Consider the following 54407-nt stretch of genomic DNA (forward strand, 5'->3'; position numbering starts at 1 on the left):
GCTTCGCCGACGTGGCCTGGCAGCCGCTGGCCGAGCCGCGCGAGTCGCGCTATCCCTTTTCCCTCACCACCGGGCGCCTGCGCGACCAGTGGCACGGCATGAGCCGCACCGGCACGCTGGGCCGGCTGTTCGGCCACGTGCCCGAGCCGTCGGTGCAGATGCACCCGCAGGACATGGCCCGCACCGGCCTGGGCGAAGGCGACCTGGTGCACCTCACCTCGCGCCGCGGCTCCATCGTGGTGCCGGTGCAGGCCAGCGACGAGCTCGGCCTGGGCCAGGCCTTCATGGGCATGCACTGGGGCGGGGAGTTCCTGGGTGGCGTGTCCAGCACCGGCCACCGGCTGGCGGGCGTGAACGCCATCACCACGTCGGCCTTCTGCCCCAGCTCCAAGCAGCCCGAACTGAAGCACGCCGCGGTCAAGATCATGAAGGCCGAACTGCCGTGGCAGCTGCTGGCCATGGCCTGGCTGCCGCCGGAGCAGGCGCTGGCCGCGCGGACCGCGCTGCGCCAGTTGATGGAGCGCTTCCCCTTCGCCACCTGCGTGCCCTTCGGGCGCGAGCGCAGCGGCGTGCTGTTCCGCGCGGCGGCCTACGAGCCGGCGTCGCTGGGGCTGCTGTCGCAGTTGGAGACGCTGCTGGGCATGGCCGGCGACCAGGGCGTGCGCTATGCCGACCCACGCCGCGGCCAGCACCGGGCGGTGCGGCTGGTCAGGCAGGGCGCGCAGAGCCGGCTCGAGGCCTTCCTGCTGGCCGGCGACACGCGCTCGCAGGCCTGGATCCGCGCCCTGCTGCAGGACGAGCTCGATGCGCGCAGCTACGGCCGCCTGCTGCTGGCACCCGGCGCCAAGCCACCGGTGGCGATCGCGCCCAGGGGTCGACAGGTCTGCGGCTGCCTGGACGTGAGCGAGCCCGCCATCCAGCGCAACCTGGCCAGCTGCCAGGGCACGCCCGAAGAGCGCCTGGCCCAGCTGCAGCAAGACCTGCGCTGCGGCACCCAGTGCGGCTCCTGCGTCCCCGAACTCAAGCGCCTCGTGCGGGCGCAAATTCCCATATCGCCAGAAGTCATGAGTCATTCATGACAATGGCGGCGATGGCATCTATCAGTCACTACATCCGCGAGATCGGCCGGGGCAAGCAGGGCGCCCGATCCTTGGGCCGCGAGCAGGCGGCCGACCTGTTCGCGCAGGTGCTCGACGGCGCGGTGACCGATTTGGAGATCGGCGCCTTCTGCCTGGCCATGCGCATCAAGGGCGAGACGCCGCAGGAGATGGCCGGCTTCCTCGACGCCACCGCCGCGCGCACGGCGCTCGTTCCGGCGGGTGCGCAGCCGCTCGTGGTGCTGCCCAGCTACAACGGGGCGCGCAAGCTGCCGGTGCTCACGCCGCTGCTGGGCCTGTTGCTCGCGCGGCGCGGCCTGCCGGTGGCGATCCACGGCACGTCCACCGAGAGCCGGCGCGTGTTCGTCGACGAGGTGCTGACCGCCCTGGACCTCGAGCCCCGACGCCACGTGGCCGAGGTCGCGCCCGGCGAGCTGGCCTTTTTCCCGACCGAACTGCTGTGCCCGGGCCTGAAGCGCCTGCTGGACGTGCGGCGGGTGGTCGGCTTGCGCAACTCGGCCCACAGCCTGGTCAAGCTCATGAACCCCTCGGCGGGACGCGCGGTGATCGTGAGCAGCTACACCCATCCCGAGTACGCGGTGTCCATGGCCGAGGTGTTCAAGCTCGTCGGCGCCACGGCGCTGCTGTTGCGTGGCACCGAGGGCGAGGTGGTGGCCGATGCCCGGCGGCTGCCGCAGATGGACGGCTTCGTGCGTGGCGAGCATGTGCCGCTGGAGCCCGGGCGCAAGGGCACGCTGACCGACCTGCCCGACTGGCCCGAGGGCACCGACGCCGGCGCCACCGCCACCTACATCCGCGAGGTGCTGGACGGCCGCCGCCCCACGCCGCAGGCTCTGCGCGTGCAGGTGGAACATATCTTGCGACTGGCCCTCGCATCATGAGGACGACGAACATGCAAGGCACCGTGACCCTGGTGGGCGCCGGCCCCGGCGATCCCGAACTGCTCACACTCAAGGCGGTGCGAGCCATCCGCGCGGCCACGGTGCTGCTGGTCGACGACCTGGTCGGCGACGAGGTCGTGGCCCTCGCCGATCCTGGCGCGCGGATCGTGCACGTGGGCAAGCGCGGCGGCTGCAAGAGCACGCCGCAGGCCTTCATCGAGAAGCTGATGGTGATTGCCGCGCGGGAAGGCGAGACGGTGGTGCGGCTCAAGGGCGGCGACCCCTTCATCTTCGGCCGCGGCGGCGAGGAACTGGAGCACCTGCGCGCGGCCGGCATCGAGGTGCGCGTGGTCAACGGCATCACCGCCGGGCTGGCCGCGGTGAGCTCGCTGGGCGTGCCGCTGACACACCGGGAGCATGCGCACGGCGTGGTCTTCGTCACCGGCCATGCCAAGCCGGGCGAGCGCGGCGTCGACTGGGCGCGGCTGGCCGCGACGGCGTGCGACGCGCGCCTGACGCTGGTGATCTACATGGGCGTGAGCGGGGTCGAGCAGATCGCGCAGGGGCTTCTCGCGGGGCTACCCGCGGCCACGCCGGCGGCCGTCATCCAGCACGCCAGCCTGCCGCAGCAGCGGCATGTGGCGTGCACCCTCGGGGAACTTGCCAGGACCGTGGCTCGTGAAGGCGTGGCCAGCCCGGCGGTGATCGTGATCGGGGACGTGATGTCGGGCCTGGCCGCGGCGGCGCGGGGCCAGCAGCTGTCGCGGGTGGCGTGAGTCGTTCGGGCACCCTCTGACAAGGTCTCAAAGCACCACCCGCCGTTCGGGCTGTCGAAGCCTGCATCGCACCTCGGGCCCTTCGACGGGCTCAGGGTGAACGGACGGGGCGCAAATTCCGTTCGGGCTGAGCCCGTCGAAGCCTGCACCGCGCGGCGTGCCCTTCGACAAGCTCAGGGTGAACGGGCGAGGCGCAAATTCCGTTCGGGCTGAGCCCGTCGAAGCCTGCACCGCGCGACGGGCCCTTCGACAAGCTCAGGGTGAACGGGCGAGGCGCAAATTCCGTTCGGGCTGAGCCCGTCGAAGCCTGCACCGCGCGACGTGCCCTTCGACAAGCTCAGGGTGAACGGGCGAGGCTCAGGGTGAACGGGCCGGGCCCTACCAGGGCAGGAGCTGCGATTCCTTCAATTCGATCCCGAACCCCGGCGCATCCGAGGGCCGCACCTTGCCGTCCACCGGCACCGGCACACCTGGAATCTTCATCGCCTCGGCCAGCGGCACGCCCGGGTCGGACCCCAGCCAGTACTCCGCCAGCGAGGCCTCGGGCAGCGCGAAGTGGAAGTGCTGGCCGAAGGGCAGGCCGGCGCCCGAATGCGGAATCGTGGCCAGGCCCGCGGCCTCGCCGATGGTGTAGACCTTCAGCGCCTCGGTGAGCCCGCCCAGCCAGCGGATCTCCGGTTGCAGCACGTCGACGCAGCGCCGGTCGACCAGTTCACGGAAGGCGTGCCGGCCCTTGTGGTCCTCGCCGGTGGCAATGGGCAGCGTGGGCACCGCGCGCTTGAGCGCCACCAGGCCGTCGGTGTCGTGCGGCATCAGCGGCTCCTCGATCCAGCGCAGCCGGTAGGGCTTGAGGCGCTCCATCAGCCGGGCGGCGAAGTCGACGTTGAAGGACATCACCGGGTTGAACATCAGGTCGGCGTCGGGCCCCACCGCCTCGCGGGCCCGGGCGATCTTTTCCTCCAGCCGGTTCAGGCCCTCGGTGCCCTCTTCGTAGTGCACCGGGTTGCTCACCTTGAAGGCCTTGAAGCCCAGCTCCATCGACCAATCGAGGTCGTCGCTGGTGGCATAGCAGGCGATGGCTTCGCGGCAGGGCCCGCCGATCAGGCTGTAGACCGGCACCCCCAGCAGCTTGCCCTTCAAGTCCCACAGCGCCAGGTCGATCGCGCTGCGCGCCACCGAGGTGAGGCCGGTGGGCCCGAAGCGCTGGGTGGAACGCCACATCAGGTCGGCCAGGAACTCGATGGCCAGGCAGTCGCGCCCCTCCAGCAGCGGTGCGTAGTGCTCGCGCACCAGCGGCTCGACCAGGTTGCCCCAGTGGCACACGCCCAGGCCCCAGGTGCCGTCCTCGGCCGTCACCTGCACCCACATCTCGCCGGCCACCTCGCCCGGGATCTTGCGCAACTGGCGCGGGAATTCGGGGTACTTGTTGATCGGGAAGGCCCGGCGCGCCGACTGGTTGTAGCTCGGCCGGCGCGGCGTGGTGACGACCGGCCGGGCCGGCAGGTCCAGGCGCACCGCCCGGATGGACTTGATCTTCATGCGGGCTCCTACTGCAGCATGTGCGAGATCAGCTCGGCCGTCTCCAGCGCGGCGGGAACCTCGGCCTCCAGCGCTTCGAGCGACCGCCCGGCGATGCTGATGGCGGCGGCCGGCCGCTCGGCACCGTCGAACACGGGCACCGCGATGCAGCACGAAGTGGCCGTGTTCTCGCGGAATTCGGTGGACCAGCCGCGGTCGCGCGTGGCGTCGAGCTCGGCCAGCAGCGCCGGCACCGAGGTCAGGGTGTTGGGCGTGCGCGCCACCATCGGCCGCTCGGCCAGGATGGCCTGCACCTGCGCCTGCGGCAGCCAGGCCAGGATGGCCTTGCCCAGGCCGCAACAGTGCACCGGCACGGTGCGCCCGAAGCGCGAGTAGATGGTGGGCAGGTGCGGCTTGTCGGCGCCGGCCAGGATCATGATGCGCCCCTGGTGCAGCACGCCCATGTTCACCCGCGTGTTGAGCTTCTGCGCCAGCGCCTGCAGGTGCGGCAGGGCATCGGTGCGCAGCCGGTGCGTGTCCAGCAGGCGCGAGGCCAGCGGCAGCACCGACAGGCCGATGGACAACCGGGCGTCGCGCGGGTTCTGCTGCAGGAAACCGGCGGCGACCAGCGTCTGCACCAGCCGGTGCGTGGTGGGCCGGCTCATGCCGGCGATCACGGCCAGCTCGCCGATGGTGGGCGGGTGTTCGCACTGACCCACCTTGTCCAGCAAGGCCAGCGCCTTGCCCAGCGTCTTGACCATGGCCTGGGGTGACGCCTCACCCATGTTGGCTTCTGCCTCCGGCACAGCGGCTGCCATCTCCACTCCGTCTCATGTCGATGCCCGCAAGCCTACCGCAAAGCGCAGACGGCTTGTCCACAATCTGGACAAGATGTCCTCCGGGTAAACGAGAGCACCCGTTCGTGACCGAGCGTCACATCATTCGGGCGCAGTTTCCGTCGTGACTCGTCGCTCAAAGGAAGTAGCTCAGGTGCGTGTGGAATCGACAAGCAGCGGGGCGGTCTCTCGCCCCCACCCGGCCGCCGAGGCCGCGTCCGAGGCGCCCGCCGCCGTCCCGGAGCCCGGGTTGGCGGTCGAGGTGCGCGGCCTGCGCAAGCACTACGTGGGCAAGGGCGCCGACCGCCGCCGCAGCGAGGTGGTGGCCATCGACGGCGTGGACCTGCAGGTGCGCGCGGGCGAACTGGTCGTGCTGCTGGGCCCCAGCGGCTGCGGCAAGACGACGCTGCTGCGCTGCATCGCGGGGCTGGAGCGGCCGCAGCACGGCGAGGTGCGGGTGCACGGGCGCATCGTGTTCTCGGCCGAGGCGGGCGTGTTCGTTCCGCCCGAGCACCGCCACATCGGGATGATGTTCCAGTCGTACGCGCTGTGGCCGCACATGACCGTGCAGGACAACGTGGCCTATCCGCTGGCGGGCCACGCGCCGCGGGCGCAGCGCGAGCAGCAGGTCGACGGGATGCTCGAGCGCCTGGGCATCGCCGGGCTGGGCCACCGCTATCCGGGCGAGCTCAGTGGCGGCCAGCAGCAGCGCGTGGCGCTGGCCCGCGCGCTGATCGCCTCGCAGTCGCTGGTGCTGTTCGACGAGCCGCTGTCGAACGTGGACGCCAAGGTGCGCAAGCGCCTGCGCGCCGAGCTGCGCGAGGTCAAGCGGCGCAACGGCTTCGCCGGCGTGTACGTCACGCACGACCAGGAAGAGGCCATGGAGCTGGCCGACACGCTGGTGGTGATGGAAAGCGGCCGCATCCGCCAGGTCGGCTCGCCCCGCGCGGTGTACGAGCGCCCGGCCTCGATCTACGTGGCGGACTTCGTCGGCGACATCAACCGCTGGCCGGCGCGGCTCGTCGAGCCGGGCCGGGCCCGCTGCGAACTGGGCACGCTGCAGCTGTCCGACCGCCCGGCCCAGGCCCGTGACGGCGACGACGGCTGGGTGGGCATCCGGCCCGAGCACGTGAACCTGGCACCCGCCTCCGCCGGTACGCTCATCAACCGGGTGCCGGCCATCGTGCAGGACATCGTGCACCTGGGTGCGCGCATCGAATGCCGCATGAGCGCCGGCGGGATGCCGCTGACCGCCCATGTGGCCGACGCCCAGGCCCACCACCTGTCGGTGGGCCAGGCGGTGGACGCGCTGCTGCCGCCGGAGATGCTCAGATGGCTGCCACGCTGAGCCTGCCGACCTCCGGGCGGGCCGAGCGACGGCCCCGGGCCGGCGGCCGGCTGCCGGTGCTGCTGGCCCTGGCGCTGACGGCGGCGACGGCGGTGGTGGTCTTCTATCCCATGCTGGCCATCGGCCTGCGGGCCTTGTTCCCGGCCGAAGGGTCGAGCCTGGAGCTGTGGCGCCAGACCCTTGCCAGCCGCGACCTGCACGTGGCCGTGCGCAACACCGCCATCCTCGCGGTGGCGACCACGGCGATCTCGGTGCCGCTGGGCACCTTCTTCGCCTGGCTGATCGAGCGCACCGACGCCCACTGGGGTGCGCTGTCGCGCCTGCTGCCGGTGGTGCCGCTGCTGTTGCCGCCGGTGGCCATGGCCATCGGCTGGCTGTTCCTGGCCGATCCGCGCGCGGGCTTCCTGGCCAAGCCGCTGGTGGCCGGGTTCGCCGCGATCGGCATCGAACTGGACCCGTCCAGCCTGGCGATCCAGAGCTGGCCGGGCCTGGTGTTCCTGTACGTGCTGTGGGCGGTGCCGCATGTGTACGTGGTGGCGGCGGCCGCGTTCGGCAACATCGATCCCTCGCTCGAGGAGGCGGCGCGCATGTGCGGCAAGGGTCGGCTGCGCTGCTTCTGGGAAGTGGCCGTGCCCTCGATCCGGCATGCGGTGGGCGCCTCGGTGCTGCTGTGCGTGATCTCCAGCATCGGGCTCTATTCGATCGCGGCGCTGATGGGAACGGCCGCGCGCATCGACGTGCTGTCGGTGCACATCTACCGGCTGCTCAATTTCGCCTACCCGCCCAGGATCGGGCAGGCCGTGGTGATCGGCCTGCTGCTGATGCTGTTCATCGGCTCGCTGTGGCTGCTGCAGCGCAAGCTCGCCTCGCGCGCCGGCGCCGCCACCGTCGGCGGCATGGGCGTGCGCCCCAACCGCGTGGCCCTGGGCGGCTGGCGCTGGCCGGCTCGGCTCCTGATCGTCGGCTACGTGGTGCTCACCTCGGTGCTGCCGCTGCTGGCGCTGTTCATCGTCGCCCTGCAACCGTTCTGGCGGCCGGTGATCGACCCGGGAATGCTGAGCCTGGCCAACTTCCGCGAGATGGCCGAAGCCAGCATGCCGCGCATGGCGATCGCCAACAGCACCTTGCTGGCGCTGGCCACGTCCACCGGCGTGGTGATGGTGGCCGGCATCCTGGCCATCCTCGCCAGCGGCCTCGGCGGCGCGCTGGAGAAGGCCATGGGCGTGGCCACCAAGCTGCCCTCGGCGGTGCCGCACATCGTGTTCGCGGTGGGCGTGCTGATCGCCTTCGGCTTCGCGCCGCTGCACCTGCAGGGCGGCTGGCTGATCCTGCTGCTGGCCTACCTGGCGGTGTACCTGCCCACCGCCACCATCACCGCCGAATCGGCCGTGCGCCAGGTCGGCTCGCAGCTGGTGGAGGCTTCGCGCGTGTTCGGCGCCTCGCCGGCCCGCACCTTCTGGCGGGTGCAGCTGCCGCTGATCCTGCCGGGCCTGGCTGCGGGCTGGGCCTCGATCTTCGCGCTGGTGCTGGGCGAGCTGAACGCGGCGGCCATCCTCTCGGGGCCGCGCAACCCGACCATCGGCTACATGATCCTGACCCTGTTCGACAACGGCACCTACTCGCAGCTGGCGGCCATCGGCAGCCTGATCGGCGTGGTGTCGGCGATCACCGTGTCCTTCGTCCTGCTGCTTGGGCGCCCCCGCTACCACGCCAGCAGCTAGCTCCATCCCCAGCCCAGAAGACCAGGAGACCCCCCATGCGCCGCCACCGCCTCGCTTCAGCCATCGCCGCCACCGGCTTCGCCCTGCTTGCCGGTGCGGCCGCCGCCCAGGCCCTGGGCACGCAGGAGCTGCCTCCCGAGGTGGTGAAGGCGGCGCAGGCCGAAGGTCAGGTCATGATCTATTCGTCCGAGGACGAATCGCAGCAGCGCTTCACCCTGGCGGCCTTCGAGAAGAAGTACGGCATCAAGGGCAGCTTCATCCGGTTCCCCACCGGGCCGCTGATGCAGCGCTTCAACACCGAGCACGACGGCGGCAAGCCGCAGGCCGACGTGGTGAGCGTGAGTTCGCCGATTCCCTTCCGCATGCACGCCGATCGCTTCTCCCAGCTCACGCCGCAGGGGGTGCCGAACCTGGCGCAGTGGCCCAAGGACGCGGTGCAGGGCAACTTCCTGAACCACACCATGGACATCGTGGCGCTGGTCTACAACACCGAGCAACTCAAGCCCGCCGAGGTGCCCAGGACCTGGTCCGACCTGGCCGACCCCAAGTGGAAGGGCAAGTTCCTGCTGACCGACCCGCAGGTGGCGGACAACTACATGGGCTGGCTGGACGCGGTGGAGCGCGCCCACGGCATGGACCTGCTGCGCAAGATCGCCACGCAGCAGTACAAGGTGACGCCCTCCGGCGCTTCCGGCGTGCAGCAGGTGGCCGCCGGGGCCTACGTGTTCAACGCCCCCACCTTCACTGCCTTTTCCAAGCAGCTGATCGAGAAGAAGGCGCCGATCGCCATCCAGTACCTGTCGAACCCGACCGTGATCTCCCCACGCTCGATGGCGATCGCGGCCAAGGCGCCGCACCCGAACGCCGCGCGCCTGTTCGTCAACTGGATGCTGTCCGAGGAAGGCGTGCGCACCTACTGCAGCCATGCCAGGACCTCGGTCATCGGCGACCCCGCCGGCTCGCGCGGCTGCGTGGCCTTCCGCGACGGCGAGAACATGCGCTTCGACGTGCCCGAGGAGCGCCGCCGCGCGATGGCCAAGGCCCTGGGGGTGGCCAACTGATGTCCCCCGCCACCCTCTGCGCCACGCCCGTGGAGCACCCGGCCGCCTGGACCTCGGCCCGCCTCGGCGGACGACAGGCCATCACGCGCCGGCTCATGGGCGAGGAGCTGGCAGGCCTGGACCGCCTGCTGGCGCGCACCGCGCACCTGCCGCCGCAGGGCGCCACCCGCGCCGACTTCGACGAGCCGGCCGTCAACCGCCTGATGGACGAGGTGCGCGCCATCCTCACCGAGGGCCGCGGCGTGGTGCTGCTCGCCGGCATCGACACCGACCGCTACGCGCCGGAGGCGATGGAACGGATCTACTGGGGCATGGGCACGCACCTGGGAACGGCCGCCGTGCAAAGCCGCGGCGGCGACCGGCTGGGGCGCGTCGAACAGGACGACCAGGACCCGGTGCAGCGCGGCTACCGCTCGTCCAGCGAGCTGCGCATGCACACCGATTCCTACGAGCTGATCGGGCTGATGTGCATCCGCCAGGCCGCACGCGGCGGCCAGAGCGCCCTGGTCAGCTCCCTGGCCATCCACAACGTGCTTCTGCGCGAACGGCCGGAGCTGCTCGCGCCGCTGTACCGCGGCTTTCCGATGGCCATTCCCGAGGCGCGGCACAGCGCCCGGCCGATCACCGACACCGCCATCCCGGTGTTCTGCTGCGTCGACGGCGTGGTCAGCTGCAACTACGCCGGCAGCTTCATGCGCGCGGCGGCGCAGCAGCTGGGGCAGGCGCTGCCGCCGGAGCTGGACGAAGCGCTGCGCGTGTTCTCCGAGATCGCCGAGCGCGACGAGCTGGCGCTGCGCTTCATGCTGGAGCCCGGCGAGATCCTGCTGTGGAACAACTTCACCAACCTGCACTCGCGCACCGAGTTCGAGAACGACGACGGGCACAGGCGCCTGTTGCTGCGGCTCTGGCTGCACGCCGGGCAGCCCAGGCCCACCGTGCCGCAGCTGCATGAACGCGCCCGGGTCTACGACCGGGTCTACCAGGAACATGCCAAGGAGGTTCACCCATGAAGGTCGTCCTCGCCAGCCGCGTCGCGCTCGACCCGGTGCTGAGCGTGCTGAAGTCGCAGCCGGAGATCGAGTTGATCCACTGCAGGGACCACGGCGAGGTGCCGCGGGCCCTGGAGGGCGCCGACCTGGCGGTGCTGTCCGACCCCAAGGGCGCCGAAGGGCCGCCCATCGTGCGGGCGCTGCAGCAGCCGGGTCGCACCGTGCGCTGGGTGCAGGTCACCACCGCCGGCGCCGACGGGCTGCTGATGCACGGCCCCCTGCCGCCCGAGCTGGTGCTGACCAACCAGGGCGGCGCGGTGGCGCCCACGGTGGCCGAGCACGCGATGGCCATGATCCTCGCGATGACGCGGCAGATGCCCACCATCCTGGCGCGCTCATCCCGGCGCGAATGGATCAAGGAGTTCTCTCCGCCGCTGATGGCGCTGGAGGGACGCACGCTGGCGATCGTCGGCTACGGGCACCTGGGCCGGCAGGTCGCCAAGCGCGCGCGCGGCTTCGACCTGAAGATCGTCGGCCTCTCCCGCTCGCTCACCAGCGATCCGCTGGCCGACGAGATGCTGCCGCTGGAGCGGCTGCACGACGCGCTGGCGCGCGCCGACGTGGTGGCCGTGACCGTGGCCTCGGTGCCGGCCACCCGGCACCTGCTCGACGCGACGGCCTTCCAGACCATGAAGCGCGGGGCGCTGCTGGTGAACGTGTCGCGCGGCGAGACGGTGGACCAGGTGGCGCTGCGCGCCGCCCTCCAGGACGGCCGACTGGCCGGCGCCTTCATCGACGTGGCCGACCCGGAACCGCTGCCGGCTGACGACCCGCTCTGGGACGCGCCCAACCTGATCGTCTCGCCGCACTCGGCCGGGCACGGCGGCACCCGCACCGGCGCGCGCATCGCGCAGACGCTGACCGAGAACCTCGCGCGCTTTCGCGCCGGCCAGCCCCTGCTGCACCGGCTGGAGACCGCATGAAGATCACCGCGGTCGAACAACTGCACGTCAGCGGCGGCTGGGACAACTGGTCCTTCCTCAAGCTGAGCACCGACACCGGGCTGGTCGGCTGGTCCGAGTTCAACCAGGCGCGCGGCCGGCGCGGCCTGGCGCAGGTGATCGAGGGCCTGTCCGGACTGGTGGTCGGCGAAGACCCGCGCAACGTGTCGCGCCTGGCGGCCCGGCTGTTCTCGGCCACCCAGTCGACCACCGGCGGGCTGCAGTCGCTGGCCGCCGGCGCCTTCGAGAACGCCTGCCTGGACCTCAAGGCCAAGGACCTGGGGATCCCCGTGCACGAGCTCCTGGGCGGCGCGCTGCGCCGACGGCTGCCGCTGTACTGGTCGCATGCGGGCCTGTACCGGGCGGTGCACGCGCACCTGTTCGGTCCGGTGATCGACGCCGCCGCCGTGCGCTCGCCAGCCGACCTGACCGGCCTGGGTGCCGAGGTGCGGGGCAAGGGGTTTCGCGCGCTCAAGACCAACCTGCTGCGCTTCGCGCCCGGCGAGCGCACCGCGGTGCTGCGTGGCAGCGGTCCATTCGAGCTGAACATCGAGAAGCCCATCGTGGACACCGCGGTGTCGCAGCTCGAAGCCCTGCGGCACGGGGCCGGCGACGGGATCGGCCTCATGCTGGACCTCAACTTCAACTTCAAGCCCGAGGGCTTCCGGCGCCTGGCGCGCGCGCTGGAGCCGTTCGACCTCACCTGGCTGGAGATCGACAGCCACTCGCCCGCGGCGCTGGCATCGATCCGCCAGTCGACCCGGCTTCCGATCGCCTCGCTGGAGGCGGTGCTGGGCCGCCGCGCGCTGCTGCCTTACCTGGAGGCTCAGGCGGTGGACGTGGCCATCGTCGACGTGGTGTTCAACGGCATGGCCGAGTCGATGAAGATGGCCGCGCTGCTGGACGCCTTCGACGTGAACGTGGCGGCGCACAACTCGCACGGGCCGCTGGGATCGCTCATGAGCGCGCACTTCTGCGCGGCTATTCCCAACTTCAGGATCATGGAATTCGACCCCGACGAAGTGCCCTGGCGACGGCAGCTGCTCACCGCGCCGTTCACGGTGGAAGGCGGCGAGTTCGAGCTACCCGCGGCGCCCGGCTGGGGCGCCGACATCGACGAAGCCGTGGCGCGCGCGCACCCGGCGCATTGAGAGCACCCCACCCCAGGACCACCCCCAGGAGACTAGCCATGGACGATCGCCACGTCATCTTTCCCCGCCGCCGCCTGCTCGCCGCCGGCGGACTCGCGGCGCTGGGCCTGTCCGGCCGGCCGGCGCGCGCGCAGGAGATGCTCCGGCAGGCGACCCTCATCGTCGGCTCGCCCGCCGGCGGCGCCACCGACAAGGTCGCTCGCATGTACGCGGACGCGCTGCGGGGCCGCTATGCCGAGAACGTCATCGTCGAGAACAAGCCCGGCGCGGGCGGCGCCATCGCCTACGAGGGCGTCAAGCGCAGCGGCGTGAAGGACGGCAGCCTGGTGTTCCTGTCGCCGGCCTACCCGATCGTGATCTCGCCCCACCTGGTCAGCACCCTGCCCTACGACACGCTGCGCGACTTCGTGCCGGTGGCACCGGCGGGGCGCTCGTGCATGACCTACGCCGTGGGCCCGGGCGTGCCCGACAACGTCGCCAGCTTCGCCCAGTACCTGGACTGGTGCAAGGCCAATCCCAGGCAGGCGCTGTACGCCGCGCAGACCGGCTCCAGCCAGCACCTGCTGGGATCGGTGCTGGCGCTGTCCACCGGGGTGCCGCTGGAGAACGTTTCCTACAAGGGCGACGCCCCGGCCATGCAGGACCTGATGGGCGGCCACGTGCCGGCAGTGGTGTTGCCCATCGCCAGCGCGCTGCCGCTGTACCGCCAGCGCAAGCTGCGCGTGCTGGCCACCGCCAAGGCCACCCGCACGCGCTTCATGCCGGACGTGCCCACGTTCGCCGAGCTGGGGCACCCGGACGTGCTGTTCCAGGACTGGATGGGATTCTTCGCGCCGGCCGACACGCCGCCCGGCCAGGTGCAGCGGCTCAACGGAGCCATCGCCGAGATCGCCCGCTCGCCGCGCGGCGTCGAGTCGCTGGAGGCGCTGGGCATCGAGAGCGAAATCGCCGATCCGCAGCAGTTCGTCGGCATGGTGCGCACCGACCACCAGCGTTATGCCGGGTTCATCGCACGCACCAAATTCCGCGAGGCCTTCGAAAAGGCCGGCGGCGGACGCTGAGGGAGGCTCCATGAGCAGCAGCCTTCTCATCGAGCCGGTCACTCCGGCCGTCGGCGCCGAGATCCGCGGGGTGGACCTGTCGCAGCCGCTGGAAGCACAGACGGTCCGCGCCATCCGGCAGGCGCTGGTCGATCACGGCGTGATCTTCCTGCGCGACCAGCGGATCGACCGTACCCAGTACGAGGCCTTTGCCGAATGCTTCGGCCAGCCGCGGCTGCCCGACAGCGGCATCATCCCGCCGCTACCCGGCTCACGCTTCACGTCCGAAGTGCGCAAGGACGAAGGCCGCGAGCGCAACATCGGCGGCAGTTGGCACACCGACCAGGTGTACCGGGCCCAGCCGAGCTGGGGCAGCATGCTGCTGTGCCGCCAACTCCCGCCGACCGGTGGCGACACGCTCTTCTCCAGCCTGGGCGCGGCCTACGACACCCTCTCCGACGGGCTGAAGAAGACGCTGGAGCCACTGCGCGCGGTGCATTCCAACGCCGCCGTGCAGGCCCGCATGAAGACCGGGCGCGAACCCGACCCGGAAGTGGCGCACCCGGTGGTGCTGCGGCATCCGGACAGCGGCCGGCGCATCCTCTACATCAGCCCCGGCTACACCACGCGCTTCGAGGGCTGGACCGAGGCCGAGAGCCGGCCGCTGCTGGAGTACCTGTTCCAGCATGGCCAGCGGCCGGAGTTCACGATGCGCTGGCGCTGGCGCGAAGGCTCGATCGCGTTCTGGGACAACTACCAGACCTGGCACTTTGCCGTGAACGACTATGCGGCGGGCGAACGGGTGATGCACCGCATCGTGGTGGAAGGCACGCCCTTCGGCCGCTGAGGCCCTCCGCCGGGGCCTACACTGCGGCCCCCATGGATTCCTTCGATGTCGTGATCATCGGCGCCGGCGCCGCCGGCCTGTTCTGCGCCGGCGTGGCCGGGCAGCTGGGCTTGTCCGTGCTGCTGATCGACCACGCGCCCAAGCTCGCCGAGAAAGTCCGCATCGCCGGCGGCGGCCGCTGCAATTTCACCAACCGCGAACTCGATCCGCGCGCGCCGCACAAGCATTTCCTGGGCGAGAACCCGCACTTCTGCCGCTCGGCCCTGTCGCGCTACACCGCGCAGGATTTCATCGACCTGGTGCGCCGGCACGGCATCCCTTTCCACGAGAAGCACAAGGGCCAGTTGTTCGGCGATCGCTCGTCGGAGGATTTCATCCGCATGCTGCTGGCCGAGTGCGACGCCGGCGGCGTGGTGCGATGGCAGCCGGCGAGCGTGCAGGCGGTGCGGCAGGCAGCCGAGCGCTGGGAGCTGGACACGGACCGCGGCACCGTGCAGTCGGCGCGCCTGGTGGTGGCGACCGGCGGCCTGTCGATCCCGCAAATCGGCGCCAGCGATTTCGGCCTGCGGCTGGCACGCCAGTTCGGCCATCGCGTGATCGATCCGCGTCCCGCACTGGTGCCCCTGACCTTCGACGGCGAAGCCTGGCAGCCGTACGCGCAGCTCGCGGGGCTCGCGCTGCCGGTGCGGGTGGAGACCGGCGATAAAAAGCAGCGCATGGCCTTCGACGAAGACCTGCTGTTCACGCATCGCGGACTGTCCGGCCCGGCCATCCTGCAGATTTCGAGCTACTGGCGGCCGGGCACGCCGCTGCGGCTGGACCTCGCTCCCAGCGAGAACCTGGGCGCTGAGCTTCTTCAAGCCAAGGCGCGATCGAAACGGCTGGTGGCCAACGAACTCGCCAGCCATGTGCCGGCCCGGCTGGCCGACGCCTGGGTGCAGCAGGACGCCAGCTGGCAGCGGCCGGTGAACGAGGCATCGGACAAGGCGCTGGTTGCACTGGCCACGCGGCTGTCTCAGTGGGAGCTGGTGCCCACCGGAAGCGAGGGCTGGCGCAAGGCCGAGGTGATGGCGGGCGGGGTCGATACGCGCGAGCTCGGCTCGCAGTCCATGGAATCGCGACGCCACCCGGGGCTGCACTTCATCGGCGAGGTGGTGGACGTCACCGGCTGGCTGGGTGGCTACAACTTCCAGTGGGCCTGGTCCAGCGCCTGGGCCTGCGCACAGGCGATGGCTGCAGCCCGGGCCTGAATGCGCCTGCAGGGACGTCGGCCTTTCACACGCTGGCGAAGGAACCTACCTCCGGCAGGACCGGCAGGACCGGCTCAAGCGGCCGCTCGCCCAGGATCTCAGCCGGACGGCCAGTCAAACGCGAGATCACGGCCAGCAGGTCGTCCAGCAGCACCGGCTTGACCAGGTGTTCATCGAAGCCGGCCCGCAGCGCGCGGGATCGATCGCTGGGCGTGCCGTAGCCGGTGAGCGCCACCAGGTGCAAGCCGGCGGATTCGGGCCGGCCACGCAGGATGCGCGCGAGCTCCAGCCCATCCACCCGTGGCAGGCCGATGTCCAGCAGGGCCAGCTCCGGATCGAAGCCGGCGAGTTGGGCAAGCGCGTCGCTGGCGTCCTCGGCGATGTGGCAGTCGTGTCCGATCAGGCTGAGCAACTCGGCCAGCATCTCGGCCGCGTCGCGGTTGTCGTCCACCACCAGGATGCGCAAGGGGCGCTGGGCCGAGGCCGGCGGCGGCGCCGCGGGCAACAACGTGGCAGCGGCCGACACGGGCAGGCGCATCGTGAAGCGGGCGCCCTCGCCGGGACCCGCGCTGGCCGTCTGCACCGTGCCGCCGTGCAACTGCATCACACCGCGGACGATGCACAGGCCCAGGCCGAGCCCACCGGTCTTGCGGTCGCTGGGCTGGCGTGCCTGCACGAACGGCTCGAACAGGTGCGGCAGCAGTTCGGGCGCGATCCCGCAGCCGCTGTCTTCGACCTCGACGCAAGCCTGCGTGCCCTGCTCGTACAGGCGCAGGCTCACCGAGCCGCTGGCGGGCGTGAAGCGTGCGGCGTTCTGCAGCAGCTGGGCGATGGCCTGCGCGAGGCGGGTCGCGTCGCCGTCCACCCAGGTGGCTTCGTCGGGCAGTTGCGTCCGTGGCGCCGTCCGGCCGTGGAACGCGGCTGCGGCAAGGTCCAGCGCGTCGGCGACGACCTCGCGCAGGTCGACCGGCGCCCGGCGCAGGGTCAGCTCGCCGCGCGACAGCCGGGAGACGTCGAGCAGGTCGTCCACCAGGCGTGAGAGGTGTGCGACCTGGCGCCTGATCACCGCGCGCTCGGCCACCAGCAGCGAGGGCTGCCGTCGATCGATGAGTTCGAGCGCACTGACAATGGGCGCGAGCGGGTTGCGCAGTTCGTGGCCGAGGCGGGCGAGGAAGTCGGATCGCTCCCGCGCGCACTGATCGGCCCACTCGGCGGAAAGGCGCCCGGCCACCAGCGTGGCCACGCGGTTGGCGTGCTCCAACTCCCCGGCAGAAAACCGATGGCGGGCACTCGCGCGGCAGAGCGTCAAGGCGCCGCTGAGGCGCTTGCCGACGCGGATCGGCAGGCTCAGCAGGGCTCCGACGCCGAGCTCACCCAGCAACCGCACATGAGGCTGCGCGGCTTTGCGCAGGCGCAGGTGCTCGGCTGGGCTGATCCCCTCGCGCAGGATGCGCTGCCCGCTCGCCATGGCACAGACTTCCAGCCGGGCGTCGGGCGGGCTCCATGGACAAGTGGCCAAGGCCGCAGCCACTTCCGGCGCCTGGTGCGCCGCCGCCAGTCGCAGCCCCGGCTCTCGATCGGGCACGTCCAGGACGATCCAGTCCGCCAGCACCGGCAGGCACGCCTGCAAGCAGCGTTCGAGGGAGCCCTCGAGCGATTCGCCTGGTTTGGACAACGCCACCGCCGCGGAAGAGAACGTGTAGAGCCAGGGGGCGAATGCGTGTGACATGGTGGTAATTCCGTACTGCGAATAATCCATTCTTATTCTTTTTTCGGGGCTTGTGGGGGTGAACCTCCCCGGGATTTCGCCGAGGCGAGAGCCATTGACCAATGGCTATAATTTCGGGCTTTGCTGGCAAACCCCCGGCGGCCTGATCACCACATAGCCGGGGAACCCCGTCGCAAGCCCGATCTTCTTGCGACACCTTTTGGATCCAAACGAACGCATGACGACCATTCGAGTCAAGGAAAACGAGCCCTTCGACGTGGCCCTGCGCCGCTTCAAGCGCACCATCGAGAAGCTGGGCCTGCTCACCGAGCTGCGCGCCCGCGAGTTCTACGAAAAGCCCACCGCCGAGCGCAAGCGCAAGAAGGCCGCCGCGGTCAAGCGCCACTACAAGCGTGTTCGCAGCATGCAGCTGCCCAAGAAGCTCTACTGAGCCCGGCGCCACACCGGCACCGACCCGGCCGCACGCGGCCAGCAAAGGCCCACCCGGGGACGCCCGCGTGGGCCTTTTCGTTTTCAAGCCTGTCATCACCTCTGGAGACCCATGCCATGGCCCTCAAGGACCGCATCACCGACGACATGAAAGCCGCCATGCGCGCCAAGGACAGCGAGCGCCTGGGCACCATCCGCCTGCTCACCGCGGCCATCAAGCAGAAAGAGGTCGACGAGCGCACCGAGCTCGACGACGCCCAGGTCGTCGCCGTGGTGGACAAGCTGATCAAGCAGCGCAAGGACAGCATCGAGGCGTTCGTGAAGGCTGGCCGGCAAGACCTCGCCGACAAGGAAGCCGCCGAACTCGCCGTGCTGCAGGCCTACCTGCCCGAACGCCTCTCGCGCGAACAGGTGCAGGCCGAGGTGGACGCCATCGTCGCCGGACTGGGCGCGAGCGGACCCGGCGACATGGGCAAGGTCATGGGTGCGGTGAAGTCGCGCCTGGCGGGCAAGGCCGACATGGGCGAGGTGTCGGCCGCGGTCAAGGCGGCCCTGGCTCGCTGACCGGGCCTCAGTTGCCGGCCACGGTCATGCGGTCGATCAGCACCGAGCCGACCGTCTTGGCGCCGTAGGTGTAGGTGTCGGCGCCCACGGCGCTGATGCCCGCGAACATGTGGCGCAGGTTGCCGGCGATGGTGATCTCCTGCACCGGATAGGCGATCTCTCCGTTCTCCACCCAGAAGCCGCTGGCACCACGCGAGTAGTCGCCGGTGACGTAGTTGACGCCCTGCCCCATCAGCTCGATCACGAACAGTCCCGTGCCGAGCTTGCGCAGCATCTCCCGGAGGTCGTCCTGCGGCTGCGTCGACCGCGAACTCAGCACCAGGTTGTGCGAGCCGCCGGCATTGCCGGTGGTCTTCATGCCCAGCTTGCGCGCGGAGTAGCTGCTGAGGAAGTAGCCCTCGACGCGACCGGCGTCGACCACCTTGCGCGCATGGGTGCGCACCCCTTCTTCGTCGAAAGGCGAGCTGCCCTTGCCGCGGCGCACGTGCGGATCTTCGGTGACGTCGATGTGGCTGGCCAGCACGTCCTTGCCCAGCGAGTCCAGCAGGAAGGTGCTGCGCCGGTACAGGGCCCCGCCGCTGGTCGCCTGCACATAGGCGCCGAGCAGGCCCGCCGCCAGGGGCGACTCGAAAAGCACCGGGCACTCGCGGGTGGAGATCTTGCGGGCGTTCAGGCGCGAGAGCGCGCGTTCGGCGGCGTAGCGCCCCACGGCCTCGGGCGCGGCGAGTTCATCGGCGCAGCGCATCGAGCTGTACCAGGCATCGCGCTGCATGTGGTCGCCGCGACCGGCGATGGGCGCGACCGAGAGGGAGTGGCGAGAGCTGGCGTACCCACCACGGAACCCGCGCGTGTGGGCGCTGAAAAAGTGGCTCTGCTGCGCGGAGACGCCGGCGCCTTCGCTGTTGGTGATCTTGCGCGAGGTCTTGAGCGCGGCCGCCTCGCAGGCCAGAGCGATCGCGGTGGCCCGCTCGCTGTCGATGTCCCAGGGGTGGAAGAGGTCGAGCTCGGGCTGGTCGTCGGGGCCGGCGATATCGTCCGCGTCGGGCAGCCCGGCGACCGGGTCTTCGGCCGTGAAGCGCGCGATGTCGAAGGCGGCCTGCACGGTCTGCTCGATGGCGGCATCGGAGAAGTCGGACGTGCTGGCGTTGCCACGGCGCTGGCCCACGTACACGGTGACACCCAGCGACTTGTCGCGGTTGCGCTCGACGTTCTCGAGTTCGCCCTTGCGCACCGAGACCGACAGGCCGCAGCCTTCGGACGCTTCGGCTCCCGCGTCCGTGGCTCCGAGCTTCCTGGCATGGGTCAGGGCCTTGTCGACCAGCTCTTCGAAATACGCGCGGCTGTAGGAGAAGCCGCGGTCGGCTCGGGGATCGGGTTTGTTCATGGCGGGGCTATGATACTTGCGGCCCTTTGCGGCACGGTTCGGCTTCCCTCCCCTCTCACCCATGTCACGCAAACCCAAACGAGGCTACTTCGTGCGCGGCCAGTTCGTCGCCGAAGGCAGCGAGCTCGACCAGCAGCTCAAGTCCGAGCTCAAGGGCTCGGAGATCAGCAAGACCGACCTCAAGCGAGAAAGCGAAGAACTGCAGCAGCTCGGCGAAGACCTGACCCGCCTGCGCGCCGACCTGTTCGAACGCCTGCCCCTGCCGGAATCCCTGGTGACCGCCATGGACGAGTACCGGCGCATCACCAACTTCGAGGGCAAGCGCCGGCAGCTGCAGTACGTCGGCAAGCTGATGCGCAAGCTCGACCAAGACACCCTGCAGGCGGCGCGCGAGGCCCTGCGCGAACAGCAGCAGGGGTCGGCCCGCGCCACCCTCGCCCTGCACGAGGCCGAACGCTGGCGCGACGACCTGATCGAGCGCGAAGCCGCCGTGGGCGAATGGCTCAGCCGTTATCCCGCAACCGATGCGCAGCAGTTGCGCGCGCTGGTGCGGCAGGCCCGCAAGGATCGCGTTGCGCCGGATGCCGACGCGGTGTCCCGGGGCCTGGCGCCGCGCCAGGGGCGCGCCTATCGCGAGATCTTCCAGCTCGTGCGTGAACAACTCGATTCGGCAGACACCCATGAATGACTTCGACCCGGTGCGCATCGGCATCGTCTCCATCAGCGACCGCGCCTCCAGCGGCACCTACGAGGACAAGGGCCTGCCGGCCCTCAAGGACTGGCTGGGCCGCGCGCTGCGCAACCCCATCACCTTCGAGCCGCGCCTGATACCCGACGAGAAGGATCGCATCAGCGCCGCGCTGGTCGAACTGGTGGACGCCGGCTGCGCGCTGGTGGTCACCACGGGTGGTACGGGTCCGGCGCGGCGCGATGTCACTCCCGAAGCGACACTGGCCATCGCCGACAAGGAGATGCCGGGCTTCGGTGAACAGATGCGCCAGATCAGCCTGCGCTTCGTGCCGACGGCCATCCTGTCGCGGCAGGTGGCCGTGATCCGCGGCGAGTGCCTCATCATCAACCTGCCGGGGCAGCCCAAATCGATCCAGGAGACGCTCGAAGGCGTGCGCGACGATAAAGGCCAGGTGCTGATGCCCGGCATCTTCGCGGCCGTGCCCTACTGCATAGACCTCGTCGGCGGGCCGTATCTCGAAACCGACGAAGCCGTATGCAAGGCCTTCCGCCCGAAGGCAGCCATCCGGCAACCGAAAGCCTGAGCTACTTGCCGACCAGTTGGGTCAGCCGGTCGGCCTCGAAGCTTTCCTTGCGGGCCGCATCGTTGGGCACGCACCCGCCCTCGCGCCGCGCGGCCGATAGCGTTTCGATGGCTTGCCACAGCAAGGCGATCTGGTGCTCTTGCGAGGACGCGTTGTCGATCAGCCCCTTGAGCGCCTGCGACAGCGGATCGTCGTTCTGCGTGATGCCGTAGGCCGAGAAACCCATCTTGCTGGCCGCGGCCTCGCGCCGCATCGAATCCTCGGCAGCAATGATGCGAGCGGGGATACCCACGGCGGTAGCGCCCGCTGGCACCGGCTTGGTCACCACCGCGTTGGAGCCGATGGCCGCGCCGTCGCCCACCTCGAATGCGCCCAGCACCTTGGCGCCGGCACCCACCACCACGTTGCGGCCCAGGGTGGGGTGGCGCTTGGCACCCTTGGACAGCGAGGTGCCGCCCAGCGTCACGCCCTGGTAGATGGTGCAGCCGTCCCCTACCTGGGCGGTCTCGCCGATCACCACTCCCATCCCGTGGTCGATGAACACGCCGTTGCCGATGGTGGCGCCGGGATGGATCTCGATGCCGGTGAGCCAGCGCGAGAACTGCGAGGTGAACCGGCCCAGCCAACGCAGGCCGCGCCCCCACATCGCGTGGGCCAGCCGGTGCAGCACCAGCGCGTGCAGGCCGGGGTAGCAGGTCACCACTTCCCATCTGCTGCGCGCGGCAGGGTCACGGTCGAGGATGCACTGGATGTCGGAACGCAGGCGGCTGAACATGACGCCGGAGTCTAAGCCTTGGTTTTGGCCGCCGCTTGGGTCATGGCCTTGGCCACCCCACGAAGAATGTGGATCTCCTCGGCCGTGGGTTGCGCGCGGTTGAACAGCTGGTTGAGCCGCGGCATCAGCTTCTTGGGCGAGCCCGGATCGAGGAAGCCGATGTCCACCAGCGCCTGCTCCCAGTGCGCCAGCATGCCGGCCACGGCCTGCGCGTCGGCCGCCGCCGCCCCTTGCGGCGCCGCGACCGCATCGGGCCCGAAGCCGCCCAGCGCCTGCCGCCATTCATAGGCGATGACCTGCATGGCTGCGGCCAGGTTGAGCGAGCCGTAGCCGGGGTGCGTGGGAATGCTCAGCGCGACATGGCAGCGATAGACATCGGCATTGCTCATGCCGAATCGCTCGGAGCCGAAGAGGAAGGCGACCCCGGCGGGCGCCGGTTGCGTGGCGGCCAGGCTTTCGAGGTAGGGTCGCGGGGCGGCCGTGGGGGGGCCGAAGTCGCGCGGCGTCATGGCCGTGGCGCACAGGTGCGAGACACCGTCGAGCGCCTCGTCCAGCGTGTCGACCACGCGGGCGCTGTCCAGCACGTCTTGCGCACCACTGGCGCGCTGCAGCGCCTCGTCATGGCGCAGCACGTCGGGCCAGCGCGGGGCCACCAGCACCAGGTCACCGAAGCCCATCACCTTCATGGCGCGCGCGGCGGCGCCCACGTTGCCGGCGTGGCTGGTGCGAATGAGGATGAAACGGGTCTTCACACAAGGAAAAGTACAATCGCGCTATTGTCGTGCGTCCGCATCGCCGGACCTTCCCGCCTTCGCTCGCAAGGCGCGCTCCTCCCCTTAAAAACCGATGTCGTCCAACCTGCACCCCATGCTCAACGTGGCCATCAAGGCCGCACGCGCCGCCGGCGCCATCATCAACCGCGCCGCGCTCGACGTCGAATCGGTGCGCATCTCGCAAAAGCAGGTGAACGACTTCGTGACCGAGGTGGACCACGCGGCCGAAGAAGCCATCATCGAGACCCTGCTGGGCGCCTACCCCGACCATGCGATCTGGGCCGAGGAATCGGGCCGCACGCGCGGCCGCCAGGGCTCCGACAACGTCTGGATCATCGATCCGCTGGACGGCACCACCAACTTCATCCACGGGTTTCCCGTGTACTGCGTGAGCATCGCGCTGAGCGTGCGCGGCCGCATCGAGCAGGCGGTGATCTACGACCCGACGCGCAACGACTTGTTCACCGCCACCCGGGGCCGAGGTGCCTACCTGAACGAGCGGCGCCTGCGCGTGAGCAAGCGCACCGACCTGCGCCAGTGCCTCATCTCCACCGGCTTCCCGTTCCGGCCCGGCGACAACTTCAACACCTACCTGCGCATCATGGCCGAGGTCATGTCGCGCACCGCCGGCCTGCGCCGCCCCGGCGCCGCGGCGCTCGACCTGGCCTATGTCGCGGCCGGCTACACCGATGGCTTCTTCGAGACCGGGCTGTCGCCCTGGGACGTGGCAGCCGGCTCGCTGCTGGTGACCGAGGCCGGCGGCCTGGTGGGCAACTTCACCGGCGAGCCCGACTTCCTGGAACAGCGCGAGTGCCTGGCCGGCTCGCCGCGCGTCTACGGTCAGCTCGTGGCCATGCTTCAGAAGTACAGCAAGTTCGCCAGCGCCGGCGAGAAGGCGCAGGTGCGCCAGGCGCTCGGAACGCTGTCGCAGGCGTCGGACGGCGCCGCACCCGAAGTCGCGGCCGATGACGGCGAGCCGGCACCGCGCGACGCCTGAATCGCCATGCTCCCCTCGCACGACCTCGCCCGGGCCTTCGCGCCAACGGGCCGCCTGCGCGCCTCCATCAACCTGGGCAACCCCATCCTGGCCGGCCGACGGCCCGCATCGGGCGAGGTCTTCGGCGTCTCGATCGACCTGGCTCGCGCGCTGGGCGAGCGGCTGGGCCTGCCCGTGGACCTGCTGGTGTTCGACACCGCCGGCCGCTCGGTGGAGGCGGTGACCCGCGAGGAGGCCGACATCGGGTTCTTCGCCATCGACCCCGAGCGTGGCAAAGGCATCCGCTTCACCGCGCCCTACGTGCTGAGCGAAGGCTGCTACCTGGTACGCGAGGGCTCCGCGCTCGCTTCCGACGACGAGGTCGACCGCCCCGGCGCGCGGGTGGTCGTCGGCCAGGGCAGCGCCTACGACCTGCACCTGTCGCGCACCCTGCAGCACGCCACCATCGAGCGCGCCCCCTCGTCGCCGGCGGTGGTCGATACCTTCGTCGCCGGCTCGGCCGACGTGGCGGCCGGAGTGAAGCAGCAACTCGAAGCCGACGCACGGCGCCTCGGTGGCCTGCGCCTGCTGCCCGGCCACTTCATGGTGATCCGCCAGGCCATGGGCTGCCCCGCCAGGCGCGAGCCCGCCGTGGGCGACGCCCTGGCGGCCTTTGTCGAAGACATGAAAGCCAGCGGCTTCGTCGCCCAGGCGCTCGCGCGCCACGGCATCGACGGTGCGTCGGTCGCACCCGCTCACTAGGACCTCTCCGATGGACCTGCCCGCCCACCAGCTCACGATGACGGTGCTGATGACACCGGAGACCGCCAACTTCGCCGGCAACGTGCACGGCGGCCACCTTCTCAAGTGGCTGGACCAGGTGGCCTATGCCTGCGCCAGCCGCTACGCCGGCAAGTACGTGGTCACCGTGTCGGTGGACCAGGTCACCTTCCGCGAACCCATCCTGGTGGGTGAACTGGTGACCTTTCTGGCCTGCGTCAACCACACCGGCACCAGCTCGATGGAAGTGGGCATCAAGGTGCTGGCACAGGACATCCGCAGCCAGAACGTGCGCCACGTCAACAGCTGCTTCTTCACCATGGTGGCGGTGGACGACGACCGCAAGCCGGTCCCGGTGCCGCCGCTGCGGCCCTTCACGCCCGACGAGAAGCGCCGCTGGCAGGCCGCGATCACGCGCAAGTCGCTGCGCGAGGAAATGCGGCGCCGGCTGGAGTCGGCCTCGCAGGGCACCGGCGCCTGAGCCTGGCGCCGGCGTCGCGTCACTTCGAGCCGCGCCGCGACTGCGGCAACTTCGCTGTCTCCGCAGGCGCCAGCTTGCCTGCCCCGGCTGCCCGCAGCAGGCGCTTGAAGGTGGGGCATTCGGAATGGTTGGGCGCCGGGCACACCGCCGCGTGCCGCAGGCCCTTGCTCAAGGCCTGCAGGCGCTTGATGGTGCGGTCGATCTCGTCGGCCTTGCCGTCCAGCGACCGGCGGTCGATCGCCATGCGTCCATCGGCCGAGAACATGCCCCTGATCTCGTCGAGCGAGAAGCCGGCCGCCCGACCCAGGGCGATCAAGGACAACTGATCCAGCACGGCCGGCGAGAACGTCCTGCGCAAGCCCGACCGTCCGGTGGAGGCGATCAGCCCCTTGTCCTCGTAATAACGCAAGGCCGAAGCGGGTATGCCGGACCGCCTGGCCACCTCCACGATGTCCATGAAAAAGTCCTTGACCTCAAGTTGACTTGAATTTGCATAGTGGGCTCCATGCCACTTCCCGTCAACCAAGGAAAGACCATGGATCCTCTCGTACAGGACATCGCCCGCGTCGCACTGGTCGGTGTCGGCGCCACCGCCACGCTGGACCTCTGGCTGCTGTTGCAGCAGCGCCTGGGCGGCCCGCCGCTCGACTTCTCGCCGATCGGCCGCTGGGTCGGCCATTGGCCGCGTGGCGTCTTCAGGCACGTCGCCATTGCCAAGGCCGAAGCCATCGAGGGCGAGCGCACCCTTGGCTGGTCGTTCCACTATGCGACCGGCCTGGCCTTCGCCGCGCTGCTGGTCGGCTTGGAGGGGGTCGAGTGGACCCGGAGTCCGACGGTGCTGCCCGCGCTGGCCATCGGAATCGGAACCGTGCTGGCGCCGTGGCTCGTGATGCAACCGGCCCTGGGCGCCGGCATCGCCGCGGCCCGCACGCCGTCGCCCCTGAAGAGCCGCGCCCGCAGCCTCGCCAACCACGCCGTCTTCGGGCTCGGGCTGTACCTGAGCGCCCTGTTCATCGCCTGGATCTCGCGATGAGGCTTCTCGCCCATGAGATCCCCCACTCCAAGGACCGCACCATGAAATCCCTCGCCGTCATCTATCACAGCGCCAACGGCCACACCGAGCGCATCGCCGGACTCATCGCGCAAGGCGCGCAGACCGTCCCCGGCGTGCGCGTGCACCTGCTGAAGGCCGCCGACCTGGCCCGTTCGCCCGAGCGACTGCTGGACTTCGATGGCTTCGTCTTCGGGTCGCCCACCTACCTCGGCGGCGTCTCCGCGCCCTTCAAGGCGTTCATGGATGCCACGGGCCGCCTGTGGAAGACGCACGCCCTCAAGGGCAGGCTGGCCGCCGGCTTCACCGTGTCCGCCCTGCCTTCGGGCGACAAGCAGTCGACGCTGATGTCCCTGTTCGTCTTCGCCATGCAACACGGCATGTTCTGGGTCGGCAACGCGATCCTGCCGGAGCAGCATGGGGGCGTTCCCGTCGACGAAGCCGCCAACAGGCTCGGCTCCTGGTCCGGGCTGATGGCGCAGGCCGGCCACTCGGCTCCGGCCGGCAGCACGTTCGCGCCGGGGGATCTCAAGACGGCCCGGATGTTCGGCGCCAACCTGGCCCGGGCGCTGGCCTGCGTGGCATGCGAGCGGCAGGCGGAGGTGGCGCGATGATCCCCCGCCGCTGGGAGCCGGTGCTGTTCGGCCTCCTGCTGTCGGGCCTGATGTCGCTGGTCGTCTCCGCGATCTCGACCGCCGTGTCGCAGGGATTCGGCGAAGGCTTCGCGGCCGTCTGGGCCACGTCCTGGGTCACGGCCTGGCTGCTGGCTTTCCCGATCGTGCTGCTGGTGGGTCCCGTTGCCCGTCGCATCGTCCGGACACTGCTCGCGCCGGAGTGAGGCCGCGCCCCGGCCGCTGCCCGTGCGGGCCCTACCGCACCGGGATCATCAGGTGCTGGTAGGGCGTGCCCGGCCACATCACGTAGGGCACCCGGGTGTCGGGCTTGGCGTCCTTGGGATACATCTCGTAGAACGACGGCTCGGCGCCCACGATCATCACGTGCGGGCCGGTCTTGACCCAGTTGTTGTCGGCGGTGGGTTTTTGCGCATGCGGGTCGGTGTTGCTCGCGTCGGTGCCGCCCTCGAGCATGTACATGAAGCCCACCTTGCCGGCCGGCGGCGGCTTTTTCTCCATCCAGGCCTGGGCCCACTCCATCGCGGCCTTGTCCATGCACATCGGGTCCGGGCCGGGCGTGGCCGGGTTGTCGGGCATGCAGGTGAATCCGTTCTTGCCCTGGCGCAGGGTGCGCATCTTGCCGTCCGCCTCCACGGCCACGACGGTGGCGCCCTGTGCCACCTGCCGCGGGGCGGCGCGTTCGGCGCTCTGGATCAGCTGGCGATCGTCGGCCTTGGCCGGTTTGGCAGCCTGGGCCTTGGCCGGGGCCTTGTCGGCGGCGGCCGGCGCAGTCGCGGGCGATGGGGCATGGACCGCGAGCGCGGCAAAAAGGGCGCACGCGGAAAGAAGCAGCTTGTTCATCATGGGCTCCTTCACAAGCTCGCCGGGCCCGAGCCACTCCGGCCGGCCCGGAAAGCGGCGCGATGATGCGCCGGAACGCGCAAAGGGGTGTACGCCGCAGCCGCCAACACCTGTAGTTGCCCGCTGACGGAACCGCACCCGGCGACAATACCGGCCCTTCCAGACGACCCGCATGAAACTTCCTGCCGACGCCCCGGAGGTGGCCCCCACGCCGGGCGACCTCGACAAGCACACCCCCATGATGGCGCAGTACCTGGCCGTCAAGCACCAGTACCCGGACATCCTGGTCTTCTACCGGATGGGCGACTTCTACGAGCTGTTCTGGGAAGACGCCGAGAAGGCCGCGCGCCTGCTGGACATCACGCTCACCCGGCGCGGCCAGTCGGCTGGCCGACCCATCACCATGGCCGGCGTGCCCTTCCACGCGGCCGAGACCTACCTCGCTCGGCTGATCCGCATGGGCGAGTCGGTCGCCATCTGCGAACAGATCGGCGAAGTGGGCGCCAGCAAGGGGCCGGTGGAACGCAAGGTGGTGCGCGTGGTCACGCCCGGCACCCTCACCGACACCGCCCTGCTGCACGACAAGAGCGAGGCGCTGCTGCTGGCCGTGCAGCAAGGGCCGCGCAACCGGCTGGGCCTGGCCTGGATGGCGCTGACCCAGGGCATGGTGCACCTGGCCGAATGCGCCGGCGATGAACTGGAGCCATGGGTCGGCCGCATCGGCGCCAGCGAGGTGATCTACAGCGGCGAGGTGACGCCGGCGTTCGAGCAGCGCCTGAAGGCCCTGCAGTCCGCGGGCGCGCCCTCGCTGGCGTTGCGCCCCGCGTTCCAGTTCGACGCCGGCCTGGGCCAGCGCAAGCTGCTCGAGCAACTGCAGGCCACCAGCCTTGCGGCCTGGGACGCGCAATCACTGGAGCAGGCCCACGCGGCCGCGGCCGCCCTGCTGGCGTACGCCGAACACACGCAGGGCCGGGCCCTGACGCACGTGCACGCCCTGCAGGTGCAGCGCGACGACGAACTGATCGACCTGCCGCAGGCCACCCGGCGCAACCTGGAGCTGGTGCAGACCCTGCGCGGCGACGACGGCCCGACCTTGTTCAAACTGCTGGACGCCTGCGTGACCGGCATGGGCAGCCGCCTGCTCAAGTGCTGGCTGCTGGAGCCGCGGCGAGACCGCACGGCGGCCACCCAGCGCCAGGATGCCATCGCGGCCCTGCGCGAAGGACCGCTGGACGCGTTGCGCGGGGCCTTCAAGGGCATCAACGACATCGAACGGATCACCGCCCGCCTGGCCCTGCGCCAGGTGCGTCCGCGCGAGCTGGTGGGCCTGCGCCAGTCGCTGGAGCTGGCGGCGCAGCTGGCACCCATCCTGGCCAGCCAGGCCGGGCTGCTGGGCGAGATCGGTTCGCAGCTGCAGGCGCCGCCGGGCTGCGCCGAGCGCCTGGCCGGCACGCTGATGGCCGAGCCCGCCGCGCTGGTTCGCGACGGCGGTGTCATCGCCGCCGGCTGCGACGCCGACCTCGACGAGCTGCGGGCCATCCAAAACAACGCCGATGGCTTCCTGCTGCAGCTGGAAGCGCAGGAGCGCGAGCGCACCGGCATCGCCAACCTGCGCGTGCAGTTCAACCGGGTGCACGGTTTCTACATCGAGGTCACGCAGGGACAGCTGGACAAGGTGCCGGCCGATTACCGCCGGCGCCAGACGCTGAAGAACGCCGAGCGCTTCATCACCCCGGAGCTGAAGGCGTTCGAAGACAAGGCGCTGTCGGCCCAGGAGCGGGCCCTGGCGCGCGAGAAGTGGCTCTACGAGCAGTTGCTCGACGAGCTGCAGGCCCACGTGCCCGCGCTCACCCGGCTGGCGCGGGCCATCGCTTCGCTGGATGCGCTGTGCGCGCTGGCCGAGCGCTCGCTCACGCTGGGCTGGTGCCGCCCGCAGTTCACGCGCGAACCGGGCATCGAGATCGCGCAGGGCCGCCATCCGGTGGTGGAGGCACGGCTGGCCGAGACCGGCAGCGGCGCCTTCATTCCCAACGACACGCGGCTGGGGCCCAAGCAGCGCATGCAGATCATCACGGGGCCCAACATGGGCGGCAAGAGCACCTACATGCGGCAGGTGGCGCTGATCTGCCTGCTCGCCTCGATGGGGTCGTGGGTGCCGGCGCGCAGTTGCCGCCTGGGGCCGATGGATGCGATCCACACCCGCATCGGCGCGGCCGACGACCTGGCCAATGCGCAATCCACCTTCATGCTGGAGATGACCGAGGCCGCGCAGATCCTGCACGCGGCCACGCCGCGCAGCCTGGTGCTGATGGACGAGATCGGCCGGGGCACGTCCACCTTCGACGGCCTGGCGCTGGCCTCGGGCATCGCCGCCTACCTGCACGACCGGACACAGGCCTACACCCTGTTCGCCACGCACTACTTCGAACTCACCGAGTTCCCGGCGCGGCACCATGCCGCCGTCAACTGGCACGTGAGCGCCACCGAATCCGGCCACGACATCGTGTTCCTGCACGAGTTGCAGCCCGGCCCCGCCAGCCGTAGCTACGGCATCCAGGTGGCGCGGCTGGCGGGCATGCCCGCGGCCGTGGTCCACCACGCGCGCCATGCCCTCGCCGCGCTGGAGGAACAACAGACGCAGGCCCGCGAGCAGGTAGACTTGTTCGCACCTGCGCCCGAGCCCGCCGTGGCCACGCGCAGTCCGGCCGAGGCCGCGCTGGCCGCCCTCGATCCGGACGCGATGAGCCCCCGCGAGGCCCTGGACGCGCTCTACCAACTCAAGAAGCTCAGCTCATGACCTACTGCGTCGGCATCCGGCTCAACGCAGGCCTGGTGTTCCTCTCGGACTCGCGCACCAACGCCGGCGTGGACCACATCAGCACCTTTCGCAAGATGCTGATCTACGAGCGCAGCGGCGACCGCTTCATGGTGCTGCTCACCGCGGGCAACCTCTCCATCGCGCAGACCATCCGCGAAGCGCTGCAGACCGAGGAACTCACCGACGGGGACGCCACCGAACCCCTGACCATCTGGAACGTCCGCAGCATGTTCGATGCCGCGCGCGTGCTGGGCCAGACGGTGCGGCGGATGCACCAGCGCGAGGGCGAATCGCTGCGCCGCGCCGGGCTCGACTTCAACGTGTCGCTGATCTTCGGCGGACAGGTGGCCGGCGAACCGCCGCGCCTGTTCAACGTCTACTCGGCCGGCAACTTCATCGAGGCCACGGCCGAGACGCCGTTCTTCCAGATCGGGGAATTCAAGTACGGCAAGCCGGTGCTGGACCGGCTGCTCAGGCCGGAGACGCCGCTGGCCGAAGCCACCAAGTGCGCCCTGGTGTCGATGGACTCGACGATGAAGTCCAACCTGTCGGTGGGACCGCCGCTGGACCTGGTGGTGTACGAAACCGACCGGCTCTCCTCCGAGCGTGTCGCGTGCATCGACATGGCCAACCCGTACTACCGGATGGTGCACGAGAGCTGGGGCCAGCGCCTGCGCGAGGCGTTCGACAGCCTGCCCGACCCGGTGTGGGACGGCGAGCAGACCGACACGCCGCTGCGCGTGAACTGCGGCTCGCGCAAGCCGCTGCCCAAGATCACCGACCCTGGCGAGAAGCTCCTGTAGCCGCTGCGTTCACAGCCACGAGGCCGTCGCCAGCACCACGATGCCGAACACGATGCGATACCAGGCGAACGGCACGAAGCTGTTGCTGGCGATGTAGCGCAGCAGCCAGCGCACGCAAAGCCACGCACTGGCGAACGAGAACAGCAGGCCCACCAGGAACATCGGCAGGTCGGCCGCCGAGAGCAGCGCACGTTCTTTCCAGAGGCTGTAGCCGCCGGCGCCGATGAGGGTGGGAATGGCGAGGTAGAACGAAAAATCGGTGGCGCTGCGGCGTGAAAGGCCCAGCAGCATGCCACCGATGATGGTGGCGCCGCTTCGGCTCATGCCGGGCACCAGCGCCACGCACTGCACCAGGCCCACCTTGAGCGCGTCCCAGGGCTTCATGTGGTCGACTTCGTGGATGCGCACGGTCTGCGCGTGCGCCTGCCGCCGCTCGGCCCAAAGGATGATGAAGCCGCCCACGATCAAGGCGCTGGCGACCACCTGGGGGGTGAACAGGTGCGCCTTGATGGCCGCGCCGAGCAAGAGGCCCAGCACCACGGCCGGCACCACGCCGATCGCCACGTTGATCCAGAAGGCACGGGCCTTGACCTCATGGGGAAGGGCCACCACCGTGCGCCGCAGGCGCTCCCAGTACACCAGGATCACCGCCAGGATCGCCCCGGTCTGGATGGCGATCTCGAACACCTTGGCCTTCGCGTCGGTGAACCCCAGCAGGTGGCCGGCCAGGATGAGGTGTCCGGTGCTCGAGACGGGAAGGAACTCGGTCAGGCCCTCGACGATGCCCATCAGAGCGGCCTTGATCCACAACTCGATATCCACGTACGACCCCGCTCGACAAAGAGCGCGATTATCGCTGTGCCACCCGAGCTGGCAGGGGTTGCCGAAGCGCTTTCGAGCGACCCCGCGGAGACGACGCCACAGATGCTTTTTAGAGCCATGCTCCGGCAGGGGAACAAGCCTGCGTCCTACAAAAATGGCTGAGGCTTGCCGCGTCTACTACACCCATTCCGAATGCACGAGGCCGCGGGAATTCGACTGATCCGCGCACCCCGCCACAGGAAATCACCCCGACTCCTCTGAGTCCCCTCCTCCTCCGGGGTGAGCTGGTCCGGCCCTCCGTCCCGCGACTGGCATATTCGCCCCCAGGCTTCCACCTGGGGGCCTTTTTTTGCGCGCCGGGTTCGTGGAGTTCAACGTCCGTGCGGCCTTGCGCCCCAGCCGCGGTGTCCGTGAGGGTGATGCGGCTTGAAGCGTCCATGGCCGGGTGCCAGGTGGATCGGCTGCTGCCCATACACCACCGGGGGCGGGCTGTAGATGACCGGCGGCTGCGAATACACCGGGGCCGGATGGACGTAGACCGGTGCGGGCTGCACGTACACGGGCGCCGGCTGGACGTAGACCGGGGCGGGCCGCACGTAGACCGGCGCCGGCCGCACGTAGACCGGCGCCGGCCTCACATAGCTCGGCGGCTGCACGTAGACCGGCGCGGGCTGCACGTAGATCGGCCGGGGGTAGTGCGTGACGCCCACCGTCACGCCCGGGCTGCTGATGACCACCGATCCATGGATCTGGGTGCCTGCCTGCGCCACGCTACAGCCCACCCACACGGCGCAGGCGGCCGCCAGGCGCATCAGCTTGTGTCGTGACGGGTTCATGGACGGCTCCTCGGTCTGCGCGCGCTTCATCGACGCGACTTCCATTGGACGCTGCCGGGCCGGCGCCCGGTCCGACGAATTGGTTGCAAGCGGTAACGACCTGGGCCGCCGCCTAGAATCGAAGGCTTATGACAGCGGCCCACGAGCACGACAGCCCGAAGACCAGCAACTTCCTGCGCCAGATCATCGAGCGTGATCTGGAGCAAGGCACCTATGCGGATCGGCACTGGGCCGGCCGCCCGGCCGATGCCGCCACGCAGCAGAGCGGCCCGCTCGATCCGGCCCGCATCCGCACCCGCTTCCCGCCCGAGCCCAACGGCTACCTCCATGTGGGGCACGCCAAGAGCATCTGCCTGAACTTCGGGCTGGCGCGCGAGTACGGCGGCGTCTGCCATATGCGCTTCGACGACACCAACCCCGAGAAGGAGGAGCAGGAGTACGTCGACGCCATCCTCGACGCGGTGCGCTGGCTCGGCTTTTCGTGGGACGCGCACGGCACCAGCCACCTTTACCACGCGAGCGACTATTTCGACTTCATGTACCGCGCGGCCGAGTACCTGATCGGTGCCGGACACGCCTACGTGGACGAGCAGACCCCCGAGCAGATGCGCGCCAACCGCGGCGACTTCGGCCGCCCGGGCGTGGACAGCCCGTTTCGCCAGCGCACGCCCGACGAGAACCTGCAGCGCTTTCGCGCCATGCGGGCTGGCGAGCTGCCCGACGGCGCCGCGGTGCTGCGGGCTCGCATCGACATGGCCAGCCCCAACATCAACATGCGGGACCCGGCCCTGTACCGCATCAAGCACGCGGAGCACCACAACACCGGAACGGCCTGGTGCATCTACCCGATGTACACGTTCGCGCATCCGATCGAGGACGCGCTGGAGAACATCACCCACAGCCTGTGCACGCTCGAGTTCGAGGACCAGCGGCCGTTCTACGACTGGCTGCTCGACCGCCTGCGCGAAGGCGGCCTGATCAACACGCCGCAGCCGCGCCAGTATGAATTCGCGCGGCTGAACCTCACGCACGTCCTCACCAGCAAGCGCAAGCTCAAGCAGCTGGTGGACGAAGGCCACGTCAGCGGCTGGGACGACCCCCGCATGCCCACCATCGTCGGCCTGCGCCGGCGCGGCTTCACGCCGGAGAGCCTGCAGCTGTTCTCCGAGCGCATCGGCGTGACCAAGGCCAACGGCTGGATCGACTTCTCCACGCTCGAAACCGCGCTCCGCGACGACCTCGACCCCAAGGCCGCACGCGCCATGGCGGTGCTCGACCCGGTGCGGCTCGTCATCGAGAACTGGGACGAGGCCATGGGCGCGGGGCACCTCGAACCGTGCAGTGCGCCGGTGCATCCGCACCAGCCCGAGCGGGGGCAGCGGCGCTTTTTCTTCGGGCGCGAACTCTGGATCGAGCGCGGCGACTTCGAGGAGACTCCGCCCAAGGGCTACAACCGTCTCTTTCCGGGCAACCGGGTGCGGCTCAAGTACGGCTACGTGGTCGAGTGCACCGGCGCTGACAAGGACGCCGGCGGCCGCGTACAGGCCGTGCGGGCCCGCGTCTTTCCCGAGACCAAGAGTGGCACCGCGGGCAGCGACAGCGTCAAGGCCAAGGGTGTCATCACCTGGGTCGGCGCGGCCGACGGCGTCGCCGCCGAGATCCGCCTGGTGGACCACCTGTTCTCCGTGCCGCACCCCGACACGGGCGAGCGGCCCTTCCTGGAAGAGCTCAATCCGCAGAGCCTGCAGGTGGTGCGCGGCTTCGTCGAGCCGTCGCTCGCCCAGGCCGGCGGCGACGAGAAGTTCCAGTTCGAACGCCATGGCTACTTCGTGGCCGACCGCAAGCACCACGGGCCTGACCATCTGGTGTTCAACCGGACGGCCGGGCTCAAGGACCGCTGGGGCAAGTAAGCGCAACCGCGCCGGCGCCGGCAAGCCCGGGCGCCGTGTCACGGATTGGAACCCGCGGCCCACGGCCGGCTCGACGGGCATCACAATGTCGCGAGCATGCCCCTGCCTGCCCTGACCCTGCGCGAGAGCCGTCGCCACCATCTGCGGACCCTGGCCGCCTGCGCCATGGCGGGCGCCCTGGCCGGATGCGCGGGTCTGGGCACGCCCCGGCATTTCGAGATCAGCACCGCGCGGCTCGAGCGCAAGCTCCAGGAGCGGGTACCGCTGCGTCATTCGCTGCTGGGCGTGGTCAACCTGCAGGCCCGCGTCGACCGGCTGCGCACCTTGCCCGAACAGGACCGGCTGGCGGCCGAGATGCGTTTCGACGCCAGCGGCGCGTTGCTGCCCCAACCGTGGCACGGCACCTTCGACCTGCTGTTCGGCCTGCAGGTCGACCCCGAGGACTTCAGCGTCCGCATGCGCAACGTGGAGCTGGCCTCGTTGAAGCTGCCGATGGTGATGGGGCGCAGCGCGGAGCTGCTGCAGGGCGCGCTCAGCGCCATCGCGCATCAGTTCGCCAGCGACACCGTGCTCTACCGGATGGAGCCAGGCGACGTCGAGCGCCTGCGCTCGCTCGGCCTGCGCCCGGAACCGATCCGCGTCACCTCGCAAGGCCTGAGCATCGACTTCGCGCGGTCCGGCGGCACCTACCGCTAGGCGCCGTGCCAGGAGACCGCCGTGACCACCGACCCCGTATTCCGCACGCTGCTGTACCGATACTTCTTCTTCGGCTGGCTGTTCAAGGACGTGAACCGCGGGAGCGTGTTCGAGCGGGCCGCGGCCTGGCGGCACAACCAGGCGCAAGCCCAATGGTTGCCCACGTACATGCGCCGGTGGCTCTCGATCGGGCTGTTCCTGTGCCTGCTGGGATGGCTGATCGAGCTGGCATGGAACGCGCCAGGGCTGTCGGCCCTGTTCTACGTGCCGGGGGCGCTCAGCGTGCCCGTCAACGCGGTGATCGGCGCAATCTGGGTCGGCTTGAAAGCGCTGCCGGGGCCGCTGTGACGCGGCTGTCGGGCGCGTCTGCGCGGACCATCCGCTAACCGGCCCGGTGCGCGCGCACGAGCCCCATCTCGTGCGCACCCTGCACGCTGCCACTGTCGGGCACGATCTCGCCGGTGCCGCGGTCCACCACCTCGGCCAGCCGCGCCGCCAGTTGCTCGTCCGTGTCGGCGCCATCGCCCAGGTGGATGCCGCGCGTCAAGGTGATGTGCGCCGCCTCGAAGGCGCCCGCCCCGGCGCACAGGATGGTGCGGGTCGGCGCCGACTCGGCCGCCAGCACCAGCATGGCCGGCACCACCGCCCGCGGCGCGAAGGGCTCGCGCATGTCGGGCGGGAACAGGTTCTCGGTCATGCGCGTGGTCGCGGTCGGTGCGATGCAGTTGACGTGGATGCCGTGCCTGCGCCCTTCGAGCGCGAGGGTCTGCATGAAGCCCACCAGCGCCAGCTTGGCGGCCCCGTAGTTGCTCTGGCCGAAATTGCCGTACAGCCCGGTGGACGAGGTGGTCAGCACGATCCGGCCGTACCTGCGCTCCACCAGGTGGGGCCAGGCCGCCTTGCACAGGTGAACGGCGCCCATCAGGTGCACGTCGAGCACCTGCCGGAAATCGGCCAGGTCCATCTTGGCGAAGGTCTTGTCGCGCAGGATGCCGGCGTTGCTCACCAGGATGTCGAGCCGGCCCCAGGTGCCGATGGCCTGCTGCACCAGCTGTTCCACGGCCGCCGGATCGGTCACCGAGGCGGCATTGGCGACGGCCTCGCCGCCGGTGGCGCGGATCTCGTCGACCACCGCCTGCGCGGCCCCGACGCCGCCGCCCGTGCCGTCCACCGCGCCGCCGAGATCATTGACCACCACGCGTGCGCCGCGGGCGGCGAGCGCCAGCGCATGCTCGCGGCCGAGGCCTCCGCCGGCGCCGGTCACGATCGCGACACGTTGACTGAAATCGAGCGGCATGGCGATCTCCCTGCAGAGTGGTCGAGTGGACCCGCCGAGCTTACCTGCCCGACGGCCCAGCCCACACGCCGCGAGGAGCCCGGGCGGCATGGCGCACCGGCGCGGGCTCGTACCTCTGCCGCCCGGACTCCCAGGGATCAGACCGATGCCAGCGACGGCGCCACGGCGGTGCGCGTCAGCCCCAGCCGCTCGGGCGCGATGTACTGGCGGCGATAGGACTCGAAGCTCATCGAGTCGTTCTCCTCGATGCGTCGCTGCTCCTGGTGGGACTGCTCGCTCAACTGGGAATAACGCGCCTGTTGCTCCGCGCTGAACGGCAGCGACAGCAGCTTCGTGCGCGTGGCCTGCGAATGCCCGATGCCGAAGTCGATAAACGAGTTGCCGAAGTCACGCGACAGCGCCTCCAGCACCCGGGCGGACGGCAGCAGCGAGGGATCTTCCAGCAGCGCCAGTGCGCCGCGCAGCGCGTCCATGTGATCGGTGGTGCCGCCCGCCGCGTCGTCGAGCGCCTGCGCCACCGGCTCGCAAGCCTGCAGGATCTCGGCACCCCAGTCGGTCAGGCGCACCTGTTCGTCGCCGCGCTCGAGCAGCAGGCCGGGCTGCCGTCCATGCGCCGCGGTCAGGTGCTGGTTGCGCCCGATCTGTGCGATTTCGTGGGGAGTGTCCGGCGGGCTGTCGGACAGCAGGCAGTGCAGCAGGAAGACGTCGATCAGGCGCATGGTGGGCGCCTTGATGCCGACCGGCACGAAGGGGTCGAGGTCGAGCAGCCGGACCTCCACGTACTCGACGCCGCGCTCGCGCAGCGCGTGCAAGGGCCGCTCGCCCGGGAAGATCACGCGCTTGGGACGGATGACGCCGTAGAACTCGTTCTCGATCTGCAGCAGCGTGGTGGCGAGCTGGTTGTACTCGCCGCCGGGGTTCATCACGCCGACCGACTCGTAGGTAGGGAACGGCCGCGTCAGCGCATCGTGCAGCGAGGCGGCATAGCCGTCGAGTCCGTTGTAGCTCACGGCCAGGCTCGCCTGCGCGTCGCTCTGGTAGCCGAGGCGACCCATGCGCAGCGAGGTGCCGTGCGGCATGTACAGGGTGCCGTCGCCGAGCGTCTGCAAATCGTGCTGCCGGCCTTCCACGAAGGACGAGCACACCGCTGGCGAAGCGCCGAACAGGTACAGCAGCAGGAAGGCATGACGCCGGAAATTGCGGATCAGGCCGAAGTAGCCCGCGCTGTCCACGCCGGGCATGGACCAGTTGTAGTGGATGCCGGAAATCGTCTGCATGCGCCGGCCGTAGCGGTGCGCAAGCCCCATGCGATAGACGCTCTTGGCCCGGCCCACGTTGGACGATCCGTAGCGGCCGATCGGAATGTTCTCGTCCGCCGGCAGCCGGCACGGCATGCTGGACACCCACAGCAACTCGTCTCCGAGCGCGCGCAAGGTGAACTGGTGGATGCGCATCAGCTCCTCCAGGCAGGTCTCCGGGGTGGCATGCACGCCGGTGATCAGCTCGAGCTGCGATTCGCTGTAGTCGGTGGTGATGTGCGGATGCGTGAGCGCCGAGCCCAGCGCATGCGGATGCGGCGTGAGCGCCAGGCTGCCGTCGGCGGTGGCGCGCAGGCTCTCCTTCTCGACACCGCGACGGATGCCTTTGATGCGTTCAGTGTCGAGCGTGGCCAGGGCCTCTGCGTGGATTCTCATGGTTGTCAGGGGTGAAGGCCGAGGCGGCGAGAGCTGTGGAAGTTATCACCATCACGGTTTTCCTGCTGCGGGCGGCCCAAGGCCATCGCAACGTTATTCCGGGGCCGCCAGGGTGTCCAGCAGCCAGCGCTGCAGGTCGGCGATTTCCTGGGGCGATACCGCATGGCCGATCGGGTACTCGTGCCACCGCACCGGGTACTCGAGCGCCTGCAGCAGGTCACGGCTGGCGAGCGCGCGCTCGAACGACACGATCTCATCGTGGCGGCCATGGGCCAGGAAGATGGGCACCCCGGCATTGGCCGCGCTGCGCTCGGCTGCGGTGGTGGCGGCCAGCGGCAGGTAGCCCGACAGGCCCACGATGCCGGCCAGTCGCCGTGGATAGCGCAGCCCCGCGAGCAGCGACATGGCACAGCCTTGGGAGAACCCGGCCAGCACGATGCGCTCAGCTGGCACGCCCCTTTCTTCCTCGCGCGCAAGGAGCGCCTGCACCACCGCCGCGGAGCCACGCAGGCCGGCTTCGTCCTCGCGGCCGGCGCCGTCGCGGCCGGTGATGTCGTACCAGGCGCGCATGCGAAAGCCGTTGTTGACCGTCACCGGGATCACCGGTGCGTGCGGCAACACGAAGCGCACGGGCATGGCCAGGCTCAGCGAGCGCACCACGGGCTCGAAGTCATGGCCGTCCGCGCCCAGCCCGTGCAACACGATCATGCTGGCCACGGGTGACGGCCCGGTCTCGATCTCGACGGCGTCCAATTGGCTCATGTTCTGATCCTCTTCATCGGGGTGGCATTGTCCTACAGGGCGCGCGTGCGCCTGCTGGACACACTGCGGGGCAACCGAGCAAACAGGAGCAAGTGAATGCAAGTGCAAGTCAACCCCGGCGATGGCATCGAAGGCAAGGAAACCCTTGAACTCTGGGCCAGCGAATACCTCAACGAACAACTCGCGCGCTTTCGCCAGGACATCACCGGCGTCGAGGTGCAGCTCAAGGACGAGAACAGCGGCAAGAGCGGTCCGGCGGACAAGCGTTGCCTGCTGGAGGCGCGCGTCACCGGGCACGATCCGCTGGTCGCCGAGCACCGCGCGGAAAACCAGGACATGGCCATCCGTGGCGCGGCGCAGAAGCTGATCAAGGTCCTGGACAGCAAGCTGGGCAAACTCGACCGGCGCGAGCACCGCGACCGCGAGACCATCCGCAAGACCGGCAGCGAGCTCGCCGAGTAGTCACGCCTCAGCCCTCCCGCACGACACCCCGCCGCGCCGGCAGGCACGGCGGGGTGTCGTCCCTTGTGCCGCGCCCCGGGTGGATGACGGCCGGCGGCTGGCCCGACGCTGCTGACGCCAGGTAGGCGACGGGCGTTTGCAGGCGCCCGAACCGGACCTACGCGACGACAGGAGCGCGACTCTCGCGCGCCCACCGCCCGGCTGCCCACACTGGAACTGCGCCGGGCCAGCCTCGCGCGACCGGACAGGGATCGGAACTTTCGCAACCCTCGGAAGCGAAACGGCAGGACCATTGTCCAGCGAGGCTGGGCCGGCACTCACCCTTGTGTGGGATTGCCGCCGGAGAGCCCCTATGAACACCTTTCCCCTGCACCGCTTGCTGCTTCCCGTCGCCCTGGCGCTCACCGCCGGCACGATGACGGCCACCGCTTCGGAGCCGATCATGCAGCGCATCTCCGAACCCGCGCTGCCGCGCGCCGTGATCGACGAGCTGCTGCCCGCAGCCGAAGCCACCGAGGTGCGCAAGGTCATCATCGCGCAGATCGAGGCCATGGCGCAGAGCGACGCCGAGCGCATGTTCGACACCACCACGCCGCGTGTGCGGGAGGCCGTCGGCAGCTCGGGCCGCTTCCTCGCCATGATGATGGGCGCCTATCCGATGGTCTACCAGCCTTCGCAGGTGAACTTCCATCCGCCGCGTCGCAAGTCCGACGGTGCCTTCCAGCTCGTGGAGATCAAGGACCGCGACGACAACTCCTGGCTGGCGGTCTTCATCCTGGAGCAGCAGCCCGACCGCAGCTGGCGCATCAGCGGTTGCGCGGTGACGCAGAACCCCTGGATGCCGGCCTGAGCCGGTTTGCGGAAGCCAAAGAAAAAGCCGGCTCGCGCCGGCTTTTTCAATCCTCCCTGGAGTGCGCTCAGTTGCGGTCCATCCGCATCCGATCACCCGCGGCGCCCATGCCGCCAGCCGCGCCCATGCGGCGCTCGGCATCGGTCTGGGTGGTCGTGGTCGTCGAGCGGGTGGTGGTATCACGAGTGGTGCTGCCCGTGGTGCCCATCGTCGAGCTGGAGCCAGCGTTCGCACCGGCCGTATCGGAGCGCAAGGTGCTGGGAGCACCGACGCCGGAGCCGGCGGTCGGGCCGGCGCTCGTGCCTGCGCCGCCCGGCGTGGTGGCCCGCGTCGTGCCGGGGGTGTAGGGCGCGCCCGAGCCGGCCGAGCCGCTGGCGCCCATCGTGGACCCTGCGCTGGAACCGCTGGAACCTGCGTTCGCACCAGGCATGTCGGAGCGCAAGGTGCTGGGTGCGCCGACGCCGGAGCCGGCGGTCGGTCCGGCGTTGGTGCCCGTTCCGCCCGGGGTGGTGGCACTGGTCGTACCCGGGGTATAGGGGGCGCTGCCCGAGCCGGCGGCGCCGCTGGCGCCCATCGTGGACCCTGCGCTGGAACCGCTGGAACCCGCGTTCGCACCAGGCATGTCGGAGCGCAAGGTGCTGGGTGCGCCGACGCCGGAGCCGGCGGTCGGGCCGGCGCTCGTGCCGGTACCGCCCGGGGTGGTGGCGCTGATCGTGCCAGGGGTGTAGGGGGCGCTGCCCGAGCCGGTGCTCTGAGCCATGGCCACGCCCATGACGGCGACGCCGGCCGCCGTGAGCATGCCCTTCAGAAGAGACGAAATTCGCATGTGAAAGCTCCTTACCTGAGAAGAGTGAGTCGGAGCCGGCTCGGTGGCCGACTGGGTCCTAGACTAGTGGGCGCAGCAAACGGCCCCGTCAGCGCTTCTCAGGTTTGGGTGTCGGACGGTAGCCGCCTCGACTCGAGCTTTGTCACATCTGATTCACAGGTCGAGCGCCGCCCACTGCGAAATGCCTGCTTCGGGCAGCACATAGACGACGCTGCGCCGCGACAGCAACGGCTGCACCTGGTCCAGGTAGAACGCCACGGGCACCACCACGCAGCCCAGCGTGTCCCGGTTGTCGCGCGGGCTGGGGCTGGCCAGGCGGGCCAGGCGCTGGTCGAGCCGTGCACCCGGGCGCAGGCGATGGATCGCGAAGGCCGCTTCGTAGTCGAGCCAGAGCACGTGCTCGCCCTTGTCGTTGCGCCCCGGCCGGATCTCGAACCGCCCGGCCGGGGTGGTGCGCTCATGCAGCCCCACCCGCCCCTCCTGCGTGCGCTGCCCCACGCCCTCGACGGTGTGGTCGCCCACGGTCTGCCCCAGCAGCACGTCGCTGGAGGCGACCAGTTGGTGCCGGGCGTCGAACAGGTGGATGCGCGCGGATTTCTTGTCGACGATGGCGTAGGGCCTGCCGGCGGCGTCGCCGCTGCGAACGACCCACGTGGCGAGTTCGCGCGCATCGCCGGAGACGCGCTGCTCCTGTGCCTGCACATGCGCGCCCGCGAGCACCCACGAAAGCGCCGCTGCGAGCGCCCACCCCCTCATCCCCATTCGCCGCCCCTGCGTCCTGGCACGCGTGGCCGCGCCACGCGGGTGCGGGAGCCAGGCCCCTCGCCCGGCTCGACCGCCCGCGCATGCTAATGGCAGAGGTTACGAATGCAGACCCGCCCAACCGTGGACGGGAAAGTGACAGCCGGTTACCGCGACTTTTTGGTGAACAGGGCCAGCACGTCGGCGTTGGGCACGTCGTACGAGCCGAACACCTCGGTCGGCGTGCGGGTCTCCGGCAGGACGTAGATCACGGCGCCGCCGCCGCGCACGGTGGGGCTCAGCACCTTCTCGTAGAACGCGCGAGGCAGGTTGATGCAACCGTAGGAGATGCGGTTGTCGGCCGGCGTGGGTGAGGCCAGACGCTCGAGGCGGCGCTCGGCCTTGACCAGGGGCCGCACCCGGTGCATGGATACCGCGGCGTCGAAATCGACCCAGACCACGTCTTCGCCCTTGGTGTTGCGTCCGGGCTCGGCGATGAAGCGGCCGGCGGGCGTGGTGCGTTCTTCGGGCAGCACCTCGGCGATGGGCTTGTCGCCTACGCCCGGCACGGTGTGGTCGCCCACCATGGAGCCGAGCAAAACGGGCGACGACCCGAGCAGCTCGCCCTCGGGGTCGAACACGAACACACGGGCGTCCTTCTTGTCGACCACCACCACCGACAAGCCTTCGTTGTCACCCGAGTACAGCGCCCAGTTGGCGACGTGCCGTGCCTCGGCCGACGCCCGCTGGTCGCCGAAATGCGCCACCCGCACCACGCGGGGTGCCTGCCGCTCGACGCGCACCTCGCCTGTCGACTGGAGCGACGCGGGCGAAGCAGGCTTGCCGGCCGCCGCGGGCTTCGCCTGCGGGACGACCGGGGCCGCGGCCGTGAGGCCGGAGCTGGAGCTGGAGGTGGCGCTGGGTGATGGCGACGCGATGGCCGTCGGCTGCTGGCCGGACGGCAGCACGAGCAGCGCGGCCCCCACCGCGAGCAGGCCGATCAACAGCCCGTCGCGCAGCCTGCGCAGCCCGCCAAGGCGCTTGCGGGGGGCGCTTTCGTCGCCAGGGCTCATGCCGATTCCGTGCCTGGAGGCCGCACGGGAAGCGTGTTCTTCATGGTGAGGTCCTTGATGGGTGGCAAGCCGGTCCGCGACCGGTCGCCCTGAAGGCTAGGCCGATGCGATGAGCCGGCAAGTGCGGCGATGGCGGGACGAGGTGTAGGAAGCGCACTCAGCCGGACGCAGCCCTCGTCGAGTGGGAGGGCTCGGGCACCTCGGTCTTGAGCACGCCGCGGATGTTCAGCCCCGCCAGCGCCAGCTGCAGCGTGATCAAAGCCCAGGCGCCACCGTCATGCAGGCCCCAGACGATCCACAGCGCATTGCTCACGAGAAACACCCAGAAGCCGACGTTGCGGCGCGTCTTGCGAGTCGATGCGACCAGCCACGCGGCCGTGACGGTGAACACCATCGCGGGCCATTGCACCCAGTCGATCCAGTCGGCGGAAAAGTCCATGATGGCCGCACCTTAGAAGGGGCTCCGTGCGCCCCCTGTAGGACTGCGGCTCAGGCGCGGACCAGCCGCCACAGCGAGGTGACCTCCCGGCTGCGGGCCATCGCCAGCGGGTCGGCGGCATCCGCCGCCTTCGGATGGCGGGGCCGGATGTCCAGCCGCTCGCGCACCTGCAGGCCGCCCTGCGCGATCAGCGCCAGCAGCTGCTCCCGGCTTCGCAGCCCCAGGTGCTCGGCCAGGTCGGACAGGATCAGCCAGGCCTCGCCGCCCGGTCGCAGCCGCGCCGCCACCCCCGCGAGGAACCCGGCCAGCATGCGGCTGTCGGGGTCGTAGACGGCGTGCTCCAGCGCCGACGAAGGCCGCGCCGGCAGCCAGGGCGGGTTGCACACGACCAGCGGCGCGGCGCCTTCGGGAAACAGGTCGGCCTGCCGCACCTCCACCCGGTCCTGCAGTTGCAGGCGCTGGAGGTTCTCGCGCGCGCAGGCCAGCGCCCGTGGATGGTTGTCGGTTGCAACCACATGCGCCACGCCGCGCCGCGCCAGCAGCGCGGCGATCACGCCGGTGCCCGTGCCCACGTCCCACGCCAGGCTGCGGTCGGCTGGCAGGGGCGCACGCGCGACCAGGTCGAGGTACTCGCCACGCACCGGCGAGAACACGCCGTAGTGCGGATGGATGCGGTTGTCGGGCGGCGGCCCCAGCGCAGGCACCTCCACCCCCTTCTTGCGCCACTCGTGCGCGCCCACCAGCCCCATCAGCTCGCGCAGCGCCACCAGTTGCGGCTGCCCGTCGGGCGCACCCCAGGCCTCGATGCAGGCCGCGCGCAAATCGGGCGCGCGCCGCAGCGCGATCGAGTAGTCGCCCTGCAACTCGACCAGCACCATGGAGAGCAGGCGCGCCCGCCGCGCCTGCGCCTGCCGGTGGCGGTGGAACAGCGCCTGTGGCTCGGACTCCGGCGGCGGGGCCGCAGCCTTGCGCGGCTTGCGGTCGATGCGCCGGGCCAGCGCCTGCAGCAGCTGGCGCGCATTCTGGTAGTCGCCGCGCCAGAGCAGGGCCGTGCCTTCGCAGGCCAGGCGGTAGGCAACGTCAGCCGCCAGGGTGTCGTCGGCGAGTGAAATGCGCGCCGGCACGGGCCAGCCGGACTCGGAGCGCCAGCGCGCCTGGCGTTCGGCGCCGTCCTCGGTCCAGGCGACCCGCAGGTCGCTCACGCCGCCGCCCGCTGGGGCACCAGGCGGCGGGCGAGCAGGACCAGCCCCAGGATGATCGCCCCGGAAACCAGTCCCACCAGGGCATCGGCCAACAGGCCCAGCAGCATTTCAGCGGCGCCGCCCAGGGGATGCAGCAGCCCCTCCACCCAGTGGGCCAGCGGTGCGACCCCGTGCAGCAGGATGGAGCCGCCCACCAGGAACATCGCCGCCGTGCCGACCACCGACAGCGTCTTCATCAGCCACGGCGCGGCACGAAGGATGCCGCGCCCCAGGGCCTGCGCGCCAGCGCTCGCGCGGCGGCTCAGGTGCAGCCCCAGGTCGTCCAGCTTCACGATGCCCGCGACCAGCCCGTAGACACCCACCGTCATCAGCAGCGAAATGCCCACCAGGACCGCCACCCGCTGGGCGAAGCTGGCCTGCGCCAGCGTGCCCAGGGAGATCACGATGATCTCGGCCGAGAGGATGAAATCGGTGCGCACCGCGCCTCGGATCTTGTCCTTCTCGAAGGCGAGCACGTCCACCCGCGGGTCGGTCACCGCCTGCACCAGTTCCTGGCGGTGCACCTCGTCTTCGTGCCGGCTGTGGCTCAGGCGGTGGGCCAGCTTCTCGAAGCCCTCGTAGCACAGGAATGCGCCACCCAGCATCAGCAGCGGAACGATCGCCCAGGGCGCAAGGGCGCTGATCGCCAGCGCCGCCGGCACCAGGATCACCTTGTTCAGCAGCGACCCCTTGGCCACCGCCCACACCACCGGCAACTCGCGCTCGGCCCGCACCCCCGTCACCTGCTGCGCATTCAACGCGAGGTCATCCCCCAACACCCCGGCCGTCTTGCGAGCCGCCACCTTGGTCATCGTGGCGACATCGTCGAGCAAGGTGGCGATGTCGTCGAACAGGGCAAAGAAGCTGGAGGCCATGGGTCGTGCTCGAGTGAAGGTTGGCGCGGATTATCCGAATGAAAAAGACAAGCGCGACAAGACTCGCCCTCCACCCCCCGCGCACCGGTAGGCCCCCCCAGGCCACCGCGCAGCGGTAGGCCCCTCCAAGGCAACCGCGGAACCGGCTTCGCCGGGCCGCCGGTTGCGCCCCCTGGGGGGAGGCGGCCGATAGGCCGCTTCGGGGGGGTCAAGTGTTCCCGGTCGGGTACGGCCCCCGCAGCCGGCGCCCGTCGGGGCCGAGCGGCTCGTGCGTTCGGTCGGCCTGCGGGTTGGGCTCGTGCTGGATCGCGTTCGAGCCTTCGGAATCGCTGCCGACCTCGGGCTCGGGCGGCGGGCGGGGCGGGATCACGTCGGGCGCGGATGCGGGTTTCTTGTCGGTCATGGGGACCTCCATGCGGGACCAGGAACTCGACTCTATGCAGCGCGGCCCAGCCGCCTTGTAGGAGAGCGCGCAGGCGCGGCGCGCGCAAACCCGGGCATGATCGCGGACGCCGTGAAACTCCGCATCCTCCTGTCCCTTGCCTGCGCCGCCACGGTGGCGCAGGCCGCCCCCGCCTTCGAGAACACCATGGCCCAGCGCACCCTGGCCTGCACCGCCTGCCACGGCGACCAGGGCCGCGCCGGCCCCGACGGCTACTACCCGCGCATCGCCGGCAAGCCCGCGGGCTACCTGTACAACCAGCTGCTGCACTTTCGCGACGGCCGGCGCCACTACGGGTTGATGACCCGGCTGCTCGACCCGCTCTCCGATGCCTACCTGATGGAGATCGCGCAGCATTTCGCCAGCCTCGACGTGCCCTACCCGCCCCCGGCTGCGCCCCGGGTGCCACCCGCCACGCTCGAGCATGGCCGGGCGCTGGCGCTGCAAGGCGATCCGTCGCGGCAGCTGCCGTCCTGTGCCGGATGCCACGGCGCCGCGCTCACCGGCGTGCAGCCCAACACCCCTGGCCTGCTGGGCCTGCCGCGCGCCTACCTGCTGGCCCAGCTGGGTGCCTGGCGCAGCAGCCAGCGCCGCGCCCACGCGCCCGACTGCATGGCCGACATCGCCAGGCGCCTGCAGCCGGCCGACCTGGAGGCGGTCGCCGGCTGGCTCGCGGCCCAGCCCGTCCCGGCCGACGCCAAGCCCGTGGCGCGGCTGCCCGAACCGCCCCCCATGGCCTGCGGCAGCGCCGTGCTGCCCGCCGGGAGGCCGGCGCCATGACGCGGCGCCTGTCGCTCGTGGCCCTCGCCCTGCTCTTGCTGCTGGCCGCCGCGTTTGCCTGGCTGTCCTGGCGCAGCCAGCACGAGCCGGCGACGGCGGCCGCGCCCTCCACCCTGCAGGGCGCCGCCCTGGTGGAGCGCGGCGCCTACCTCGCCCGCGCCGGCAACTGCATGGCCTGCCACACCGAGCGCGGCGGCGCGCCGTACGCCGGCGGCCGGGCCATCGACACGCCCTTCGGCACGCTCCATGGCAGCAACCTCACGCCCGCCGCAACGGGGCTGGGCGCGTGGACGGCCGACGACTTCTGGCGCGCGCTGCACCACGGCCGCTCGCGCGACGGGCGCCTGCTGTACCCGGCTTTCCCGTACCCCAACTACACGCGCGTCACCCGTGCCGACGCCGACGCCTTGTTCGCCTATCTGCGCAGCCTGCCGGCGGTGGAGCGCGCGAACACACCGCACGACCTGAGCTGGCCGGTGAGCACCCAGGCGGCACTGGCGGTGTGGCGGGCGCTCTACTTCCGCCCCGGCGTGTACGCCGACGAAGCAGGCCGCAGCGCCGAGTGGAACCGCGGCGCCTACCTGGTGCAGGGCCTGGGCCACTGCTCGGCCTGCCACAGCACCCGCAACGCCCTGGGCGCGACGGAACTGATGGACCTTTCGGGCGGGATGATCCCCATGCAGGGCTGGTACGCCCCCTCGCTGGCCTCGCGCGCGGAAGCGGGCCTGGCCGGCTGGGAGATCGACCGCATCGTGCAGCTCCTGGGCACCGGCTCGGCACCGGGCGCGAGCACGCTGGGGCCCATGGCCGAGGTGGTGCTGCACAGCACACAGCATCTGTCGGCGCCCGACCTGCGCGCCATGGCCGTGTTCCTGCGCGAGGTGCCGGAAACCGATGCCTCGCCCGACAGTGCCCCGCCCGCTGGCGCCGCCTTGCGCGAACGCGGCGCGCGCCTGTACGCCGAGCACTGCGCCGCCTGCCACGGCGAGCAGGGCCAGGGCATCGCCGGCGCCTACCCGCCGCTGGCAGGCAACCGCGCCGTGACCATGCCGGTGACCGCCAACCTGGTGCAGGTGGTCATGTACGGCGGCTTCCCGCCGGCCACGCAGGGTCATCCCCGGCCTTTCGGCATGCCGCCGTTCGCGCTGGAACTGAGCGACGCCGAGGTCGCGGCCGTGCTCAGCTTCATCCGAGGCGCCTGGGGCAACTCGGCCGGCGCGGTGAGCGAGCTCGATGTCGCGCAGCAGCGCGGCACCACCCGCTGATCGACAATTGCGGCATGCCCGCCCGCGCCGTCGAACTCCCTGCCGACGTCCCCGGCCGCCTCTGGCTGGCGTCCATGCCGGGGCGCTTCGAGCCCTGGCCCGAATTCCTGGCCGAGGCCCACCGCCTGGGCATCGGCCGCGTGGTCAGCCTCACCCCGCGCGCCGAACTGGCCGAACTCTCCCCCGCGTATCACGCGGCCGTCCTGGCCGGCAAGCTGCCCTTCGCCTGGTCGCACCTGCCCATGCGCAACTTCGGCCTGCCCGAAGACATCGTCGGCTTCCGCCAGGAGGTGCGCGCGCTCGCCACCGCGCTGCGCCAGGGCGACACCGTGCTGCTGCACTGCGCCGCCGGCATGGGCCGCACCGGCAGCGCCGCGGCCTGCGTGCTCAAGGCGCTGGGCCTGGACACGCCGCAGGCGCTGCGCAAGGTGCGCGAGGCGGGATCGAACCCGCAGAACGCGGAACAGTCGGGCCTGGTGGAGTGGTTCTAGGCTCACGCGGAGACGAACACTCTTCACGGTGCGCGGAAGCCTCGGCGGACCACACCCGCCGAAGGTAGTCTTCTCCGGCCGCGGCCGCGGTGATGAGAAGCTCGGGGCGGACGGGGGGATGCTCCGGGCGATTGGAATGCGCGCCCTTCAGCCTGGATGCACCGGAGCCAACGTATCGCCCGCCAGCCCCTGGCACCGCGCCGCGTCCAGCGGCTGCCCCGCCTCGGCGAAACCCCGTGCCGCCAGCGCGAAACCGAGTCGGGCCTCGCCCACCTCCCCCGCCGCCAGCGCCACGTGCGCCCGCGCCTCGCGCAGCGCGGCATACCAGGCCGGCAGCTTCATCACCACATTGGCCAGGTACTCCGACAACCGCAGGTGGCCGGCCGCCAAGTCAGGCTGCCGAGCCCTGGCAGCGGCGATGGTGGCCGGGATGGCGAAGGTGATGCGGCAGCCCGGGCAGGTCTCCAGCGGACCGCGCACCGCCGCTTCGGCTTCTTCCAGCACGTTCAGCGCGGCGTCGGGCCCGCCGGCCAGCGCAATGCGCGTGCCGTAGATCCGGTCCAGCAGGTGGAAGCCCACGTCCGACGCGCGGGCGACGTCCAGCGCCTCGTCCAGCAGGGCGCGCGCAACGTCGCGGCGGCCCCGCAGCAGGGCCAGCTCGGCCCGGCGCTGCAGCGACAGCGCCTCGCCGGTGGCGCCGCCGATGTCGCGGTGCAGCCGCCCACCGGCGACCAGGTCCTGCTCGGCCGCGTCGAGCTGGCCGCTGAGCAGCCGCGCCTCGCCCCGCAGGGTGACGGCGAAGGCGTGGCCCCGCGCCGCCCCGAGCCGCTGGGCCTCGGCGGCGAGCCGGTCGGCGAAGGTGATCACGTCGGCATACGGCCGCGACCCGTACAGGAAACGCTGGGTGATGCACAGGTGGCCGTCGAAGACGCGCACCGCCAGTTCGGGCAGATGGCTGGTCTCGCGCAGGTCGGCCCAGACGCTGCCATGCAGGTCGCCCCGGGCGTGGGCCGCCGCGGCCTGGGCCCACGACGCGATGACCAGCGTGCCCTGGTCACCGGTTTCCAGCGCGAGGCGGCGTACTTCGGCCGCGCGGCGGGATCCCTCGGCCGGGTCGCCGAAGCCGAGCGCGGCCGCGCCGCTGTAGGCCAGGGCTTCGGCCAGTCGCCCCGCCACGGTGGTCGGATGGACGCCCTGCAGGTACCGCAAGGCCCCCGGCGGATCGCTCATCTTCACCTGGGCGAGCGCGCGCTTGGCCCGCAGCTCGTCGGCCAGCGGCTGGGGCGAGACCGCGGCTGCGGCGTCGTAGGCGGCCAGGGTGCCGGGCCGAGCCAGCGCATCCATGGCTTCGGCGCGCAGCACCAGGGCCTCGGGCTGGGCGGGGCGATGCGCCAGCACCGGCTCGACGTGCCGCAGCACATCCTCGAAGGCGCCCAGGCGGCACCCGTCACGCGCCGCCGCCAGCGCGAACGGCAGGGCCCGGTCGGTCTCGTCGGCCGCGAACCAGTGCCGGGCCACCAGGCCCGGCGCGGCACCGCCCCGGGACAGGCGCGTGGCCAGTTCGCCACGCAGGGCGCGCTGGCGGTGCGGCGCCAGCCCGTCGACCAAGGCCTGCCGCAGCAGGTCGTGGGCGAAGGCGTAGCGGCCTGCGTCGACCCGAAGAACCCCGCGGCCCAGCGCAGCGTCGAGCCGCCGTGCCCCATCGGCTCCGTCGTCCGCAGCCAGCGCCAGGGCGGTGGCGACGTCGAAGTCCTGCCCGACCAGCGCCAGCCGGCGCAACGCGTCCATGGCCTCGGGCTCGACATCGGCCAGGCGCTCGGCAATCGCGGTGGAGATGTCGCGCGGCCAGGGCGGTGCGCCATGGCTGGCCCGGGCCAGCTCCACCAGCGCGAACGGCAGTCCCCGGGCCGCCCGCACCACCGCGTCCGTCGATGCGGCCGGCAGGCTGCGAGCGGCGGCACGCTGGACCAGCAGCGCGGACTCGTCCGCCGACAGGGGCGGCAAGTCGAGCGCCTGCAGGACGCCGGAGCGCAGCAGGCGGTCCGTCTGCCGCTGCAGGCCTTGCGGCAAGGCCGGGCGGCCGGCGAGCAGCACGAACAGGGGCGGGCCACTGCTGGCCAGCTGGGCCAGCAGTTCGGCACTGGCCTCGTCGGCCGCATGCGCGTCGTCCACCATCAGCAGCACCGGCTGGCCGCCCGAGGTGGCGAGCAGCAGCCGGCGGACCGCGCCGACCACCTGGTGCCGCCCGATGGGCAGCGCCAGCGGTGTGGCCGCTCCAGCGGCCGGCGTGAGCGCCGCGAGGATGGCACGGGCATGGGGGCCGATCGCATCCAGCACGTCCCGGCCGCCCTCCTGCACAAGAGGTTCGACCAGTTCGCAGGTGAGCCCGTGCGGCCGCGTATCGTCGTCCGCCTGCAGCAGGCGGACGCGCCAGCCGGCGGCGCGCGCTTCGTGCAGCAGCTTGCGGCAGAAGGCGGTCTTGCCCATGCCGGCCGGCGCGCGCAACAGCAAGCCGCCGGGGGCGCCCTGCCCCGCGCCACTCAACAGGGCCAGCACCCGCGCCAGTTCGACGCCGCGCCCGACGAATGCGGGGACATCGCCCTCCAGCCCGTCCACGCAGCGCCGGTAGAGCGCCTCGACGCGCGGACCGGGGGCGACGCCCAGGCTGGCCTGCAAGTGGTCGCGCAGGTGTGCCCACCAGCGCAGCGCCGCCGTGCGGCGCCCGGCCGCCAGCTCGGCTTCCATCAGCGCGAGGTGCGCCGCCTCGTCCGCCGGTTCTTCCTGCACCAGCCGCTCCAGCTGCCCGGCCTGCCGCAGCAGGCGCAGGTACTTGTCGCGCAACCGCTGGCGCGGCTGCTCGGCCCAGGGTTCGTAGCGGGCGTCGGGCAGCAGCTCGCCCCGGTACAGCTCGAGCGCGTCGCGGCAGGCCTGCGGATCGCCACGCGACAAGGCGTGGTCGGCCGCCCGCTCGAAGTGTTCGGCGTCGCAGTCGACGCCGCGTCCCGGCAGCAGGAACACCCGGCCACCGCGCAGGACGAGCGCATCGGGCGTTCCGACGTAGCGACGCGCGTGGTGCGCGGCCTTGCGCAGGTTGGCGCTGCCGGCCCCGGGGGAAAGATGGGGCCACAGCGCCTCGACCACCTCGTCGTGCAGGAGGCTGCGTTGGGGCTGCAGGCTCAGCAGTTCGAGCAGCTGGGTCGCGCGCCGGCCCAGCGCCGTGTCACCTCGGGCCGGCTCGAGCGCGAAGCCGCCGAGCAGGCGGATGGAGACGTCGACCGGTGCGGGCTGGCTCGATCCCGAAGCGATTGCCATGTAGGGCCTCCCTGTCCGCGACGGGCGCGGGAACGTTTCGGGAACACGCGGTGTGGAGCATGCCCCTCAGCAGGTGCGCTGGCGCCTGCGTCCACTTCGCAGACTTCGACAGGAGTATTGACCATGACACCCGTGGAAACCAAGTCTCTGTATCAACGGCTCGGCGGCTTCGATGGCATCACCCGGATCGTTCACGACGTGATGGATGCCCATTTGTCGAACCCGCTGGTGGCGCCACGCTTCCAGGCTTCCGAGGACCTGGACCATGCCAAGCAGATGGCGGTCGAGTTCTTCTGCGCCGGCTGCGGCGGGCCCGAGGCCTACACGGGCCGCGACCTGCTGGTTGCGCACAAGGGCATGAACATCAGCGAGCAGGAGTACATGGCCGCGATGGACGACATCCTGGGCGCGCTGCGGAAGAACGACATCGACGATGCCACGCGCGGCGAAGTGACGGCCATCCTGTACTCGCTCAAGGGACAGATCATCCGCGTCTGAGGCGCGGCGTCACGAGCCGATGCGTTCGATCGACTGGTGGGCCAGCTCGGCCAGGCGGGCGCGGTCCACCCGCTGCGGCGCGATCTCGGCCAGGGGCAGCAGCACGAAGGCCCGATCGACCATGCGTGGATGCGGCAGCGTGAGCGCGGGGCTGTCGATGCGGCCGTCGCCGTACAGCAGCAGGTCGAGGTCGAGCGTTCGCGGCGCATGGTGGTACGGGCGCTCGCGCCCGGCGAGCCGCTCGAGGCGTTGCAGCTCGGCCAGCAACACGGGGGCCGGCAGGCGGGTGGAGAGGGCCGCCACGGCGTTGACGAATGGCGGCCCCTGGGCATCGATCGGCGCGCTGCGGTACAGCGCGGAGGCGGCGACCCGATGCGTCTCGGGCAGGTCCTGGTCCAGCGCGGCCAGCGCATGGCGGACCGCGGCCTGCGCATCGCCGAGGTTGGCGCCCAAGGCCACGTAGGCGAGGACCGGCTCGCGGACCACCTCGGCAAGCCCCTGTCAGCCGGGCTCGGCCCCGGGTTCCATCGGCCGGGCATCTCCAGCGTCGGATGCCGGCTTGCGCCGACGCCGGCGCCGCTTGCGCGCGGGAGCTTCGCCGCCGTCTTCGGCGACGGACGGCTCGGGCGCCTCGTGCGCCTCGTGCGCCGGAGCACGCGCCGCCCGGGGAGCGGGGGCGGCATCGCCTTCGAGCAGGCCGGCCGCATCGACCGGCGGCCGCGCGGCGCGCACGCGTCGCTTGCCGCGCTGCTGCTCCTGCCGCTGCTCGGCCACCATGTCCTCGCGCTGGGCGTCGCTGGCGGTGCTGAACTCCTGCCACCAGTCAGCCAGCACGACGTCGATTTCGCCGACGTCGGCTCGCAACCGCATGAAGTCGAACGCGGCGCGAAAGCGCGGCTGCTCGACCAGGCTGAAGGGCGTGCTGCCGGTGCGCTTCTCGAAGCGCGGCTGCATCATCCAGATCTCGCGCATGTCGGCGGCCAGCTTGCCGCGGCCGGACACGTCGCCGATGCGGGCGCTGAACACCTCGTCGATGGCGTCCTGCAGGGCCGGGAACGGATGCTGTCGCTCGGCCAGGCGGCGGTTCCAGTTATCGCGCACGTCGGCCCACAGCACGCAGGCCAGCAGGAAGCTGGGTGCCACCGGCTTGCCCTCGCCCACGCGCCGGTCGGTGTCCTCCAGCGCGGCGCGGACGAAGGGCTGGCCGGCGCGCTCGACCACCAGCGACAGCAGCGGGTAGATGCCCTGCGCCAATCCCAGCGCGTTGAGCTGTGCCACGGTGTCCAGCGCATGGCCGGTCTGCAGCAGCTTGAGCATCTCGTCGAACAGCCGGCTCTGCGGCACCTCGCCGAGCATCGGCAGGCATCCCGACAAGGGCGCGCCGGTCTTGGGCTCGAGCTTGAAGCCCAGCGGATGCAGCTTGGCCATGAAACGCACGGCGCGGATGATGCGCACCGGGTCTTCGCGGTAGCGGGCGGTGGGGTCGCCGATCATGCGCAGCAGCTTCTTGCGCGCGTCCTTCAGGCCCCCGTGGTAGTCGACCACGATCTGCGTCTCGGGGTCGTAGTACATCGCGTTGACGGTGAAGTCGCGGCGGGTGGCGTCCTCGTCCTGCGGGCCCCAGACGTTGTCTCGCAGCACGCGGCCGCTGGCGTCGACCGCGTGGTGCATGCCGGCCAGTTCGCTGCGCGAGGTGCGCTCGTTGCCGGCCACCGCCTCGGCGCTGGCGTTGTCCATGTAGGCGCGGAACGTGGAGACCTCGATCACCTCGTGCTCGCGGCCACGGCCGTAGACCACGTGGACGATGCGGAAGCGCCGGCCGATGATGAAGGCGCGCCGGAACAGCGACTTGACCTGTTCCGGCGTGGCGCTGGTGGCGACGTCGAAGTCCTTGGGTCGCAGGCCCAGCAGCAGGTCGCGGACCGCGCCACCCACGATGTACGCCTCGTGCCCGGCCTCCTTGAGGGTGCGCACCACGTTCAGGGCCCGCTCGTCGACCAGGGTGACGTCGATGCCGTGTTCGTCACGGGCGATTTCGCGGCGACTGCCGAAGCTGGGCTTGCGGCCATTGCCGGCCGCACCCAGCAGCCGGCCGATGAATTGCTTGATCATTTTTTCTGGTTGAACAGGTCGAGTATGCGCCAGCCCCGCTCCTGGGCCACCTGGCGCAGCCGCGGATCGGGGTTGGTGGCCACGGGATGCGTGACCTTCTCCAGCAGCGGCAGGTCGTTCATGGAGTCGGAATA

57 protein-coding genes (2 of these 57 cut by a window edge) are annotated in these 54407 nt (G+C 70.7%); 33 read left to right on the forward strand and 24 right to left on the reverse strand.

Translation table 11 applies throughout. The features are described 5' to 3' along the window. The 3 genes in view from JI739_RS05765 to cobA are tightly spaced (at most 11 nt apart) and all read left to right on the forward strand, a layout consistent with a single transcriptional unit that may run on beyond the window. On the forward strand, positions 1 to 1079 hold the final stretch of the coding sequence (locus JI739_RS05765; protein WP_201682847.1) for a nitrate reductase. The gene continues 1717 nt to the left of window position 1, outside the view; the window shows 1079 of its 2796 coding nt (coding positions 1718-2796); the start codon falls outside the window, past its left edge; it ends in the stop codon at positions 1077 to 1079. An 11-nt stretch (positions 1080 to 1090) separates the two neighbouring features. Then, the gene (gene ybiB, locus JI739_RS05770) at positions 1091 to 1999 is read left to right on the forward strand and encodes a DNA-binding protein YbiB (RefSeq protein WP_201682848.1); all 909 of its coding nucleotides are present in this window, start codon (positions 1091 to 1093) and stop codon (positions 1997 to 1999) included. 11 nt (positions 2000 to 2010) lie between these two features. Further along, positions 2011 to 2775: a uroporphyrinogen-III C-methyltransferase gene (gene cobA / locus JI739_RS05775; RefSeq protein WP_236589073.1), complete on the forward strand. Its 765-nt coding sequence runs from the start codon at positions 2011 to 2013 to the stop codon at positions 2773 to 2775. Positions 2776 to 3153: 378 nt separating this feature from the next. Here the strand turns inward: cobA and JI739_RS05780 are convergent, their stop codons facing one another. Further along, on the reverse strand, positions 3154 to 4314 hold the full coding sequence (locus tag JI739_RS05780; RefSeq protein ID WP_201682850.1) for an enolase C-terminal domain-like protein: 1161 nt from the start codon (positions 4312 to 4314) through the stop codon (positions 3154 to 3156). An 8-nt stretch (positions 4315 to 4322) separates the two neighbouring features. After that, positions 4323 to 5078: an IclR family transcriptional regulator gene (locus JI739_RS05785; protein WP_201682851.1), complete on the reverse strand. Its 756-nt coding sequence runs from the start codon at positions 5076 to 5078 to the stop codon at positions 4323 to 4325. 211 nt (positions 5079 to 5289) lie between these two features. On the opposite strand from JI739_RS05785, the gene JI739_RS05790 reads away from it, so the two are divergent. The 9 genes from JI739_RS05790 to JI739_RS05830 are packed head-to-tail and all read left to right on the forward strand — an operon-like array spanning position 5290 to position 15537. After that, positions 5290 to 6477: an ABC transporter ATP-binding protein gene (locus tag JI739_RS05790; protein ID WP_201682852.1), complete on the forward strand. Its 1188-nt coding sequence runs from the start codon at positions 5290 to 5292 to the stop codon at positions 6475 to 6477. Beyond that, positions 6462 to 8198: an ABC transporter permease gene (locus JI739_RS05795; RefSeq protein WP_201682853.1), complete on the forward strand. Its 1737-nt coding sequence runs from the start codon at positions 6462 to 6464 to the stop codon at positions 8196 to 8198. Before JI739_RS05790 ends, JI739_RS05795 begins: the two co-directional genes overlap by 16 nt. A gap of 35 nt (positions 8199 to 8233) precedes the next feature. Continuing rightward, positions 8234 to 9259 carry an ABC transporter substrate-binding protein gene (locus JI739_RS05800; protein WP_201682854.1) on the forward strand — a complete coding sequence of 342 codons (1026 nt, stop codon included), beginning with the start codon at positions 8234 to 8236 and terminating at the stop codon, positions 9257 to 9259. Next, positions 9259 to 10269 (forward strand): TauD/TfdA family dioxygenase, encoded by a 1011-nt coding sequence (locus JI739_RS05805; RefSeq protein WP_201682855.1) that lies wholly within the window; start codon positions 9259 to 9261, stop codon positions 10267 to 10269. Before JI739_RS05800 ends, JI739_RS05805 begins: the two co-directional genes overlap by 1 nt. Continuing rightward, positions 10266 to 11231, forward strand: coding sequence for a D-2-hydroxyacid dehydrogenase (locus tag JI739_RS05810; RefSeq protein WP_201682856.1), 966 nt, complete (start codon positions 10266 to 10268; stop codon positions 11229 to 11231). Before JI739_RS05805 ends, JI739_RS05810 begins: the two co-directional genes overlap by 4 nt. Continuing rightward, positions 11228 to 12400 carry a mandelate racemase/muconate lactonizing enzyme family protein gene (locus tag JI739_RS05815; RefSeq protein WP_201682857.1) on the forward strand — a complete coding sequence of 391 codons (1173 nt, stop codon included), beginning with the start codon at positions 11228 to 11230 and terminating at the stop codon, positions 12398 to 12400. Before JI739_RS05810 ends, JI739_RS05815 begins: the two co-directional genes overlap by 4 nt. A gap of 38 nt (positions 12401 to 12438) precedes the next feature. Beyond that, a complete protein-coding gene (locus tag JI739_RS05820) occupies positions 12439 to 13461 on the forward strand; it encodes a tripartite tricarboxylate transporter substrate-binding protein (RefSeq protein ID WP_201682858.1) in 1023 nt (340 codons plus the stop codon). Positions 13462 to 13471: 10 nt separating this feature from the next. Then, positions 13472 to 14287 carry a TauD/TfdA dioxygenase family protein gene (locus JI739_RS05825; RefSeq protein WP_201682859.1) on the forward strand — a complete coding sequence of 272 codons (816 nt, stop codon included), beginning with the start codon at positions 13472 to 13474 and terminating at the stop codon, positions 14285 to 14287. Positions 14288 to 14319: 32 nt separating this feature from the next. Continuing rightward, positions 14320 to 15537, forward strand: coding sequence for a BaiN/RdsA family NAD(P)/FAD-dependent oxidoreductase (locus tag JI739_RS05830; RefSeq protein WP_201682860.1), 1218 nt, complete (start codon positions 14320 to 14322; stop codon positions 15535 to 15537). Positions 15538 to 15562: 25 nt separating this feature from the next. Here the strand turns inward: JI739_RS05830 and JI739_RS05835 are convergent, their stop codons facing one another. Continuing rightward, the gene (locus JI739_RS05835) at positions 15563 to 17266 is read right to left on the reverse strand and encodes a hybrid sensor histidine kinase/response regulator (protein WP_201682861.1); all 1704 of its coding nucleotides are present in this window, start codon (positions 17264 to 17266) and stop codon (positions 15563 to 15565) included. Positions 17267 to 17483: 217 nt separating this feature from the next. Between JI739_RS05835 and rpsU the strand changes: the two genes are divergently transcribed. Next, a complete protein-coding gene (rpsU, locus tag JI739_RS05840; RefSeq protein WP_012346814.1) occupies positions 17484 to 17696 on the forward strand; it encodes a 30S ribosomal protein S21 in 213 nt (70 codons plus the stop codon). A gap of 116 nt (positions 17697 to 17812) precedes the next feature. Beyond that, positions 17813 to 18259: a GatB/YqeY domain-containing protein gene (locus tag JI739_RS05845; protein ID WP_201682862.1), complete on the forward strand. Its 447-nt coding sequence runs from the start codon at positions 17813 to 17815 to the stop codon at positions 18257 to 18259. A 7-nt stretch (positions 18260 to 18266) separates the two neighbouring features. On the opposite strand, the gene pmbA is transcribed toward JI739_RS05845, so the two are convergent. Next, complete coding sequence (gene pmbA / locus JI739_RS05850) at positions 18267 to 19643, reverse strand: metalloprotease PmbA (protein ID WP_201682863.1); 1377 nt, start codon at positions 19641 to 19643, stop codon at positions 18267 to 18269. Between the two features lie 61 nt (positions 19644 to 19704). Between pmbA and yjgA the strand changes: the two genes are divergently transcribed. After that, the gene (gene yjgA / locus JI739_RS05855; RefSeq protein ID WP_201682864.1) at positions 19705 to 20331 is read left to right on the forward strand and encodes a ribosome biogenesis factor YjgA; all 627 of its coding nucleotides are present in this window, start codon (positions 19705 to 19707) and stop codon (positions 20329 to 20331) included. Then, positions 20324 to 20917 carry a molybdopterin adenylyltransferase gene (gene mog / locus JI739_RS05860; protein ID WP_201682865.1) on the forward strand — a complete coding sequence of 198 codons (594 nt, stop codon included), beginning with the start codon at positions 20324 to 20326 and terminating at the stop codon, positions 20915 to 20917. The genes yjgA and mog overlap by 8 nt, the downstream gene beginning before the upstream one ends. A 1-nt stretch (position 20918) precedes the next feature. Here mog and cysE read toward each other — a convergent pair whose 3' ends face one another. Together cysE and JI739_RS05870 are read right to left on the reverse strand one after the other, a co-directional pair. Beyond that, a complete protein-coding gene (gene cysE, locus JI739_RS05865; RefSeq protein ID WP_201682866.1) occupies positions 20919 to 21692 on the reverse strand; it encodes a serine O-acetyltransferase in 774 nt (257 codons plus the stop codon). A gap of 11 nt (positions 21693 to 21703) precedes the next feature. Then, positions 21704 to 22444 (reverse strand): RNA methyltransferase, encoded by a 741-nt coding sequence (locus JI739_RS05870; RefSeq protein WP_201682867.1) that lies wholly within the window; start codon positions 22442 to 22444, stop codon positions 21704 to 21706. 94 nt (positions 22445 to 22538) lie between these two features. On the opposite strand from JI739_RS05870, the gene JI739_RS05875 reads away from it, so the two are divergent. The 3 genes from JI739_RS05875 to JI739_RS05885 are packed head-to-tail and all read left to right on the forward strand — an operon-like array spanning position 22539 to position 24702. Then, positions 22539 to 23462, forward strand: a complete 924-nt coding sequence (locus JI739_RS05875) for an inositol monophosphatase family protein (protein ID WP_201682868.1) — start codon at positions 22539 to 22541, stop codon at positions 23460 to 23462. A 6-nt stretch (positions 23463 to 23468) separates the two neighbouring features. Continuing rightward, on the forward strand, positions 23469 to 24203 hold the full coding sequence (locus JI739_RS05880) for an ABC transporter substrate-binding protein (RefSeq protein WP_201682869.1): 735 nt from the start codon (positions 23469 to 23471) through the stop codon (positions 24201 to 24203). A 10-nt stretch (positions 24204 to 24213) separates the two neighbouring features. Beyond that, a complete protein-coding gene (locus JI739_RS05885) occupies positions 24214 to 24702 on the forward strand; it encodes an acyl-CoA thioesterase (protein ID WP_201682870.1) in 489 nt (162 codons plus the stop codon). 19 nt (positions 24703 to 24721) lie between these two features. Here JI739_RS05885 and JI739_RS05890 read toward each other — a convergent pair whose 3' ends face one another. Next, complete coding sequence (locus JI739_RS05890; RefSeq protein WP_201682871.1) at positions 24722 to 25159, reverse strand: helix-turn-helix domain-containing protein; 438 nt, start codon at positions 25157 to 25159, stop codon at positions 24722 to 24724. A 78-nt stretch (positions 25160 to 25237) separates the two neighbouring features. Between JI739_RS05890 and JI739_RS05895 the strand changes: the two genes are divergently transcribed. Genes JI739_RS05895 through JI739_RS05905 form a run of 3 tightly spaced genes read left to right on the forward strand, consistent with a single transcriptional unit; the run spans position 25238 to position 26591 of the window. Further along, positions 25238 to 25735 (forward strand): DUF2938 domain-containing protein, encoded by a 498-nt coding sequence (locus tag JI739_RS05895; protein ID WP_201682872.1) that lies wholly within the window; start codon positions 25238 to 25240, stop codon positions 25733 to 25735. 41 nt (positions 25736 to 25776) lie between these two features. Continuing rightward, positions 25777 to 26367, forward strand: coding sequence for a flavodoxin family protein (locus tag JI739_RS05900; protein ID WP_201682873.1), 591 nt, complete (start codon positions 25777 to 25779; stop codon positions 26365 to 26367). Then, positions 26364 to 26591: a DUF2798 domain-containing protein gene (locus JI739_RS05905; RefSeq protein WP_201682874.1), complete on the forward strand. Its 228-nt coding sequence runs from the start codon at positions 26364 to 26366 to the stop codon at positions 26589 to 26591. The genes JI739_RS05900 and JI739_RS05905 overlap by 4 nt, the downstream gene beginning before the upstream one ends. A 31-nt stretch (positions 26592 to 26622) precedes the next feature. Here the strand turns inward: JI739_RS05905 and JI739_RS05910 are convergent, their stop codons facing one another. Beyond that, positions 26623 to 27228 (reverse strand): hypothetical protein, encoded by a 606-nt coding sequence (locus JI739_RS05910; protein WP_201682875.1) that lies wholly within the window; start codon positions 27226 to 27228, stop codon positions 26623 to 26625. Positions 27229 to 27400: 172 nt separating this feature from the next. On the opposite strand from JI739_RS05910, the gene mutS reads away from it, so the two are divergent. Together mutS and JI739_RS05920 are read left to right on the forward strand one after the other, a co-directional pair. Beyond that, positions 27401 to 30025 (forward strand): DNA mismatch repair protein MutS, encoded by a 2625-nt coding sequence (gene mutS, locus JI739_RS05915; protein ID WP_201682876.1) that lies wholly within the window; start codon positions 27401 to 27403, stop codon positions 30023 to 30025. Next, positions 30022 to 30849 carry a proteasome-type protease gene (locus tag JI739_RS05920; protein WP_201682877.1) on the forward strand — a complete coding sequence of 276 codons (828 nt, stop codon included), beginning with the start codon at positions 30022 to 30024 and terminating at the stop codon, positions 30847 to 30849. Before mutS ends, JI739_RS05920 begins: the two co-directional genes overlap by 4 nt. Before the next feature lie 9 nt (positions 30850 to 30858). On the opposite strand, the gene JI739_RS05925 is transcribed toward JI739_RS05920, so the two are convergent. Together JI739_RS05925 and JI739_RS05930 are read right to left on the reverse strand one after the other, a co-directional pair. Further along, a complete protein-coding gene (locus JI739_RS05925; RefSeq protein ID WP_201682878.1) occupies positions 30859 to 31671 on the reverse strand; it encodes an undecaprenyl-diphosphate phosphatase in 813 nt (270 codons plus the stop codon). 371 nt (positions 31672 to 32042) lie between these two features. Further along, positions 32043 to 32507 carry a hypothetical protein gene (locus JI739_RS05930; RefSeq protein WP_201682879.1) on the reverse strand — a complete coding sequence of 155 codons (465 nt, stop codon included), beginning with the start codon at positions 32505 to 32507 and terminating at the stop codon, positions 32043 to 32045. A 128-nt stretch (positions 32508 to 32635) separates the two neighbouring features. Between JI739_RS05930 and JI739_RS05935 the strand changes: the two genes are divergently transcribed. From JI739_RS05935 to JI739_RS05945, 3 genes are all read left to right on the forward strand, one after another. Beyond that, positions 32636 to 34417: a glutamine--tRNA ligase/YqeY domain fusion protein gene (locus tag JI739_RS05935; RefSeq protein WP_201682880.1), complete on the forward strand. Its 1782-nt coding sequence runs from the start codon at positions 32636 to 32638 to the stop codon at positions 34415 to 34417. 96 nt (positions 34418 to 34513) lie between these two features. Then, a complete protein-coding gene (locus tag JI739_RS05940) occupies positions 34514 to 35113 on the forward strand; it encodes a YceB family lipoprotein (protein ID WP_201682881.1) in 600 nt (199 codons plus the stop codon). Positions 35114 to 35134: 21 nt separating this feature from the next. Further along, a complete protein-coding gene (locus JI739_RS05945) occupies positions 35135 to 35461 on the forward strand; it encodes a hypothetical protein (RefSeq protein WP_201682882.1) in 327 nt (108 codons plus the stop codon). Positions 35462 to 35495: 34 nt separating this feature from the next. Here the strand turns inward: JI739_RS05945 and JI739_RS05950 are convergent, their stop codons facing one another. The 3 genes from JI739_RS05950 to JI739_RS05960 form a co-directional block, all read right to left on the reverse strand. Next, on the reverse strand, positions 35496 to 36410 hold the full coding sequence (locus JI739_RS05950; RefSeq protein ID WP_201682883.1) for an SDR family NAD(P)-dependent oxidoreductase: 915 nt from the start codon (positions 36408 to 36410) through the stop codon (positions 35496 to 35498). A gap of 137 nt (positions 36411 to 36547) precedes the next feature. Next, positions 36548 to 38104: a glutamate--cysteine ligase gene (gene gshA, locus JI739_RS05955; RefSeq protein ID WP_201682884.1), complete on the reverse strand. Its 1557-nt coding sequence runs from the start codon at positions 38102 to 38104 to the stop codon at positions 36548 to 36550. A gap of 93 nt (positions 38105 to 38197) precedes the next feature. Further along, positions 38198 to 38866, reverse strand: coding sequence for an alpha/beta hydrolase (locus JI739_RS05960; protein ID WP_201682885.1), 669 nt, complete (start codon positions 38864 to 38866; stop codon positions 38198 to 38200). 96 nt (positions 38867 to 38962) lie between these two features. Here JI739_RS05960 and JI739_RS05965 point away from each other — a divergent pair, with 96 nt between their 5' ends. Beyond that, positions 38963 to 39328: an HPF/RaiA family ribosome-associated protein gene (locus tag JI739_RS05965; RefSeq protein WP_201682886.1), complete on the forward strand. Its 366-nt coding sequence runs from the start codon at positions 38963 to 38965 to the stop codon at positions 39326 to 39328. A 352-nt stretch (positions 39329 to 39680) separates the two neighbouring features. Further along, positions 39681 to 40178 (forward strand): DUF4864 domain-containing protein, encoded by a 498-nt coding sequence (locus tag JI739_RS05970; RefSeq protein WP_201682887.1) that lies wholly within the window; start codon positions 39681 to 39683, stop codon positions 40176 to 40178. Between the two features lie 67 nt (positions 40179 to 40245). On the opposite strand, the gene JI739_RS24780 is transcribed toward JI739_RS05970, so the two are convergent. From JI739_RS24780 to JI739_RS06005, 7 genes are all read right to left on the reverse strand, one after another. Then, positions 40246 to 41004, reverse strand: a complete 759-nt coding sequence (locus tag JI739_RS24780; protein ID WP_201682888.1) for a hypothetical protein — start codon at positions 41002 to 41004, stop codon at positions 40246 to 40248. Between the two features lie 153 nt (positions 41005 to 41157). Continuing rightward, positions 41158 to 41760 (reverse strand): L,D-transpeptidase, encoded by a 603-nt coding sequence (locus JI739_RS05980; protein WP_236589075.1) that lies wholly within the window; start codon positions 41758 to 41760, stop codon positions 41158 to 41160. Positions 41761 to 41912: 152 nt separating this feature from the next. Then, the gene (locus tag JI739_RS05985) at positions 41913 to 42818 is read right to left on the reverse strand and encodes a hypothetical protein (protein ID WP_236589077.1); all 906 of its coding nucleotides are present in this window, start codon (positions 42816 to 42818) and stop codon (positions 41913 to 41915) included. A 157-nt stretch (positions 42819 to 42975) separates the two neighbouring features. Beyond that, positions 42976 to 43257, reverse strand: coding sequence for a hypothetical protein (locus JI739_RS05990; protein WP_201682890.1), 282 nt, complete (start codon positions 43255 to 43257; stop codon positions 42976 to 42978). A 50-nt stretch (positions 43258 to 43307) separates the two neighbouring features. After that, positions 43308 to 44459, reverse strand: coding sequence for a methyltransferase (locus JI739_RS05995; RefSeq protein ID WP_354003682.1), 1152 nt, complete (start codon positions 44457 to 44459; stop codon positions 43308 to 43310). Continuing rightward, complete coding sequence (locus tag JI739_RS06000; protein ID WP_201682891.1) at positions 44456 to 45373, reverse strand: DUF808 domain-containing protein; 918 nt, start codon at positions 45371 to 45373, stop codon at positions 44456 to 44458. Before JI739_RS06000 ends, JI739_RS05995 begins: the two co-directional genes overlap by 4 nt. A 208-nt stretch (positions 45374 to 45581) precedes the next feature. Then, entirely contained in the window at positions 45582 to 45776 is a 195-nt protein-coding gene (locus tag JI739_RS06005; protein ID WP_201682892.1) for a hypothetical protein, read from the reverse strand. Positions 45777 to 45872: 96 nt separating this feature from the next. Between JI739_RS06005 and JI739_RS06010 the strand changes: the two genes are divergently transcribed. The 3 genes from JI739_RS06010 to JI739_RS06020 are packed head-to-tail and all read left to right on the forward strand — an operon-like array spanning position 45873 to position 48351. Next, positions 45873 to 46595: a c-type cytochrome gene (locus JI739_RS06010; protein ID WP_201682893.1), complete on the forward strand. Its 723-nt coding sequence runs from the start codon at positions 45873 to 45875 to the stop codon at positions 46593 to 46595. Continuing rightward, positions 46592 to 47860, forward strand: coding sequence for a cytochrome c (locus JI739_RS06015; RefSeq protein WP_201682894.1), 1269 nt, complete (start codon positions 46592 to 46594; stop codon positions 47858 to 47860). The genes JI739_RS06010 and JI739_RS06015 overlap by 4 nt, the downstream gene beginning before the upstream one ends. Before the next feature lie 14 nt (positions 47861 to 47874). Next, positions 47875 to 48351 (forward strand): protein-tyrosine phosphatase family protein, encoded by a 477-nt coding sequence (locus tag JI739_RS06020; protein ID WP_201682895.1) that lies wholly within the window; start codon positions 47875 to 47877, stop codon positions 48349 to 48351. Between the two features lie 147 nt (positions 48352 to 48498). On the opposite strand, the gene JI739_RS06025 is transcribed toward JI739_RS06020, so the two are convergent. After that, on the reverse strand, positions 48499 to 51663 hold the full coding sequence (locus JI739_RS06025; protein WP_201682896.1) for an ATP-binding protein: 3165 nt from the start codon (positions 51661 to 51663) through the stop codon (positions 48499 to 48501). Between the two features lie 123 nt (positions 51664 to 51786). Here JI739_RS06025 and JI739_RS06030 point away from each other — a divergent pair, with 123 nt between their 5' ends. Beyond that, positions 51787 to 52161: a group I truncated hemoglobin gene (locus tag JI739_RS06030; protein ID WP_201682897.1), complete on the forward strand. Its 375-nt coding sequence runs from the start codon at positions 51787 to 51789 to the stop codon at positions 52159 to 52161. 9 nt (positions 52162 to 52170) lie between these two features. On the opposite strand, the gene folK is transcribed toward JI739_RS06030, so the two are convergent. The 3 genes in view from folK to JI739_RS06045 are tightly spaced (at most 15 nt apart) and all read right to left on the reverse strand, a layout consistent with a single transcriptional unit that may run on beyond the window. Beyond that, positions 52171 to 52647: a 2-amino-4-hydroxy-6-hydroxymethyldihydropteridine diphosphokinase gene (folK, locus tag JI739_RS06035; RefSeq protein ID WP_201682898.1), complete on the reverse strand. Its 477-nt coding sequence runs from the start codon at positions 52645 to 52647 to the stop codon at positions 52171 to 52173. A gap of 15 nt (positions 52648 to 52662) precedes the next feature. Further along, entirely contained in the window at positions 52663 to 54273 is a 1611-nt protein-coding gene (gene pcnB / locus JI739_RS06040; RefSeq protein WP_201682899.1) for a polynucleotide adenylyltransferase PcnB, read from the reverse strand. Then, a protein-coding gene (locus tag JI739_RS06045; protein WP_201682900.1) for a histidinol-phosphatase crosses the window boundary here: on the reverse strand, positions 54270 to 54407 show its 3' portion. It continues 540 nt past the right edge of the window; the window shows 138 of its 678 coding nt (coding positions 541-678); its start codon lies beyond the right edge, outside the window; the stop codon is at positions 54270 to 54272. Before JI739_RS06045 ends, pcnB begins: the two co-directional genes overlap by 4 nt.

The sequence above is a fragment of the Ramlibacter aurantiacus genome, assembly GCF_016722895.1.
GTDB classification, from domain to species: Bacteria; Pseudomonadota; Gammaproteobacteria; order Burkholderiales; family Burkholderiaceae_C; genus Ramlibacter; species Ramlibacter aurantiacus.

Coding starts and splice junctions, on each gene's coding strand:
- ybiB (WP_201682848.1), top strand. CDS start 1,091: ATGGCATCTATCAGTCACTACATCCGCGAGATCGGCCGGGGCAAGCAG.
- cobA (WP_236589073.1), top strand. CDS start 2,011: ATGCAAGGCACCGTGACCCTGGTGGGCGCCGGCCCCGGCGATCCCGAA.
- JI739_RS05780 (WP_201682850.1), bottom strand. CDS start 4,314: ATGAAGATCAAGTCCATCCGGGCGGTGCGCCTGGACCTGCCGGCCCGG.
- JI739_RS05785 (WP_201682851.1), bottom strand. CDS start 5,078: ATGGGTGAGGCGTCACCCCAGGCCATGGTCAAGACGCTGGGCAAGGCG.
- JI739_RS05795 (WP_201682853.1), top strand. CDS start 6,462: ATGGCTGCCACGCTGAGCCTGCCGACCTCCGGGCGGGCCGAGCGACGG.
- JI739_RS05800 (WP_201682854.1), top strand. CDS start 8,234: ATGCGCCGCCACCGCCTCGCTTCAGCCATCGCCGCCACCGGCTTCGCC.
- JI739_RS05805 (WP_201682855.1), top strand. CDS start 9,259: ATGTCCCCCGCCACCCTCTGCGCCACGCCCGTGGAGCACCCGGCCGCC.
- JI739_RS05810 (WP_201682856.1), top strand. CDS start 10,266: ATGAAGGTCGTCCTCGCCAGCCGCGTCGCGCTCGACCCGGTGCTGAGC.
- JI739_RS05815 (WP_201682857.1), top strand. CDS start 11,228: ATGAAGATCACCGCGGTCGAACAACTGCACGTCAGCGGCGGCTGGGAC.
- JI739_RS05820 (WP_201682858.1), top strand. CDS start 12,439: ATGGACGATCGCCACGTCATCTTTCCCCGCCGCCGCCTGCTCGCCGCC.
- JI739_RS05825 (WP_201682859.1), top strand. CDS start 13,472: ATGAGCAGCAGCCTTCTCATCGAGCCGGTCACTCCGGCCGTCGGCGCC.
- JI739_RS05830 (WP_201682860.1), top strand. CDS start 14,320: ATGGATTCCTTCGATGTCGTGATCATCGGCGCCGGCGCCGCCGGCCTG.
- JI739_RS05835 (WP_201682861.1), bottom strand. CDS start 17,266: ATGTCACACGCATTCGCCCCCTGGCTCTACACGTTCTCTTCCGCGGCG.
- rpsU (WP_012346814.1), top strand. CDS start 17,484: ATGACGACCATTCGAGTCAAGGAAAACGAGCCCTTCGACGTGGCCCTG.
- JI739_RS05845 (WP_201682862.1), top strand. CDS start 17,813: ATGGCCCTCAAGGACCGCATCACCGACGACATGAAAGCCGCCATGCGC.
- pmbA (WP_201682863.1), bottom strand. CDS start 19,643: ATGAACAAACCCGATCCCCGAGCCGACCGCGGCTTCTCCTACAGCCGC.
- yjgA (WP_201682864.1), top strand. CDS start 19,705: ATGTCACGCAAACCCAAACGAGGCTACTTCGTGCGCGGCCAGTTCGTC.
- mog (WP_201682865.1), top strand. CDS start 20,324: ATGAATGACTTCGACCCGGTGCGCATCGGCATCGTCTCCATCAGCGAC.
- cysE (WP_201682866.1), bottom strand. CDS start 21,692: ATGTTCAGCCGCCTGCGTTCCGACATCCAGTGCATCCTCGACCGTGAC.
- JI739_RS05875 (WP_201682868.1), top strand. CDS start 22,539: ATGTCGTCCAACCTGCACCCCATGCTCAACGTGGCCATCAAGGCCGCA.
- JI739_RS05880 (WP_201682869.1), top strand. CDS start 23,469: ATGCTCCCCTCGCACGACCTCGCCCGGGCCTTCGCGCCAACGGGCCGC.
- JI739_RS05885 (WP_201682870.1), top strand. CDS start 24,214: ATGGACCTGCCCGCCCACCAGCTCACGATGACGGTGCTGATGACACCG.
- JI739_RS05890 (WP_201682871.1), bottom strand. CDS start 25,159: ATGGACATCGTGGAGGTGGCCAGGCGGTCCGGCATACCCGCTTCGGCC.
- JI739_RS05895 (WP_201682872.1), top strand. CDS start 25,238: ATGGATCCTCTCGTACAGGACATCGCCCGCGTCGCACTGGTCGGTGTC.
- JI739_RS05900 (WP_201682873.1), top strand. CDS start 25,777: ATGAAATCCCTCGCCGTCATCTATCACAGCGCCAACGGCCACACCGAG.
- JI739_RS05905 (WP_201682874.1), top strand. CDS start 26,364: ATGATCCCCCGCCGCTGGGAGCCGGTGCTGTTCGGCCTCCTGCTGTCG.
- JI739_RS05910 (WP_201682875.1), bottom strand. CDS start 27,228: ATGAACAAGCTGCTTCTTTCCGCGTGCGCCCTTTTTGCCGCGCTCGCG.
- mutS (WP_201682876.1), top strand. CDS start 27,401: ATGAAACTTCCTGCCGACGCCCCGGAGGTGGCCCCCACGCCGGGCGAC.
- JI739_RS05920 (WP_201682877.1), top strand. CDS start 30,022: ATGACCTACTGCGTCGGCATCCGGCTCAACGCAGGCCTGGTGTTCCTC.
- JI739_RS05930 (WP_201682879.1), bottom strand. CDS start 32,507: ATGAACCCGTCACGACACAAGCTGATGCGCCTGGCGGCCGCCTGCGCC.
- JI739_RS05935 (WP_201682880.1), top strand. CDS start 32,636: ATGACAGCGGCCCACGAGCACGACAGCCCGAAGACCAGCAACTTCCTG.
- JI739_RS05940 (WP_201682881.1), top strand. CDS start 34,514: ATGCCCCTGCCTGCCCTGACCCTGCGCGAGAGCCGTCGCCACCATCTG.
- JI739_RS05950 (WP_201682883.1), bottom strand. CDS start 36,410: ATGCCGCTCGATTTCAGTCAACGTGTCGCGATCGTGACCGGCGCCGGC.
- gshA (WP_201682884.1), bottom strand. CDS start 38,104: ATGAGAATCCACGCAGAGGCCCTGGCCACGCTCGACACTGAACGCATC.
- JI739_RS05960 (WP_201682885.1), bottom strand. CDS start 38,866: ATGAGCCAATTGGACGCCGTCGAGATCGAGACCGGGCCGTCACCCGTG.
- JI739_RS05965 (WP_201682886.1), top strand. CDS start 38,963: ATGCAAGTGCAAGTCAACCCCGGCGATGGCATCGAAGGCAAGGAAACC.
- JI739_RS05970 (WP_201682887.1), top strand. CDS start 39,681: ATGAACACCTTTCCCCTGCACCGCTTGCTGCTTCCCGTCGCCCTGGCG.
- JI739_RS24780 (WP_201682888.1), bottom strand. CDS start 41,004: ATGCGAATTTCGTCTCTTCTGAAGGGCATGCTCACGGCGGCCGGCGTC.
- JI739_RS05980 (WP_236589075.1), bottom strand. CDS start 41,760: ATGAGGGGGTGGGCGCTCGCAGCGGCGCTTTCGTGGGTGCTCGCGGGC.
- JI739_RS05985 (WP_236589077.1), bottom strand. CDS start 42,818: ATGAGCCCTGGCGACGAAAGCGCCCCCCGCAAGCGCCTTGGCGGGCTG.
- JI739_RS05990 (WP_201682890.1), bottom strand. CDS start 43,257: ATGGACTTTTCCGCCGACTGGATCGACTGGGTGCAATGGCCCGCGATG.
- JI739_RS06000 (WP_201682891.1), bottom strand. CDS start 45,373: ATGGCCTCCAGCTTCTTTGCCCTGTTCGACGACATCGCCACCTTGCTC.
- JI739_RS06005 (WP_201682892.1), bottom strand. CDS start 45,776: ATGACCGACAAGAAACCCGCATCCGCGCCCGACGTGATCCCGCCCCGC.
- JI739_RS06010 (WP_201682893.1), top strand. CDS start 45,873: ATGATCGCGGACGCCGTGAAACTCCGCATCCTCCTGTCCCTTGCCTGC.
- JI739_RS06015 (WP_201682894.1), top strand. CDS start 46,592: ATGACGCGGCGCCTGTCGCTCGTGGCCCTCGCCCTGCTCTTGCTGCTG.
- JI739_RS06020 (WP_201682895.1), top strand. CDS start 47,875: ATGCCCGCCCGCGCCGTCGAACTCCCTGCCGACGTCCCCGGCCGCCTC.
- JI739_RS06025 (WP_201682896.1), bottom strand. CDS start 51,663: ATGGCAATCGCTTCGGGATCGAGCCAGCCCGCACCGGTCGACGTCTCC.
- JI739_RS06030 (WP_201682897.1), top strand. CDS start 51,787: ATGACACCCGTGGAAACCAAGTCTCTGTATCAACGGCTCGGCGGCTTC.
- pcnB (WP_201682899.1), bottom strand. CDS start 54,273: ATGATCAAGCAATTCATCGGCCGGCTGCTGGGTGCGGCCGGCAATGGC.